This is a genomic window from Paenibacillus massiliensis 2301065 = DSM 16942 (genome assembly GCF_000377505.1).
Classification (GTDB): domain Bacteria; phylum Bacillota; class Bacilli; order Paenibacillales; family Paenibacillaceae; genus Paenibacillus; species Paenibacillus massiliensis.
The window spans coordinates 115,344-173,014 of record NZ_KB898191.1; the positions used below are offsets into that span (position 1 = coordinate 115,344).

56 protein-coding genes, 1 tRNA gene and 1 other RNA gene (1 of these 58 only partly in view) are annotated in these 57,671 nt (G+C 48.7%); 21 read left to right on the forward strand and 37 right to left on the reverse strand.

Going from position 1 to position 57,671, the window contains the following annotated elements:
- Together D328_RS0115115 and D328_RS0115120 are read left to right on the forward strand one after the other, a co-directional pair.
- Positions 1 to 579, forward strand: the 3' portion of a protein-coding gene (locus D328_RS0115115) for a YqhG family protein (protein ID WP_018885861.1). The gene continues 414 nt to the left of window position 1, outside the view; 579 of the gene's 993 nt are visible here — the last part of the coding sequence; its start codon lies off the left edge, out of view; the stop codon is at positions 577 to 579.
- Between the two features lie 253 nt (positions 580 to 832).
- Positions 833 to 1,921, forward strand: a complete 1,089-nt coding sequence (locus D328_RS0115120) for a hypothetical protein (protein WP_018885862.1) — start codon at positions 833 to 835, stop codon at positions 1,919 to 1,921.
- A gap of 434 nt (positions 1,922 to 2,355) precedes the next feature.
- Here D328_RS0115120 and D328_RS0115125 read toward each other — a convergent pair whose 3' ends face one another.
- Together D328_RS0115125 and D328_RS0115130 are read right to left on the reverse strand one after the other, a co-directional pair.
- Positions 2,356 to 4,050, reverse strand: a complete 1,695-nt coding sequence (locus D328_RS0115125; RefSeq protein ID WP_018885863.1) for a methyl-accepting chemotaxis protein — start codon at positions 4,048 to 4,050, stop codon at positions 2,356 to 2,358.
- A 331-nt stretch (positions 4,051 to 4,381) separates the two neighbouring features.
- The gene (locus tag D328_RS0115130) at positions 4,382 to 4,561 is read right to left on the reverse strand and encodes a YqzE family protein (protein WP_018885864.1); all 180 of its coding nucleotides are present in this window, start codon (positions 4,559 to 4,561) and stop codon (positions 4,382 to 4,384) included.
- 289 nt (positions 4,562 to 4,850) lie between these two features.
- Here D328_RS0115130 and D328_RS0115135 point away from each other — a divergent pair, with 289 nt between their 5' ends.
- Complete coding sequence (locus tag D328_RS0115135; RefSeq protein WP_018885865.1) at positions 4,851 to 5,597, forward strand: N-acetylmuramoyl-L-alanine amidase family protein; 747 nt, start codon at positions 4,851 to 4,853, stop codon at positions 5,595 to 5,597.
- Here D328_RS0115135 and D328_RS29240 read toward each other — a convergent pair.
- The gene (locus D328_RS29240; RefSeq protein WP_018885866.1) at positions 5,572 to 6,573 is read right to left on the reverse strand and encodes a divergent polysaccharide deacetylase family protein; all 1,002 of its coding nucleotides are present in this window, start codon (positions 6,571 to 6,573) and stop codon (positions 5,572 to 5,574) included. The two genes, D328_RS0115135 and D328_RS29240, sit on opposite strands and share 26 nt — an antisense overlap.
- A 234-nt stretch (positions 6,574 to 6,807) precedes the next feature.
- On the opposite strand from D328_RS29240, the gene D328_RS0115145 reads away from it, so the two are divergent.
- On the forward strand, positions 6,808 to 7,995 hold the full coding sequence (locus tag D328_RS0115145) for an ROK family protein (RefSeq protein WP_018885867.1): 1,188 nt from the start codon (positions 6,808 to 6,810) through the stop codon (positions 7,993 to 7,995).
- A gap of 107 nt (positions 7,996 to 8,102) precedes the next feature.
- Here D328_RS0115145 and D328_RS0115150 read toward each other — a convergent pair whose 3' ends face one another.
- Positions 8,103 to 9,488, reverse strand: coding sequence for a PTS transporter subunit EIIC (locus D328_RS0115150; protein WP_018885868.1), 1,386 nt, complete (start codon positions 9,486 to 9,488; stop codon positions 8,103 to 8,105).
- 258 nt (positions 9,489 to 9,746) lie between these two features.
- Between D328_RS0115150 and D328_RS0115155 the strand changes: the two genes are divergently transcribed.
- On the forward strand, positions 9,747 to 10,946 hold the full coding sequence (locus tag D328_RS0115155; RefSeq protein ID WP_018885869.1) for an enolase C-terminal domain-like protein: 1,200 nt from the start codon (positions 9,747 to 9,749) through the stop codon (positions 10,944 to 10,946).
- A 26-nt stretch (positions 10,947 to 10,972) separates the two neighbouring features.
- On the opposite strand, the gene D328_RS0115160 is transcribed toward D328_RS0115155, so the two are convergent.
- The 6 genes from D328_RS0115160 to D328_RS0115185 all read right to left on the reverse strand — a co-directional run bounded on the left by D328_RS0115160 (position 10,973) and on the right by D328_RS0115185 (position 17,054).
- Positions 10,973 to 11,680: a GntR family transcriptional regulator gene (locus tag D328_RS0115160; RefSeq protein WP_018885870.1), complete on the reverse strand. Its 708-nt coding sequence runs from the start codon at positions 11,678 to 11,680 to the stop codon at positions 10,973 to 10,975.
- 220 nt (positions 11,681 to 11,900) lie between these two features.
- The gene (locus tag D328_RS0115165) at positions 11,901 to 13,976 is read right to left on the reverse strand and encodes a methyl-accepting chemotaxis protein (protein WP_018885871.1); all 2,076 of its coding nucleotides are present in this window, start codon (positions 13,974 to 13,976) and stop codon (positions 11,901 to 11,903) included.
- Positions 13,977 to 14,225: 249 nt separating this feature from the next.
- Entirely contained in the window at positions 14,226 to 15,068 is an 843-nt protein-coding gene (locus D328_RS0115170; protein WP_018885872.1) for an AAA family ATPase, read from the reverse strand.
- A gap of 151 nt (positions 15,069 to 15,219) precedes the next feature.
- Positions 15,220 to 15,369, reverse strand: coding sequence for a 50S ribosomal protein L33 (gene rpmG / locus D328_RS0115175; RefSeq protein ID WP_018885873.1), 150 nt, complete (start codon positions 15,367 to 15,369; stop codon positions 15,220 to 15,222).
- Positions 15,370 to 15,522: 153 nt separating this feature from the next.
- The gene (locus tag D328_RS0115180; protein ID WP_018885874.1) at positions 15,523 to 16,221 is read right to left on the reverse strand and encodes a pentapeptide repeat-containing protein; all 699 of its coding nucleotides are present in this window, start codon (positions 16,219 to 16,221) and stop codon (positions 15,523 to 15,525) included.
- Positions 16,222 to 16,241: 20 nt separating this feature from the next.
- Entirely contained in the window at positions 16,242 to 17,054 is an 813-nt protein-coding gene (locus tag D328_RS0115185; protein WP_018885875.1) for a C40 family peptidase, read from the reverse strand.
- 549 nt (positions 17,055 to 17,603) lie between these two features.
- Between D328_RS0115185 and D328_RS0115190 the strand changes: the two genes are divergently transcribed.
- The 3 genes from D328_RS0115190 to D328_RS0115200 all read left to right on the forward strand — a co-directional run bounded on the left by D328_RS0115190 (position 17,604) and on the right by D328_RS0115200 (position 20,873).
- On the forward strand, positions 17,604 to 18,725 hold the full coding sequence (locus D328_RS0115190; RefSeq protein WP_018885876.1) for a CobW family GTP-binding protein: 1,122 nt from the start codon (positions 17,604 to 17,606) through the stop codon (positions 18,723 to 18,725).
- Positions 18,726 to 18,862: 137 nt separating this feature from the next.
- Positions 18,863 to 19,855, forward strand: coding sequence for a permease (locus tag D328_RS0115195; RefSeq protein WP_018885877.1), 993 nt, complete (start codon positions 18,863 to 18,865; stop codon positions 19,853 to 19,855).
- Positions 19,856 to 19,904: 49 nt separating this feature from the next.
- Positions 19,905 to 20,873: a TIGR03943 family putative permease subunit gene (locus D328_RS0115200; protein WP_018885878.1), complete on the forward strand. Its 969-nt coding sequence runs from the start codon at positions 19,905 to 19,907 to the stop codon at positions 20,871 to 20,873.
- A 101-nt stretch (positions 20,874 to 20,974) separates the two neighbouring features.
- Here D328_RS0115200 and D328_RS0115205 read toward each other — a convergent pair.
- Positions 20,975 to 21,059, reverse strand: a tRNA-Leu gene (locus D328_RS0115205).
- A gap of 250 nt (positions 21,060 to 21,309) precedes the next feature.
- Here D328_RS0115205 and D328_RS29245 point away from each other — a divergent pair.
- The gene (locus tag D328_RS29245) at positions 21,310 to 21,822 is read left to right on the forward strand and encodes a hypothetical protein (RefSeq protein ID WP_018885879.1); all 513 of its coding nucleotides are present in this window, start codon (positions 21,310 to 21,312) and stop codon (positions 21,820 to 21,822) included.
- A 200-nt stretch (positions 21,823 to 22,022) separates the two neighbouring features.
- Here the strand turns inward: D328_RS29245 and D328_RS0115215 are convergent, their stop codons facing one another.
- From D328_RS0115215 to D328_RS0115235, 5 genes are all read right to left on the reverse strand, one after another.
- A complete protein-coding gene (locus D328_RS0115215) occupies positions 22,023 to 22,355 on the reverse strand; it encodes a carboxymuconolactone decarboxylase family protein (RefSeq protein ID WP_018885880.1) in 333 nt (110 codons plus the stop codon).
- A 152-nt stretch (positions 22,356 to 22,507) separates the two neighbouring features.
- The gene (locus D328_RS0115220; RefSeq protein ID WP_018885881.1) at positions 22,508 to 22,741 is read right to left on the reverse strand and encodes a hypothetical protein; all 234 of its coding nucleotides are present in this window, start codon (positions 22,739 to 22,741) and stop codon (positions 22,508 to 22,510) included.
- 181 nt (positions 22,742 to 22,922) lie between these two features.
- On the reverse strand, positions 22,923 to 23,264 hold the full coding sequence (locus D328_RS0115225; RefSeq protein ID WP_018885882.1) for a hypothetical protein: 342 nt from the start codon (positions 23,262 to 23,264) through the stop codon (positions 22,923 to 22,925).
- Between the two features lie 106 nt (positions 23,265 to 23,370).
- The gene (locus D328_RS0115230) at positions 23,371 to 23,943 is read right to left on the reverse strand and encodes a xanthine phosphoribosyltransferase (RefSeq protein WP_018885883.1); all 573 of its coding nucleotides are present in this window, start codon (positions 23,941 to 23,943) and stop codon (positions 23,371 to 23,373) included.
- A 59-nt stretch (positions 23,944 to 24,002) separates the two neighbouring features.
- Positions 24,003 to 24,623 carry a DedA family protein gene (locus tag D328_RS0115235; RefSeq protein ID WP_018885884.1) on the reverse strand — a complete coding sequence of 207 codons (621 nt, stop codon included), beginning with the start codon at positions 24,621 to 24,623 and terminating at the stop codon, positions 24,003 to 24,005.
- A gap of 150 nt (positions 24,624 to 24,773) precedes the next feature.
- Here D328_RS0115235 and D328_RS0115240 point away from each other — a divergent pair, with 150 nt between their 5' ends.
- A complete protein-coding gene (locus tag D328_RS0115240; protein ID WP_018885885.1) occupies positions 24,774 to 25,901 on the forward strand; it encodes a YkvI family membrane protein in 1,128 nt (375 codons plus the stop codon).
- A gap of 29 nt (positions 25,902 to 25,930) precedes the next feature.
- Here D328_RS0115240 and D328_RS0115245 read toward each other — a convergent pair whose 3' ends face one another.
- Positions 25,931 to 27,055, reverse strand: coding sequence for a glycosyltransferase family 4 protein (locus D328_RS0115245; RefSeq protein WP_018885886.1), 1,125 nt, complete (start codon positions 27,053 to 27,055; stop codon positions 25,931 to 25,933).
- 291 nt (positions 27,056 to 27,346) lie between these two features.
- Here D328_RS0115245 and D328_RS0115255 point away from each other — a divergent pair, with 291 nt between their 5' ends.
- Together D328_RS0115255 and D328_RS0115260 are read left to right on the forward strand one after the other, a co-directional pair.
- Positions 27,347 to 28,480 carry a GGDEF domain-containing protein gene (locus D328_RS0115255; RefSeq protein ID WP_018885888.1) on the forward strand — a complete coding sequence of 378 codons (1,134 nt, stop codon included), beginning with the start codon at positions 27,347 to 27,349 and terminating at the stop codon, positions 28,478 to 28,480.
- Positions 28,481 to 28,584: 104 nt separating this feature from the next.
- Positions 28,585 to 29,979 carry an RsmF rRNA methyltransferase first C-terminal domain-containing protein gene (locus D328_RS0115260; protein ID WP_018885889.1) on the forward strand — a complete coding sequence of 465 codons (1,395 nt, stop codon included), beginning with the start codon at positions 28,585 to 28,587 and terminating at the stop codon, positions 29,977 to 29,979.
- A gap of 72 nt (positions 29,980 to 30,051) precedes the next feature.
- Here the strand turns inward: D328_RS0115260 and D328_RS0115265 are convergent, their stop codons facing one another.
- Both D328_RS0115265 and D328_RS0115270 read right to left on the reverse strand, forming a co-directional pair.
- Positions 30,052 to 30,870 carry a pseudouridine synthase gene (locus D328_RS0115265; protein ID WP_018885890.1) on the reverse strand — a complete coding sequence of 273 codons (819 nt, stop codon included), beginning with the start codon at positions 30,868 to 30,870 and terminating at the stop codon, positions 30,052 to 30,054.
- Positions 30,867 to 32,597: an RsmB/NOP family class I SAM-dependent RNA methyltransferase gene (locus tag D328_RS0115270; protein ID WP_018885891.1), complete on the reverse strand. Its 1,731-nt coding sequence runs from the start codon at positions 32,595 to 32,597 to the stop codon at positions 30,867 to 30,869. The genes D328_RS0115265 and D328_RS0115270 overlap by 4 nt, the downstream gene beginning before the upstream one ends.
- A 222-nt stretch (positions 32,598 to 32,819) precedes the next feature.
- Here D328_RS0115270 and D328_RS0115275 point away from each other — a divergent pair, with 222 nt between their 5' ends.
- Positions 32,820 to 33,335, forward strand: a complete 516-nt coding sequence (locus D328_RS0115275; RefSeq protein ID WP_018885892.1) for a thioredoxin family protein — start codon at positions 32,820 to 32,822, stop codon at positions 33,333 to 33,335.
- A 185-nt stretch (positions 33,336 to 33,520) separates the two neighbouring features.
- Here D328_RS0115275 and D328_RS0115280 read toward each other — a convergent pair whose 3' ends face one another.
- Genes D328_RS0115280 through D328_RS0115290 form a run of 3 tightly spaced genes read right to left on the reverse strand, consistent with a single transcriptional unit; the run spans position 33,521 to position 35,999 of the window.
- Entirely contained in the window at positions 33,521 to 34,057 is a 537-nt protein-coding gene (locus tag D328_RS0115280; RefSeq protein WP_018885893.1) for a DUF309 domain-containing protein, read from the reverse strand.
- Between the two features lie 2 nt (positions 34,058 to 34,059).
- Positions 34,060 to 34,872, reverse strand: coding sequence for a GTP pyrophosphokinase (locus tag D328_RS0115285; protein ID WP_018885894.1), 813 nt, complete (start codon positions 34,870 to 34,872; stop codon positions 34,060 to 34,062).
- 32 nt (positions 34,873 to 34,904) lie between these two features.
- Positions 34,905 to 35,999: a quinone-dependent dihydroorotate dehydrogenase gene (locus tag D328_RS0115290; RefSeq protein WP_018885895.1), complete on the reverse strand. Its 1,095-nt coding sequence runs from the start codon at positions 35,997 to 35,999 to the stop codon at positions 34,905 to 34,907.
- Positions 36,000 to 36,189: 190 nt separating this feature from the next.
- Between D328_RS0115290 and D328_RS31255 the strand changes: the two genes are divergently transcribed.
- A complete protein-coding gene (locus D328_RS31255) occupies positions 36,190 to 36,336 on the forward strand; it encodes a hypothetical protein (RefSeq protein ID WP_018885896.1) in 147 nt (48 codons plus the stop codon).
- Here D328_RS31255 and D328_RS0115300 read toward each other — a convergent pair.
- From D328_RS0115300 to D328_RS0115310, 3 genes are all read right to left on the reverse strand, one after another.
- Positions 36,330 to 37,769, reverse strand: coding sequence for a L,D-transpeptidase (locus D328_RS0115300; RefSeq protein ID WP_018885897.1), 1,440 nt, complete (start codon positions 37,767 to 37,769; stop codon positions 36,330 to 36,332). The two genes, D328_RS31255 and D328_RS0115300, sit on opposite strands and share 7 nt — an antisense overlap.
- A gap of 192 nt (positions 37,770 to 37,961) precedes the next feature.
- Complete coding sequence (locus tag D328_RS0115305) at positions 37,962 to 38,198, reverse strand: ferredoxin (protein ID WP_018885898.1); 237 nt, start codon at positions 38,196 to 38,198, stop codon at positions 37,962 to 37,964.
- Between the two features lie 141 nt (positions 38,199 to 38,339).
- Complete coding sequence (locus D328_RS0115310; RefSeq protein WP_018885899.1) at positions 38,340 to 39,620, reverse strand: DNA polymerase IV; 1,281 nt, start codon at positions 39,618 to 39,620, stop codon at positions 38,340 to 38,342.
- Positions 39,621 to 39,854: 234 nt separating this feature from the next.
- On the opposite strand from D328_RS0115310, the gene cimA reads away from it, so the two are divergent.
- On the forward strand, positions 39,855 to 41,477 hold the full coding sequence (gene cimA, locus D328_RS0115315; RefSeq protein WP_018885900.1) for a citramalate synthase: 1,623 nt from the start codon (positions 39,855 to 39,857) through the stop codon (positions 41,475 to 41,477).
- A 159-nt stretch (positions 41,478 to 41,636) separates the two neighbouring features.
- On the opposite strand, the gene D328_RS30325 is transcribed toward cimA, so the two are convergent.
- Entirely contained in the window at positions 41,637 to 42,458 is an 822-nt protein-coding gene (locus tag D328_RS30325) for a TlpA family protein disulfide reductase (RefSeq protein ID WP_018885901.1), read from the reverse strand.
- Between the two features lie 193 nt (positions 42,459 to 42,651).
- Between D328_RS30325 and D328_RS30330 the strand changes: the two genes are divergently transcribed.
- Positions 42,652 to 43,113: a M67 family metallopeptidase gene (locus D328_RS30330; protein WP_018885902.1), complete on the forward strand. Its 462-nt coding sequence runs from the start codon at positions 42,652 to 42,654 to the stop codon at positions 43,111 to 43,113.
- Here the strand turns inward: D328_RS30330 and D328_RS0115330 are convergent.
- From D328_RS0115330 to D328_RS0115340, 3 genes are read right to left on the reverse strand one after another with little or no spacing between them, the layout of a single operon-like run.
- Positions 43,100 to 43,837: an exonuclease domain-containing protein gene (locus tag D328_RS0115330; protein WP_018885903.1), complete on the reverse strand. Its 738-nt coding sequence runs from the start codon at positions 43,835 to 43,837 to the stop codon at positions 43,100 to 43,102. The genes D328_RS30330 and D328_RS0115330 overlap by 14 nt on opposite strands.
- Positions 43,834 to 44,907, reverse strand: coding sequence for a DUF294 nucleotidyltransferase-like domain-containing protein (locus tag D328_RS0115335; RefSeq protein WP_018885904.1), 1,074 nt, complete (start codon positions 44,905 to 44,907; stop codon positions 43,834 to 43,836). The genes D328_RS0115330 and D328_RS0115335 overlap by 4 nt, the downstream gene beginning before the upstream one ends.
- Positions 44,908 to 44,936: 29 nt before the next feature.
- Entirely contained in the window at positions 44,937 to 46,331 is a 1,395-nt protein-coding gene (locus D328_RS0115340; RefSeq protein ID WP_018885905.1) for an ammonium transporter, read from the reverse strand.
- 230 nt (positions 46,332 to 46,561) lie between these two features.
- Here D328_RS0115340 and D328_RS0115345 point away from each other — a divergent pair, with 230 nt between their 5' ends.
- Both D328_RS0115345 and D328_RS0115350 read left to right on the forward strand, forming a co-directional pair.
- Positions 46,562 to 47,041, forward strand: coding sequence for a MerR family transcriptional regulator (locus D328_RS0115345; RefSeq protein ID WP_033413083.1), 480 nt, complete (start codon positions 46,562 to 46,564; stop codon positions 47,039 to 47,041).
- Between the two features lie 40 nt (positions 47,042 to 47,081).
- Complete coding sequence (locus tag D328_RS0115350; protein WP_018885907.1) at positions 47,082 to 47,762, forward strand: zinc metallopeptidase; 681 nt, start codon at positions 47,082 to 47,084, stop codon at positions 47,760 to 47,762.
- Positions 47,763 to 47,882: 120 nt separating this feature from the next.
- On the opposite strand, the gene D328_RS0115355 is transcribed toward D328_RS0115350, so the two are convergent.
- Positions 47,883 to 48,803, reverse strand: coding sequence for a LysR family transcriptional regulator (locus D328_RS0115355; RefSeq protein ID WP_018885908.1), 921 nt, complete (start codon positions 48,801 to 48,803; stop codon positions 47,883 to 47,885).
- Positions 48,804 to 48,864: 61 nt separating this feature from the next.
- The gene (locus D328_RS0115360) at positions 48,865 to 49,494 is read right to left on the reverse strand and encodes a rhomboid family intramembrane serine protease (RefSeq protein WP_025681440.1); all 630 of its coding nucleotides are present in this window, start codon (positions 49,492 to 49,494) and stop codon (positions 48,865 to 48,867) included.
- A 363-nt stretch (positions 49,495 to 49,857) separates the two neighbouring features.
- Here D328_RS0115360 and tpx point away from each other — a divergent pair, with 363 nt between their 5' ends.
- Complete coding sequence (gene tpx, locus D328_RS0115365) at positions 49,858 to 50,376, forward strand: thiol peroxidase (RefSeq protein ID WP_018885910.1); 519 nt, start codon at positions 49,858 to 49,860, stop codon at positions 50,374 to 50,376.
- Positions 50,377 to 50,575: 199 nt separating this feature from the next.
- On the opposite strand, the gene D328_RS0115370 is transcribed toward tpx, so the two are convergent.
- From D328_RS0115370 to D328_RS0115390, 6 genes are all read right to left on the reverse strand, one after another.
- Positions 50,576 to 50,968 carry a DUF1499 domain-containing protein gene (locus D328_RS0115370; protein WP_025681441.1) on the reverse strand — a complete coding sequence of 131 codons (393 nt, stop codon included), beginning with the start codon at positions 50,966 to 50,968 and terminating at the stop codon, positions 50,576 to 50,578.
- 183 nt (positions 50,969 to 51,151) lie between these two features.
- Positions 51,152 to 51,344, reverse strand: a non-coding RNA gene (gene ssrS, locus D328_RS30700) — 6S RNA.
- An 85-nt stretch (positions 51,345 to 51,429) separates the two neighbouring features.
- Positions 51,430 to 52,452: an NADH:flavin oxidoreductase/NADH oxidase gene (locus D328_RS0115375; RefSeq protein ID WP_018885912.1), complete on the reverse strand. Its 1,023-nt coding sequence runs from the start codon at positions 52,450 to 52,452 to the stop codon at positions 51,430 to 51,432.
- A 230-nt stretch (positions 52,453 to 52,682) separates the two neighbouring features.
- Positions 52,683 to 53,105: a MarR family winged helix-turn-helix transcriptional regulator gene (locus tag D328_RS0115380; RefSeq protein ID WP_018885913.1), complete on the reverse strand. Its 423-nt coding sequence runs from the start codon at positions 53,103 to 53,105 to the stop codon at positions 52,683 to 52,685.
- Between the two features lie 264 nt (positions 53,106 to 53,369).
- Positions 53,370 to 54,128 carry a YesL family protein gene (locus tag D328_RS0115385; protein WP_018885914.1) on the reverse strand — a complete coding sequence of 253 codons (759 nt, stop codon included), beginning with the start codon at positions 54,126 to 54,128 and terminating at the stop codon, positions 53,370 to 53,372.
- Positions 54,129 to 54,346: 218 nt separating this feature from the next.
- Complete coding sequence (locus D328_RS0115390; RefSeq protein WP_018885915.1) at positions 54,347 to 55,939, reverse strand: DEAD/DEAH box helicase; 1,593 nt, start codon at positions 55,937 to 55,939, stop codon at positions 54,347 to 54,349.
- Positions 55,940 to 56,290: 351 nt separating this feature from the next.
- Between D328_RS0115390 and D328_RS0115395 the strand changes: the two genes are divergently transcribed.
- Positions 56,291 to 57,103: a YitT family protein gene (locus D328_RS0115395; protein WP_154659133.1), complete on the forward strand. Its 813-nt coding sequence runs from the start codon at positions 56,291 to 56,293 to the stop codon at positions 57,101 to 57,103.
- 125 nt (positions 57,104 to 57,228) lie between these two features.
- A complete protein-coding gene (locus tag D328_RS0115400; protein WP_018885917.1) occupies positions 57,229 to 57,462 on the forward strand; it encodes a hypothetical protein in 234 nt (77 codons plus the stop codon).
- Positions 57,463 to 57,671: the final 209 nt, after the last annotated feature.

A 57,671-nucleotide genomic window follows, 5' to 3' on the forward strand; every position in this document is an offset into this window, starting at 1 on the left:
GTTATCTATGGCAGCCGCAGACTGCAGCAGATCTTCGCAGCTGCCAAGGACGGGGGCCGATATGTGAATCTCTTCGAGCTTCCACTCCAGCGACAGCTCAATGCGCGTACACCCGTTATGTATGAGAGCTGGCTTGGCGCATGCTTCAAGGTCGAATTCACCTGCGATCTCAAGCGAGAGGAGCTGCATTTTCTCGGCATTTCCTTGCGCAGCGGCCAGATTCAGCAGGATTTCGGTAAATTGCTGAACCGCAAGCAGTTAAGTCCGCAGATGGCAGGCAACATGCATGTGCAGACAGCCAAGCTGAGTATACAGGAGGCGACTCGTGCCCTGGAGCAGCATGTGCTACGCCAGATCCAGCATCGCGACTATTCCTGGGCCGATCAGGCCAGAGAACGGCTTGCCGAGGAGCTGAGCGTCGTGGATCTATATTACGAAGATCTATTGAAAGGACAGGATGAAGAGCGTCAGACCACCATCCGCGAACAGTTTCAGGCCCGCAGGGAGGAGATGCAATGGCAGTACGAGCCTAAGGTCGTGGTATCTGTCATGAATTGCGGTCTCTTTCATCTAAGATAACGACGATTACCTCCCCACTGCACAAAAGCTGCACAAAATCTGGTCAAGGCTACTCACGATTCGCCTATATATGCTATAAGCTGGGGACTATCATCTTCCAAAAAGAGGAATATCGACAGCGGACTGCGGCATATCCTGCTAGAGAGACACCGACAGGTTGCGGCAGTCTTTTTGGCAGGATCATATTATGCTAGACGTGTAGGGACAAGCACTCTTGTTCGATACCTGTCCTGCAGAAGAGGTGAGGGAACGTATGAACCATTCAGCATTTCGTAAAAGCGTGGGCATTCTGACAGCCGCATTGATCGGCCTGTCATTGCTCCATCCGATGTCTTCAATGATCAATAAGGCTGCAGCTGACTCCGCAGCAGAGCTTCAAGGCTCTGCTATACAAGATATACAGCCTGTTATCTCGGCTCCCCCTCCTGTAAAAGCTCCAGATACAGGGGTATATCAAGCTGCACCAAGCATCGTCATGCGCGCTGCTGAAGCCGCAGTACGTACGCTTGGGAAGCAGGCTGCCTTCGAGGATTGGGCTGCGGGGCAGCTTCAATTCTACCCACTGGGGCCTGGTACACATAGCTGGCTCGTACACGTGAATCAGAAGAATAGAGTGATTGGTTACATGATTTTCACCCAGCAGCAGGATGGCACATACCTACTGAACGAATATGGCGCAGGGGACCAGATTCCCTACAGTATGAATACGCTGGAGCATGCTCTGGAGCGGATCGCCATTGCTGAGCCTGAGCGCGGCATTGCTCCCAGAGAGCAATCCGCCATTCAAGCCTACTATACGGCTCCCATGACAGCCTATTGGGCAGTCCGCTCCGGTAGCCATGACGAGCTTCTCTATATAGATGCCTTCACTGGGGAGGAGCTGCCCTTGAAGGCCAATGAGCTTTCTCCAGCTTCAAAGGTAGGGCCTGAGAGCAGGGCTGCTTCAATGGAATTGGCTAGTCCTCTGACCGATGCTGCCGATGCAGCGCTCTCTACCGCTACAGCAGATTTATCCCCTTATGAGCATCTGGGCTGGCTGACCTCCAAGCCTCTGCCAATCCGTAACCATCAGCAGCTGGAGCAAGCATTAGCCTCTTCTCCACTGGTCTATAGTGCTACAGGGGCAAACTACGCTTATGGCGGACCACTTACCTTGAGCGGCTTGCAGCGCTGGAAGACTGTACCTGCGCCAGACGCACACACAGCTACATATGTTCGGGTGACCGGTAGCAGTGAGGCTATACGCTATGTACCCGCTTCGCGACTACTGGAGGCAGGCAGCTTTTATACGTTTACAGGTCAGCTTACAGGACAAGCTACAAGGCTATCTGCAGGCCCATAGAACTCCAATAGAGAAATAGACAATAGATCAAACAGATCAAGAGATCAAGAGATCAACAAGATAATTCTCAGACATTTTTTTCTGAGCTGCACTACAAAAAGCCTAGCACCTTCACCTATATAGCTCAACTCATCACGTCCGTCCTGATACTGCAATAATTCCAGCTTCAAGCTTAAGAACTGTACACTAAAAAGGCTGCTAGCGGATCGTCACCGATCATCTAGTAGCCTTTAGGTCGTTATTTAGAATTCTTATTATACACCATTTTGTCTTACCTGCAACAAATCAAGGATGAAGACATCGTACATAACTTTGAGCAGGTTTGGCTAGAAAAAAGTTATGCACCTATGGAATAACTTATAATATCAGCACGTTATCAAGATATTTGTATGACTCAGGATGCTTATATGTGTCGTTAAATAAGCCTGTTATGTTTACACCTTGAAACGATTGATGGCCTGCTGCAGCTCCTCTGCCATGCTCGCCAGATCTGTGGACGCTGCGGAGATCTGCTCCATCGCCGACAGTTGCTCTTCCGCCGTAGCGCTCACCTCTTCGGTGCCAGCCGCCGCACTTTCAGTAACCTCAGTAATCGTCTTCATGTTCGCATTAATTTGTTCCAATCCAGAAGACATGGTATCAACAGCGCTGTAGACTTCCTGCGTCTTCAATGCAGAGCTGCTGACAGCCTCACGGATTTCTTCAAAGGCTTCGCCGGATTTATTCACAAGAAGAATACCTTCCTGCACCTCCGCTGTTACCTCACTCATGGATTTCGAGGCATGCTCCATACCTTTATCAATGGCCGCCACGAGCTTCACAATCTCATCCGCCGAACGGGCGGATTGATCAGAGAGCTTGCGGACCTCTGATGCAACAACCTGGAAGCCCCTTCCATGCTCACCTGCTCTTGCCGCTTCGATCGCAGCATTGAGAGACAAGAGATTCGTCTGTGCTGAAATTTCCGAAATGCTCGTAACCATTTGACCAATCGCCTGGGAGTGAGTACTAAGTTCATCAATGACGGAAGCCAGACCATTGACTGTCTGATGGATGGATTGCATCTGCTCCACAGCCGATTGTACGGACGCTGCACCTGACACAGTCATCGTCGAAGCGCCTGCGGCCTGCTCTGTCATACTTTGGGTATTGTCTTTAATCTGCTGGAAGCCTACCGATAATTGATTCACAGACTGGAAGCTCTCATTAACCATATGTACCTGCGTATCCATACCAGAGGCGATACTATCCATGGTTGTTGCAACCTGCTCTGTAGCTGCTGACGTCTGCTGCGTGCTCGCTGTCAGCTCCTCGGAGGAAGCTGCCACCATTGAAGCGTTGCTAGCTACCTGATGAACCAGACTGCGCAGGTTATCTGTCATCGCATTGAAGGCCTTGGCCAGCTCACCTGTCTCATCCTGATTGCGAACGACAACAGCTTCACCTGTCAGATCCCCCTCGGCAATGCGGGTAGCTGCCTTGGATACTGCGATAATCGGTCTGGAAATGAGTCTGCCGATCAGCAATGCAATACCTGTACCAAGAAGAACAGCTACGATACCAATAATCAGAATGTTCCGAAGAACGGTACTAATTGTAGTATTCGAGTCTACGATTGCTTTATCCAGCGCCTTCTGCTGGAAGTCTTCCATAGCGGTGATTGTGTTCAAAAAATCAGTAATCAGCTCGGGACCTCTAGTCTGTAGCTGAGCCCTAATCTCATCGGTGTTGTCCTGCTTACTGAGTGCAATGATCTCCTGACCGAAGCTGTAATAATCCGCACCTACCTGATCAGCATGGCCAAGAAGGTCAATCATGTCTTGTTCTTTGATTGTTTTCCGAAGTTCTGCACTGATCGTCTGATACTCTTTGTAAAGCGTGTTGAACTGCTGTTCTCCTTCCTCGTTCGCTCCGATCACATAGGTTCGAATCGTAACCTGCTGAGTCTTGGAATTAATCATCATGTCCTTGATTTGTAGTAACTTGGTTGTACGGTTCTCTACAACCTCAGTAAATGTCTGCTTCAGAGAAAGAAATTGAGTATAAGAAATTGCTACAACAGCAGCCAACAGCACGAGCACACTTAGAAAACCTAATAATAATTTACGACTAATAGATAGGCCCTTCACGTGTCATAACCCCCCAAAAAAATGTATGTACATCTCTTTCCAGTCTAAAAATCAGGTCTTTTTTCTTAAAATTATTGAAATCACATACAAATAAATAGTCTTTGAGACCTACCCCCTTTCCTTTATAAGCATATATCGACTAAATGTCATTTATTTTAAAGAGCAATCCTTAAATCACATATAAAGGGATACAAACTATGCTCGAAGGCTAGTCCACCAAGTGATTGTCAGCGCAAAAAACCTCCCCCTTCCACGAATTTCCGAGACGTGAAAAGAAGAGGCTTCATAAACCTGGCTTCATGAACCTTTTGGCTGTTATCAAAGGGAACTGTCATTCCCTTCTGCGTGCCGAACGTAGCCACATGTGTATGGAGAAGGGCAGCATGCCGAACCAGCGAGTCCGCCACTGCTCCCTGCCATGTCTGCGCTCGCGCCGCTCTGAACGTGGGGTGCTCATGTATTGCACAACCTGCTCCGTAATGTATTTGACCAGATCGCTACTGGAAGCCATGATTATTCCTCCTTCATGTGCTTAGATGCTTAGTATGAATCTCTGTCCTGTGTAAAAGGACCCTATCTATAGCATGTACAGGAAGGCACACATGTAAACGTAATTAAGACCCATCCAGACTTCAATCCATAATAACGGGGCCATTCCTACCCCTATATGGAAATGAAAATTGTGTTTTAGCTGCATGATCGTTGGCATGATGGGCTGCCACAAGACCACTGCGTATATTATCCTCTGTGCTACACATCCTAATGGCAAATACGTCCATCTTTCAGGAGGATCACCCAAGATGCCCACATTTCTGATGAAATCAGTTATCGGTGCACTGATGTTCACACTGCTCCCTTCACTGACAGGCAGCAGCTTCACAGGATCGACAGCTTTACGCGTTGATGCTTCTTCCACCCCTCTCCCGCAAGAAATAACACAAGAGGACGTGCCACACCACCCGATCTTCACAAGTCCTGTCATTATCATTGATGCCGGTCATGGAGGAATTGACGGGGGAACCAGCCATCATGGTGTGCTTGAGAAGGAAATCAATCTGACCATCGCACGTAAGCTGTATCTTTTATTACACAGTAGCGGATATGCAGCCGTATTGAACCGGGACGGGGACTATGCCCTCAGTGAGCACAATCACTGGATGAAATCCTCCAGACACCGCAAGGATCTCGCTCAGCGCAAGAGCTTGACAGAGGAGCTGCCCACCGTCCTGGTCGTCAGTCTACATGCCAACTGGAGCAAGCGTTCGGATCGTCAGGGCCCTATCGTTCTGTATCAGCAAGAAGGACATAGCTACCTCTTGGCTGATTGTATCCAGCAGGCCTTGAATCAGCTGCATGGGACCTCACGGCTTTCTGTGAGCGGCAAAGCCTTCTTTTTACTCAATCACATCAAACAGCCTGCCGTGATCGTAGAGACGGGATTCATAAGCAACGAGCAGGATCGACGCCTACTTCAATCGACGGCAGGTCAGAAGGCTATTGCCGATTCCATCGCGGATGGCATTACTCATTATTTGTCGGCATGGTAGGATCAGGTCTCCAATACCATACATCGCTGATCAAGGAGCTCAGTCCCACAATGTCGGCTTGCTGCTGAAGCTTGGGGAGCGAGGAACGGATAGCCGCTGACGTATGCAGACCCGATAGCCCAACATGTCCAATCGTGACACAGGTGTCATGCTCCCGGAACCAATCTGATACAACGTTCATCTGCGAGAAGATATGGTTACGATCATACTTGTGATCGAGGAAAATATCGTTACGAACAGGCGGCAGGCCCTTCGTAGCAGCAAGCTCGGGAACAACGGATCTGTAGTTAGTACGGCTATCCACAAAAAACATTCCACGCTCCTTGCATACATCCAGCACGATGGACATGATCCGCTTGTCCGATGTGATTTTTGAGCCCATATGGTTATTCATCCCTACAGCGAAGGGGACGTCCGCGATGGCCTTCTGCACACGCTCACGTACCTCTGCATCAGTCAGTCCTGAGGTAATGGCCCCTGGCCCCAACCACTCGGGCCTTCCTTTGTTGGGCTCCATCGGAAGATGTACAATGACCTCATGGCCTCTACGATGGGCATCGGTAGCATCACGCTTGGTCGTAGGAAGAAAGGGCATGACCGCAACCGTGATTGGAACAGGTAGATCAAGCATCTCCTTCGTCCCTTTCATGTCGTTGCCGAAATCATCAATAATGATAGCCCATTTCTTGCGCTTAGAGGCTAGAGGAGAAGGCGATGTTGTATCTTCTGTTACAGTATTGGCTACATAAGACCACTGTCTCTGAGCCTTAAGCTCCTTCGCAGCATGAATATCGGCAATTCCTCCCTCTACCTGCCCTCCACTTGCATAAGTACTGGCTGTGTGCGGCATTAACGTACATACAAGCAGCATGGAGATGAACAAGAGCCCCCATCGAGCCTTGCTTTCTAGGGTTATTCTTAGTAGGCTCTTGCTCTTCAGATACTTATAACTCAGGGATTTACCATCCTTTTTCATCGCATTTTCCTCCTCGTTACTCAATCCCAAGTAATCCATCTACCGTACTTTTCAGCCAAATGTTCTAATACTGCGAACACCTTCTTAGACATGTGCCTTCATTGTGTGAGGAACGGGCAGGAAATATGTACGAATTGCTCACTCATTCCCATTGACTTTACTGGAAAAAAACCAACTTTCTCGCTATACTGAAATATATCCCGACCTAATAGCTTGGAAATGGAGGCTTTATATATGCTTACTCGCTCCAAACTTTCCATCCAGAAAGAAATCTACAATCGTATCTCCTACATGGGAACGGCCTCCAAGGCCGACCTGATGCAATATTTTCCGCTGACCAGCAGCAGCATGACCCGTACACTCGACGACATGACCACGTCAGGAAAAATTATCATCTCCGGGCTTGGCAACTCGACCGGCGGACGCAAACCGATTCTATTCCAGACCAATCCTACATACCGTTATCTGTTCGGCCTGGAAATCTCGCGAATCAAGTCCTCCCTGGGCCTGTATGATATGCATCTGAACCGCCTCGCTTCTGTGCGCTGGATCATGGATGCCGAGATGACACCCGAGCGTCTGGTTGATCTGGTGTCCGAGGAGGCTCAGCGCTTCATGTCGGAGTATCGTATTCAGCCTCAGGATGTGCTAGGCATCGGCATTGGAGCCGTTGGACCACTTGATGCACGCAAAGGAGTCATATTAAAGCCTGAATTATTCCCATCTGCAGCGTGGGTACAGGTTCCGATCTGCGACATGCTTCAAGAGCGGCTGAATATACCAGCCATTCTGGACAATGGCTCCAATACTGCATTGATGGGCGAGCACTGGGCTCTGCATAATGAGGATCTGAAGCATATGCTCTATGTTCATGCGGGGGCTAGCATCCGTTCAGCAATGATGTCAGGAGGTTCTATTGTCCGAGGAGCCGTCGATACAGAAAGTGCAATCGGTCAAATGGTGATTCAGGCGGATGGTCCAAGATTGCGTGAAGGAGGAAATTACGGAGCGCTCGAAGCCTATGTATCTGTTCCTGCATTAGAGCATCGCGTTCGCTCGCAGCTCAAGCTTGGTCGTCCCAGCCTCTTGAGCGGTCTACCCCTGGGGGATATTCATTTCTCCTCCTTGATCGAAGCCTTGGAGCAGGAGGATACGCTCGTCAAATCCCAATTCGCCGAAACGGCTGCCTATCTGGGAATTGGCCTTGCCAATCTCATCAACACCTTGCACCCGGAGTATGTCATTCTGGGCGGAGCACTCATTAATGCTCATTCTTTGGTCTATGAGACAGCTATCGAAGTAGCCAAAAGCAACCTGTACCACTACCCTGAATATAGTCCGCATTTCTCCCAAGGCCAGCTGCTGGACGAGGCTGTGGCTACGGGTGCCGCTGCTATGCTATTACATGAATGGGAAGGCTAAGGCGATCGCTTTTCGCTGAAAACTTATAAATTCTATTATCTACAAGAAAAAGAGAGCAGTGCTTCTCCACCTACAAGAGAAGCACTGCTCTGTTAACTTTTAGAGTATTAAATTACCGGATTCGATTGCTTGGCCACTTCAGCTTTGCTAAGCAGCAAATAGCTGATCGTGAAGGACAATACGATGGCAATAATCATGCCTGAAATCGCATACACGAAGTAAGGTCCGATATAGGCAGGAATACTGAAAATACTCGATAATACGTAGCCATACAGCCTTACGCCGAAGAAGCTTATGAAGGCCGATGCCACAGAGCTCGCAATAATCGCCGCGAGGAAGGCCTTCTTGAAGCGGGCCAGGACGCCGAACAGCGCTGGCTCGGTAATACCCAGCAGCCCAGAGATCGACGCAGACACGATAATTGATTTCTCCTTGGCAGTGGTGCTCTTGAAATAGACTGCGAAGGTAGCACCTACAATCGAGAAGTTCGCCATACACATCATTGGCATCAGCATATCCCACCCTTGGGTGGCGAAGTTATGCAGTGCGATCGGTGTCATGGCATGGTGCATCCCCGTAAATACAGCGAGCGGACGAATCGCCCCTACTACGACCCCTGCAAATACAGACGAAATATCAAACAATCCCTGGATCATCCAAGCTAGGCCATAGCCCAAATAAATCCCGATCGGACCGATCACAGCAAGAGCCAGCAGACCAGAAATGAACAGCGTAAGTGTAGGTGCGACTACAGTCCTCAGCACTTCTGGAACAACCTTGCTTACGTACTTCTGGATATGGCTCATCGCCCATACAGCAAAAATTATCGGAATAACGGTTCCGGTGTAATTAAATACAGGAATCGGTATAAAGCCTAGGAATGCAAAGGATGAAATTTCCCCAGCCTTAGCTGCATCAACCATGGTTGGGAACATAATGGTGGCTGCAATGGCAACCGCCAAATACTCATTAGTCTTGAAGATTTTGGCTGCCGATACTGCCAGGAAGAATGGCAGGAAGGTGAACACACCGCTCGCTATCATATTAATAATCTGCACCGTCGGACTCTGATCCGAAATATAACCAAGTGCAAGCAACCCGGACAGCAATCCCTTGATCATCCCCGCGCCAGCAATGGCAGGAACGATCGGTCCAAATACACCCGATACAATGTTCATGAATAACGTGACCAGGCCTGTCTTTTTCTCTGGCTGTGAGTCCTTAGACTCTTCCTGATCTGCGTCCCCGATCTTCAGCTCCTTAGCGAGTGCATTGTAATATTCTGTGACTTTGGGACCAAGGATGACCTGAAATTGATCCTGGTTGAATTGTGCACCAAGCACCGCTTCGAGACCCTTGATCTTCTCGACATCCACCTTGCTTTTATCCTTTAGATCAAATCGGAGTCTGGTCATGCAATGCCAAGCGTTGTCAATATTCTGCTCCCCACCGACGCCAGAAATGATCTCCTGTACCGTCTTCAATGTACTCATCGAAAATTCTCCTGTCTGTTGAAAATTGAGTTTTGGTTCCGTTTACACACTGAATGGTATCACAAAGATCACGCGATAAAAAGCAGTCCAAAATTCACACCACTTCCCAATAAAACGTTGATATAACAAGGTTTTTGTTGAATTAAATATAAAATTGGTCTGGTTTATTTTACAATCCGCCACTTTTACCCGACCAAATTGATTCTGCATTTCAGACGTGTTTCAATAAAGTTAGATTTCTGAGAAAAGAGGAGAATTATGAACCCTTCCCTGATTACAAATGTGGAATGTTTTGTGCTAAAGCCGGATCGCCATAACCTGGTGGTCGTCAAGGTGACAACAGATAATAATATGGTCGGGCTCGGCTGCGCTACGTTTCAACAGCGTCCGAAGGCTGTTCAGCTCTTGGTAGAGGAATACCTTAGACCCATACTCATTGGAAAAGATGCCAACAACATCGAGGATCTATGGCATATGATGATGGTAAATTCCTATTGGCGGAATGGGCCCATCACGAATAATGCGATAGCTGGCGTGGACATGGCTCTGTGGGATATTAAGGGCAAACTGGCCGGCATGCCGTTGTACCAGCTTTTTGGAGGAAAATCGCGGGACGCCGTCCCTGCCTATACGCATGCTGTAGCTGATAACATTGAGGAGCTGTACCATGAGGTGGACACTCTTCTCGCGCAGGGCTACAAGCACATTCGCTGTCAGCTCGGCTTCTATGGAGGGAACCCTTCGCAGCTGCATACACCAGAGCAGTCTACACCTGGCTCTTATTATGATCAGGACGAATATATGCAGACAACCGTCCGCATGTTCGCGCAGTTGAGAGAGAAGTATCAGCATCGCTTCCACATTCTGCATGATGTGCATGAGCGGCTGTTCCCGAACCAGGCTGTCCAATTTGCCAAGGATCTGGAGCCGTACAAGCCTTATTTTATCGAGGATATTCTACCGCCAGACCAGAACGAATGGCTGCAGCAGCTTCGCTCACAGACCTCTACTCCAATGGCCACAGGCGAACTGTTCAATAACCCGCTAGAGTGGAGGAGCCTGATTGCGAATCGACAGATTGATTATATCCGCTGTCACGTCTCCCAGATCGGTGGCATTACCCCAGCGCTCAAGCTGGGCGCCCTCTGTGAGGCCTTCGGGGTTCGTATTGCCTGGCATACACCGTCTGATATTACGCCGATCGGGATTGCCGTGAACACACACTTGAACATTCATCTGCACAGTGCAGCCATTCAGGAGAATATTCCGATCAAGGAGAATACTCGCAGTGTATTCTCTCCAGTGCTGGATGCCCGGAACGGATATATCTACCCGCTGGAGCATCCGGGAATCGGGGTAGAATTCAATGAGGCTGCGGCGCTTAACTTTCCGGTAGAATATCGCATGCACGAATGGACACAGGCCCGTCTACCGGACGGCACGCTGATGACACCTTAGGGCTACTCCCTCTCTGATATGCGTACTTATTGATTTCTTCGCTTGTGATGCGCATTGTTGAATGCGGTCAAGTAAGTGCATTTATAATCAATCGCCACAATCTCGCTCGTCTCGAATATGATGCCATTATTCAGAATGCCCCGGCTTGATATCTTCATAGCCGGGCTTTTTCTTTTTTGCTGCAGCAATGTGGCCTGTTCTTTATTCAGTGCAATAGCCTCATAGGTATTGAGATAGTGAGAGATGGTGTATTTATGCTTTTTGACAAAGGACTGAATGGAATGCTCGGCATCCTGAATCGTAAGCATGGGAAATAGCCTCACTGGCAGCCGGGACTGCTCAATCTGCACCGTCTGATAATTCACGATTCGTACACGCTGATAGGTCCAGACCTCCTCCTCACTGGTGATCCCGAAGATCTGCTGATCATTGGACGTCGCTGGCTCCCGGACCAGTTCAATGACCTTGGAGGTGATACTGGAGTAGGGATTCTCCGTCAGAGAGTTATAGATGAGCGGGCTAGACTGTATATTTTTCTCAATGAAAATTCCCGAGCCCTGGACGACCTTAACCATCCCCATATAGCGCAGCTTCTGAATCGCCTCATGAATGGTATAGCGGGATACCTCATACTGCCTGGCAAGCTCTCTTTCGGTGGGCAGCTTCAAGCCGGGAAATTGATTCTGATAAATTTTGCTAAGCAAATCGTGAATGATAAATTCCTTCTTCTTCATGCTTTATCCCCCTGAGTCCATAATGCCGACACCCTTATCGCTCCTAAACACATCTGCGGACTTATCATCGAACCTCTGCTATGAATCCGGTTATCTATAATCTAAAAAAAGGTTCCCCAGCGGCACAGGAGTGCCACTGAAAGAACCTGTATCTACATGGACGAGTTACATTATAGCACACGCTATAAGCAAGTCAACGAAGTATGGATTGTATGACTGACTAATCCACCTTGAAGCGTGCTGTCAACTGTTGTAGCTCTTGTGCCAGATGGGACAAGTCTGCAGAAGAAGAGGCTACCTGCTGCATGGACGCCAGCTGCTCCTCAGAAGCCGCCGCTACCGTCTGGGCATGACCCGAGGTGTCTTTCGCGATCAGCGCCAATTGATCTACGGTCGCATGGATCTGCTGAGAACCGGCCATGAGCTGCTGGGAAGAGGAGGAGATTTCATTGCTTTGGTCATGGATGTCTGCCAGACCACGCACGATCTCTTCGAAGATGCGCTCGGCCTCTGTGGCAAGATGCGCTCCCTCTCCTACCTTGCTGCTGGTCACGGTCATCGCTTGCGAGGCGTCAGCATTCCCCTGCTGAATGGCCTTAATCAGCTCGCTGATGCTATGAGCCGCTTCACTCGAACGCTCTGCGAGCTTCTGCACCTCACGAGCTACCACCGCGAAGCTCTTGCCATGCTCACCTGCCCTTGCCGCCTCAATTGATGCATTTAATGCCAGCAGATTCGTCTGGCTGCTCAATTCCGAAATAAAATGGACGATGTGATTGATCTCCCCCGAATGTTGATCCAGCCGTTGAATGACCGCAAGCGTCGCCGCATTGTCCCCCTCCAGTGTCTTAAGGAAGGTTGCAGCCTCCTTCATCTGACGTCCACCATACTCCGCCTGCTCCGTAATACTGGCTGTTGTACGTAAAGTAGTCAGAGCGTTGTTCACAACACGCTGGACTCCTGCAGCCATTTCCTCCATTGCAGTTGCCGTCTCTCCTGTTGAGAGTCTCTGGGTCTCTGAGCCGGAGGCTACCTCCTGGATCGCCAGCACAACACTCTCTGTCACCTTACTGCACTCGTCAGAGCTGGTACTCAGCTGCTGGGAGGCAGACGCGACCTGGTGCGAGCTCTCACCGATCTTCTCCAGCAGCTCACGAATATTCAGAATCATGCCGTTGAGATTCACGGCCATCGCTGCGAATTCGTCCTTCCCTGCAATGGACAGCTGCGAAGTGAATTCTCCCTGAGACAGATGCTTGGACAATGCATTTACCTTTTGCAGATTTCCTGTAATCATTCGACTGTAGAGCAAGACAGAGATGATAGCGATCACCACCCCGCCGATCGAGATGACCGAGATCCATAAGAGCAATGAATTCAAGGGGCTGAACAGCTCGCGCTCTGGCACAGTAAGCGCCAGCACCCATCCGCTTTCTGGAAGCTTTTGATAGTACAGTCGGTAGGCTTCCCCTGCATCCGTATAAGTCACCATTCCATGATCATTTCCCATGATTTCCGTAGCCAAGCCTGCCAGCTCAGAATTCGGATCATTAGCCAGCTTCAGCTTCATAACCTTGTCCTGATCTGGATCAGCCAGATAGTTCCCCTCTCCATCCAAAAGGGTGGCCCATCCCTCCGTGCCAACTGCCGTACCCTCTACCAATTGCTGAATCGTAGCCAGGTTCAGATCTCCGGTAATGACACCTGATAATGAGCTATCATCAGCGAAGAACGGATAGGAAAAGGTAGCCATCGTACTGTCCGTCCCCGGGTCGTAATACGGAGGTGTGATGCCTTGCTGCTGCATGCCGTTCTTATACCAATTCTGTGAAGGATAATCGTAGGAAGGATCACTATACTCCTCGGTGGTTGCGAATCCTTGTCCCTCCCGATAGGCATAGGTCGAGAAATATTCCGTCGCTGAATCATAACGAAAGGGTTCAAAATATATACCTACGCCAAAGGAATCCGAATTCGACGCCAGCACCTTGGTCAGTATGCTCCGATATTGCTCCAGTGTATATGTAGTGGATTGACCTTCTACGCTCCGCGCTACAACTTCAGGCAGCTTGCTGTGAATATTCAGACGGGCAGAAATCTGGCCTGATATATCACTAAGCTGACTGCTCATTCGCTGCTTGATTTGATCCTGAATGAGCTGTCCCGAATACCAGTAGGAGAAGCCCGTAACCAGCAGCAGCGTTATGATAAATGCGGGGAGCAGACTGGCTAAGGTTTTGACTCGCACGGTGTGGAAATGAGGTCTCTGTAGTCTAGGCCGACGTTGCATATTCATGAAAACTCCCCCTGAAACTGTTGTGTGAGCATTTGCATGCATGAGGCTCTGCAAAATGCTGCTATAAAGAGGGTTGTGCTGACACCTTCATTCGAAGGTTGTCCGTATTCAGTAGCGTCAAGCACTTTTCCACTTTATACAAATCAGTCTATCATCGGATTGTTTTCACAATTTCTGATTCTCTGGCACTAAATATTAAATGAATCATATGCACTTATGTACCTTGTTACACTAAATGATATGTCCTGACTATTCCTTGCATACAGCACTGTCCTCTGCAGATCCAGATATAATCCTAGGCTTGTATTCGGCGAAAGCATGCTTGATGTGCAGAATGCTTAGCGGGGTATCTTCGATGATTGCCTTGCGCTTGGCCTTGAGGATGATCTGCTCCATATCGGCAAAGCTGCAGCCCTGCAGCACTTGAGACGCCTCCTCCTGAACATACACCTCTTGAGCAAATTGATCCATATGCAGACGAACGAACTCATTTCGACTCCTGTCATCCGGCATACTGTAGGTCATCTTTGTATCGAAACGGCGCCAGATCGCGTGATCCAGTTGTTCCTCCAGATTGGTGGCGGCCATGAATACGCTGTTGCTCTCGAATTCATCCAGACATTGCAGGAGTGTATTGACCACTCTGGACATCTCCTTGACCTCGTCGTTATTATCGCGTGTTCGTGCGATCGCATCGAATTCATCCAGGAACAAGACGCATGGCGTTGTACTGGCATAGTCAAATATCTTGCGAACATTACTTGCCGTCTCCCCCAAATGGCTATGAATAATCGCATCCAGCCTTACCAGCATTAAAGGGATTTGGAGACGTGCCGCAATATAAAAAGCTGTGAGTGTCTTCCCCGTTCCCGGAGGCCCGAACATTACGATCTTATTTGGAATCGGCACGTCATAATGCTCGAACTTCTCCTTCATGCCGAGAATAGTAATAAATTCTTCAACAATATTCCGATTCTCCGCAGGAAGCACAATGCGCCTCACCTTGCGCTCACACTCCTTCGGGGTGTATACGGTAGCTACATCCGTGCCCTTGGATCGGGGCAGACGTGAGCTGGTACGCTGTTTACTCATTCAGGTCGAACTCCTTCTATAGACTTCATCAGTCCTTGGCTGATGCTTATGTTGATTCAATTCTAAGGAAAGGCCAAGCCATGAGGCTTCGGCTCTCCTGCAAGGATTATTCGTGATCAAGCGAGCTGTAGTTCCCAAGGGAGACCAATAACTAGCGTGTCTCGCGGTGAATCGTATAGCGACGCAGACGTGGAGAGTACTTGCGCAGCTCTATCCGTTCAGGATGTGTCCTCTTGTTCTTCGTGGTGGTATAGTTGCGGTCTCCTGTCTCGGTACATGCCAAAGTAACAACGACTCTCATGTTCATCTCTCCTTTATTAGTAATTATTACGGTTTAATTATTGTACTCTTTACCTAATCCAATGTCAAAATACCACTTTACACATTTAAAACAAGCAAACGGAAGAAGACCCCGGCACCTTCTTCACGATGGCACAGGAGTCTTCTTGATAAGCTAATCACAATCGCTATACGCCCAGGTGGGTACGTCCATTTTCTCGAATTGATCCGCTGACGGTGGGACCCCACCCTCAAGCTTCACTCCACTCACATTACAATCAATGAAACGCGCTTGATGGAACGTACAGTTCTCGAAGCGCGAGGCTTGTAGAGAACCTCTGAATTCTACCTGATCAAACACACAATTTACGAAGCTACATACACGAAGCTCCACACCACGAAACACCGCGCCAGAGAAATCACAATGATGGAACTGAGTGCGCCGTCCCCCGTATTCCAGCCCCAGTCTCCCTGTTCCTATACGTGCTTCCCGGAAGGAACAATGCTCAACGACCGTCCGTTCCATATTCACGATCAGCTTGGTGTTGGCCAAATTGCAATGTCTAATCTCGCAGTGAGACAGCATTGCACGATCCAACTGAGCATGGGACAGATTCACGCCCTGTAGGCTAGAATAATTCATATTGCCGCCAAGGCAAGCATATGCCAGATCGACCTCTACCAGTCTGGAGCGAAACAGGCTCTTCGACTGCAAGGCCGGTATGACGGGATGGTTCAGATCAAGTCCAGACAGGTCTGCCCGTTCAATTACGGCATCCTGGCCTGCTGCAATGGCTTCAATATGCGGTTGTATAGACTCGATATACATCGGGTCCATCCATTTCTTCAACGCTTCATTTTTCGGTGTGGGCATATATAACTCCTTTCAGATAGTTACAGTGCACTACCTCCGAAGAGGAAGCGATACTCCCAATGCTTGCCGGCAATATCGCTGATGGTCACGCCACCACCTGCATTTGAATAGGTATGCAGAATTTTGCCGTCCCCGAGATAGATGCCTGTATGTGTAATCCGTGCTGTCGATTTATTCACGCCACTGTAGCTTGAAGACTTGGTTCCTTTATACGACATAAAATACATCAGATCACCGCGCTTCAGCTTCTTCCAATCCTTCTGTACGTTACCTTTGGCTTTCACATAATCTCCTTGCTGACGAGAATCAGAAGGGAGCTTGACGCTCAGAGCATCCAGGAACGCCTGACGTACAAAGCTTGAGCAATCGAACGTAGCTGTGCTGCTCCGGCTTGCGCCAAATTCATACGGTGTGCCCCAGTATTTCATGCCGGCAGCAATCACCTTCTCGACAGCCGCACTGCCTTTAGTTGCGGAAGCATTATTGGAGCCTGAGGAATTGTTGCTGTTGCTTGAGCTGTTATTCCCGCTGATCGCTTGCGTATATTTGGATGAGGAGGATATATATCCGGTCCGGTTGGACGAATCCTGCACCTTGTACCAGTCTGAACCAGATTGGCTGATAATCGTGATCGTCTCACCTTTTGGCAGCTGACGAACAATTTTCGCTGATGTGGACGGCGAGGTGCGCAAATTAACGCCCCAGATGACCTTCGCTTTGGAGCTATTCACTGCGGCAGCCGATACCGATTCCGTGAATGTACCTGCCGTAAGACTACCGAATAGCATCGCTGCTGTTGCACTTGCTGTAATGATCTTGCTCTTCCAGTTCATGATGTCGTGTTCCTCCTGATGTAACAGAATTTTAACCTGGTCGCCGTGAACCGGGCTTGTCCCATTGTAAACGGGTGGTCCGAAGCGATCATCAGGCCAAAGTCCTGTATTGATTCAGGCACATTTGAGCACTAGGTATCAGGAAAAGGGCCTTCATTGGCCTGAAAAACCTCGATTTCCCAAAGGTTAAAATGTTGTAACCATTTGATAACACTACGTTTTGTAATGCATGGTAATTGATCCTTCTCTCTTTAAAATAGATAGGTATTTAGACCTATTCGAATGCTAAATAACACATCCAATTGGTAGAATTTACATATCTATTTTGCGTTCCAAATCACTTATTCAAGTTATCTTTAGGCCACATAAGTCATCAGTTCTTCCTCAGTGACTACTTTTCATTCCACAAAATAGTAATTATTACAATCAGTTATGCGTATATACAAGTATACTTACCGCATCTAGCAAGTGCTCCCTATCTAATATCTTTGCTTTAAGGCACAGATCCAGCCCCCATACGAGAATCTATAACCGTTAGGAGACACGCGAATGAATAAAACACCAGTAATCATCATCAGCGGATTTTTGGGTAGCGGAAAAACTACTTTGCTTCTGAAGCTCCTCCGCACTCTGCGAGCAAGCAAGATCAAGCCCGCCATACTGATGAACGAGTTGGGCAAGGCAGATGTAGATGGAAGAATTATCACCGAAGCCGTACAGGACCTTCCGCTTGAAAGGCTATTTGACGGCTGCATTTGCTGCAGCAAGAAGAGTGAAATCGCTGGCTCCCTCCAAAGTTTGCTGGCTCTAGCTCCGGATGTCATCCTGGTCGAGCTCACTGGTGTAGCCAATCCTGAAGAGGTCATTGATACCATGTCCGAGCCCACGTTGCATCACAAGATCACTCTCCATAAGATCATCACGGTCTTAGATGCAGAGCATGTACTAGAATACAGCAGCATCTTCTCCTCGGATCGAGAACTCGTGCACACTCTACGCCGCCAACTGGAAATTGCAGACATCGTATTAGTGAATAAGCAGGATCTCGTCCCCCATGCACAGCTCTCCAAGGTTGAACGCTTGATACGCAAACACAACGGGCAAGCCAACATCTTCCATACCATACATGGGGAATTCAAGCAGGGGGTTGTCACCGAAGGACTCGTACCCAAAGATCTCCAAGCTAGTAGACCTAGTGGATCTAGTGGATCTAACAAATCCAGTTTATCTAGTACTTCTGGTACTTCTGGTACTTCTAATACACCCACTAAATCTATGGCATCCAGTACATCTACGGCAATCAGTAGCTCTTCTGCATTCAAGGTTGTATCTACTCACCGCCACAATAGTAGAGATTCTACGCGTTCTGGGAGGCAGGCCCAGACTTCCTTTTCCCGCATCCAGACCATCATGGTCCCGATCAGCAAACAGACCCCCATATCCTTGCAGAAGCTGGCTAAATGGCTAAAGTCCAAAGGACATCGGGTACTGCGGGCCAAGGGCTACGTTCCTTTGGAGCATTCCTCTCCCCCCTCACTGGTTCAATTTGCTGGGAGACATCTCCGGCAGGAGCAAACCTCCTACCAAGGCGACTATTATCTGGTCATTATCGGCTTCGAGCTGGATGAGAACTCCTTATTGTCAGAGTGGAAGACGAGCGTTCTCAGTTGATAACCTTAGCGTACACGCTCCAATCAGCGCTGTGCGCTATTTTGTTAATTTCATGAAATCGCTCATGTCTTCACAATCCCCGAATAAAAATGGTTATAGGATACTCTCTTACTCTACTCTATTTCAGGAGGCCCTGCATGAATGCTTCAACGGTGTATAAGACGCTCCCCTTCTTTTTCGTCATGATATTTCTGATTCCTGCTCTGACCGTCTGGTCTCACGACAGTAATCTTCTCGTACATCCGCAGCTACAGCATATCAAGACCATTTTTATCGGGATTTTTCTAGAGGCGCTGCCCTTCATATTATTAGGAGTGCTTCTGTCGTCACTGCTTCAGATCCTTGTGAAAGAGCAGTGGATTCGCCGCCTGCAGCCCAAAAATCCAGTGATTGGCGTGCTGCTCGCATCCTTGCTTGGAGTCATTCTCCCCATATGCGAGTGTGGCATGATTCCTGTCGTACGCAGATTGATGCTGAAAGGGATGCCTGCCTACATGGCGGTGACCTTCATACTGAGCGGTCCGATTCTGAATCCTGTCGTGTTTATGGCCACTCTCATGGCATTTCGCGCACATCCTGAAGTGGTATGGGGCCGAATGGGACTGGCACTGGCGGTCTCGGTCTCTATAGGCCTTATCATCTACTTACTGTATTCTGGCAACCCCCTGAAGCAATCCTTGCAACGATTTCATGCACAGACCGGATCAGAGAGCTCTCATGAGCACTCTAGAACATGGGACAGCTTCTTCGTGCATGCGGGCAATGAATTGATGGAGATGGGCAAATATTTGGTACTGGGCGCCTTCGTCACTGCGTGTATTCAAGCCTTCATTCCACGTGATGAGCTATTAGATCTGGGGAGTGGCTCGCTCTCCTCATATTTGTTCATGATGGGATTCGCCTTCATACTGTCACTTTGCTCTACCTCTGATGCATTTGTGGCATCCGCTTTTACGCACTCTTTTACTATTGGACCGCTCGTTTCTTTTCTCGTACTTGGACCCATGCTGGACTTCAAAAGCCTGCTGATGCTGCTGGCCACGTTCAAGCTCCGATTTGTGGCTGTTCTTAGTCTCCTGCTCCTGATCTTGATACTTCTGGGGTCGATGGCTATCGATATTCTCGTCTAACACTGCCTGTATAAGAACGATATGCACACTTAGGAAAGGAGAAGCTCGTATGGCCCTTCATGCCAAAGTCCGCATCCACTATTTCAGCCGGTCACTCCTGCTGATTGCTCTAGCCTGCTACATTACGCACCTGAATGAGACCCAAGCCTTACACTATTATCTGGCTCCACATATGCAAAAGCTGTTACTGCTTTGTCCTGTGCCGCTATGGTTCATTGCTATCGGAATGCTGTGGCATACCCTCACGGGAGGCAGGGAGAAAATTTGTGACTGTGAGCACCCAATGCCAACAGGATTATTCAGGAACGTGAACGTCTATGGTCTATTTGTAGTCCCACTATTATTCGGATTGCTCTTGCCTGATCAAGCACTAGGCAGCGGCATGGTTGTGAAAAAAGGAATGCTGTACTCCGTCCCAGCTCCGGAACTTCTGGATACACTCCAACGAGAGAGTGGTTCATCAGATCCAATTGTTCCAACTGCTCCAGACGTCCCCGGGCAGCAACAGAGCCTGAACCCAGTAGCTAGACAACAGAATCTGGACAAATTGTTCGTAGCGAAGGATAAATACTCCATAGAATTCGCTGAATTAGCTAAGCGACTCTATACTTTACCAGTGATTGATGTTGAATCCTCCATTTTCTCGGAGACGATCGGTGCTATAGATATGTATAAGGAAGAATTTCAGGATAGACCCATCTCGCTGAAGGGCTTCGTCTATCGGGAAGAGGGCATGGGATCGAATACATTCGTGATCAGCCGCTTTCTCATGATGTGCTGTCCTGCTGATGCCATGCCGTTCGGCGTACTGGTCGAAGGGGACAATGCCGCCGTCTTCCCCGAGGATACGTGGGTAGAAATTGAGGGGGCTATTAAGACCACATCCATGAACGGCAAGGATACCCTCAGCATTCAGGCAGCACAGATCCGCATGATTGAGGAGCCTGCATCGCCATACATTTTCACAAACCCCGATTCAGTAGCGGAATTTGATAGTCGATATAGTCAATTGAAATGAACAACCCTCCACAATTCCTGTTAACACTGCTTGAATTGCAATGAAGCACAAATAAGCACTTGAATGATCCTAAAGGATCAATTCAAGTGCTTATTGATTGATGCGGTCGAGAGGACTCGAACCTCCACGGGGGGTTAGCCCACACGGACCTGAACCGTGCGCGTCTGCCAATTCCGCCACGACCGCGTATCAGACTGCTATTGCAGCGACAAGATAGATCATAACATGCAGTACAAATTGAGTCAATACATATTTTAAAAATTACGAATTCCCTGCGAATCTCTAACACATAACCCAGATCTCTAGCACATACCCAGAAATTTTCATGCCTTTTATGCATTGAGACTTGATTTTATGCATACGAACGAGTTAAAATAAGAACATAAGTTCCCTGACAGGAACACTCACACAATTATTCCCAAGGTGGTGACTTGCTATGACAGTCGTTACACAGGAAGAATTATCATTAGTTCGAAGCTATCTGTTTCTTCTCTTTATCCAAAAGGTATTTGAACGAGACAGTCATATATTGGAAGAAAGCGGACTACTTAAGACACCCGGCTTGTATGTAGAATTAGTACACGCTGGAGCTGACCGGACTGGCATTTTAATGTCCGAAGTGAAGCATGAATTCAGGAAGCGTTCCATTGCCGTGCTGGAGATTCACCAGGATGAGCGACTGATTAGGGCCGCCTATGAAGCACATGGAGAGCAGCACGAGCTTAGCATCCCCATGTCGGAATTCCGTATGGAGATGTATGAGCGAATGCGGGCTTATCTAGGTCTGAGCACTTCGCTTCCCACCACCTCATCCTTCACGGGAACGAGTCCTCTAAGTCCGGCACCCCCTGTCCAATCCGAATCCTTTACGGGACGCCGCAAGCGTCTCGTCAAGCAGCCTTCTTATTCCGCCAGCTCCTGGAAGCGACCTGCTGCTGCCCAGGCATGACAAGGCTGTCCTCAAGGACTGCAGTGCTCTTCTTTGTACAGTAAGAGTACTGCAGCTATTTTGTATTTGTCACAAGTAGTTGGATCGATATAGGGAATTATCACCAAGCACATACAAACGACAATAAGAGCTGGCAACACCAGCTCTTATTCATTATATAGACTACGATTGTCATTCACTGCTTAATTCTACAATTCACATTACTGCTTAATCGCTTGCTGCACTCTAAGTGCCCCTTGACTCATGGCATGTCCGCCGCCAACCGCACCTGCGACAGCAATCGTTTCCATAATTTCCTGTTCGCTAGCTCCCTTCGAGCGTGCCTCATTCACATGATAGAAGGTACATACCTCATTATTAGCGAACATACCGATGCCTAACGCGATCAGTTGCTTGGTCTTTGCATCCAATGCACCACTCGCGAAGCACTCACCAGTGAATTGGTGGTAAGCATTGACGACCTCTGGCAGACTGTGTGCCAGCTCACTGATCTGATCTTTATATGCGTGGACCTTCTCCTCCATCACCTTCACCGTGCTGCACATCCTCTCGTTATTCTTGTGGCTGTCTTAGGTTATCCCCATACAGTCACAAATATGCCGAGCCTATATACAGCGTATATGGGACTTTCCTGTACTCCATTGGTGAGATGCGGGTTCTTGAGATCTGACCAACTGTGTAGGATCTATGACTCCCCTTGATTTTGCTCGAACATCTCGGGGCGGGGCTCACTGAACAACTGCACAGTATATGTTCTCGGTACACGTGCCACATTCCGATTCGGCCTCCGAATCAGGATATCCTGATCGTCCCATGCCAGTACGGTACCAACTACATCGTTGGCTTTGACCCCATCACGGATGACTCGCACCTTACTACCTGCGACCCGCAGTGCATCCAGTTCTTCTTCACTAATCACATTCTTCCCTCCCTTTACTGCGTAATAGAGACCGCACCAGCCCTAACGGTGTTCTCTATGTTACGAATAACCTGCAAAGACCTGAAAGAGACCTAAATGGGATCATTTAGGTCTCGGTGGTTCATGTACATCGCTCGTAGAAACGATGCATGCTATATGGAATGCCGACTGAGCAACAAATTCATCCCGAATGATCAGCGTTAGCGTGTTCTTTGCTATCGTTCTTCTCGTACCAGAAGTCAAGTACCTTTGCAGACAACACACGTTGCTCTACATAATCAACCTGATGAGGTGTAAAGTGTTCCTTCCACTCAAATTCCAAATCCTCACACAAGCTAACGAGTGTCAACAGCTCAGACCATGCTACATAACGCTTATACCAGAAAAATTGAGGGTGTTCGATCATATAGGGATAAAGGTCATCAAACTCCGTGTGCTTGCAATCCAGAGCACGTTCAAAGTGAACTTTAGCCGCTGCCAATTTATCCAGGAAATATTGTTCTGTCATTTGCTCTTTCCCCATGTTGCTGCCTCCTCTCTCCCAAAACCTTACGTCTATTATAAGCGAAATCCATGCACATGCAAAGCCATTGTCAAAAATTAGGCCTGCTGGATACCATCTATTTCGTCTATTCTATGAACGTAACCTTACCGTCTGCCAAGGAGGATATCTGAACAAGCGGCTCCACACGAATGCCTTGCTCCCGAATAGACTGCGCACCGGATTGGAAGCATTTCTCCACGACAACACCAAATCCAATTAGACTAGCACCTGAGCGCTCGATGATCTTTACCATGCCTCGTGCTGCATCTCCATTGGCAATAATGTCATCAATGAACAGTATTCGATCATCTTCATGAATGTACTGTCTAGACAGCATAATATCCGTTACAATTCCCTTCGTGAAGGAAGGCACCCGCTCGCATAATGCATCGGGATCAGCCAGCAGCGTCTTCTTACGGCGGGCAAATACCAGCGGAACTCCCAGCTCTAGCGCAGTCGCGAAGGCCACAGCAATACCGGAGGATTCGACTGTGACCACACGTGTAATCCCCTCCTCACGGAAGCGTCTAGCAAATTCCCGGCCCATCTCCATGGTCAGCTCAGGGTCCACCTGATGATTCAGCAGGCCATCCAGCTTCAGCACCTGCTCTGATGCCACAACCCCTTCTTCCAATATACGCTTCTTCAATACTTCCATGTCAATGACCTCCCAAGCCCTATCCTATGCCGTAAAAGTACCATAGTTCGCTTCCCGCATCAAGCTTGGGAATCGCCTTGGCTTTTTAATTTATATTTTTTCCATGCCCAAGGAATGAATGCACCAATCATCATGAGTAGAATAACGGCTACTCCCATCTTACGGGTGACCTTATCCATGACCAATGCCACCTGTTCCCAATGCAGGCCGACAGCATGTCCCACCCATAGAAACGTGGTGCACCAGATCAGTGCGCCTAGGGTAGCATACAACAGATACGATGAGAATTTAAGACGGGTCGTCCCCGCCAGATAAGAGGATAGGTGCCGAAGGCCGGGTACAAAATAACCAAACAAAATTCCCCATGTACCATAACGTCCGAACCAGTTCTCGGACACCGCAATCTTCTTGGGTGTCAGACGAACCCATTTGCCATATTTGTGAAGCAACGGCTTTCCTAAGAACCTTCCCAAGGCATAACTGAACAGCATTCCGGTCATACTGCCGCAAAAAGTAACGATAAGTGCTGCCGAAAAATTATAATACCCTTGTGACACCAGCCCTCCGAAGGCAATCATGATGACCTCATCCGGAACAGGTACGCCAGCGACTCCCAAGGCAAGCAGCCCAAACATCGCAGCATATCCATAAGTTAAAATAAAAGAAACGATCGAACCCATTGTGCATAACTCCTGTCACTACTTGATCTGTACACTTGCTGCGTATGGCCATTCCATAACTTCGAGTCATGTCCCATTCTCCCTGGACATACCCTATAAAGAAGCGTAGGCTCATCCACAGCCTGTGCAGGGAGGAAAGGGAGGAAAGGAATGAGACGGGATATCCATGTTCTTCAAATTGCATTCACGTATATAGGCACTATTGTCGGTGCGGGGTTTGCCACCGGACAGGAAATCCTCCAGTTCTTTACACAGTACGGCCGCGTTGCAACCTTCACCATCCTGATCGCCACGATGGCCTTTATTTGGCTTGGGACCCGGATGATGCTCATTGCACATGATATATCGGCACATTCCTACGAAGATTTGAACAAGCACCTATTCGGACCAAAGGCCGGGAAATGGATCAGCCTATTTACGCTAATTATTATTCTGGGTGTGAACAGTGTCATGCTGGCCGGCTCTGGCTCTGTATTTGTAGAGCACTTGAATATGCATTACCAGATTGGACTGCTGATCACACTTCTGGGCACCTATCTGCTACTGGGAAAAGGGATGCGTTCCATATTACAGATCAATTCCATTGTCGTCCCCATTATGATGATTCTATCACTTCTATTGATCTTCAGTACAATCAAGGCACCTGGTGCTGATCGTTTCATTACCTTGACCTCGGATGAGCCCTTATTGAAAGGTCTGCTGTCGCCGCTACTCTACACCTCGTTCAATCTTGCGATGGCGCAAGCCGTGCTGGTGCCTCTTGGCGCACAGACAGCTTCGCGTTCCACCATCATTAAGGGCGGGCTAATCGGTGGGCTTGGCGTGGGACTGATGCTGATGTCCGCTCATTTCGCCATGTCAGCTCAAATGCCAGGTATTCAGCAATTCGAGATTCCCATGGGGAATGTAGCTGTTCAATTAGGGACCGCTATTCAGTTGCTATACATCACCATGATATTTATGGAGATCTTCAGCACGTTCGTTGCGGATATATATGGTCTTACCCTCCAGCTTCAGCATCATCTGTCAATGCACCCACGTCTGATCACTCTAAGCATTATGTGTACCTGCTATCTCATCAGCCAATTCGGTTTCAGCTCATTGCTATCGGTACTGTATCCTATTTTCGGTTCCCTGAGCCTTGTGTGGGCACTGACGCTAATCAAGAATGGCTATAAAAGACCTCCGCTACAGACAGTTACACCGAATAGCCAGCCGTCCGTCATCCGTACCCACGAGCCAGATACCAAGCCACCAATCAAGCCTACGGGAACCTAAGTTGGATTTTCATTTTTTCGCTCCATCAGCTATTCATTGAACTCTAGATACAGCTTCTTCAATTCATGGACGGCCCGACTGAGCGAATAATTGCTCTTGGCCTTCTCACAGGCTGAACGGGCCAGTTCATAACGATAGGACGGATCAACGATGACCTTCTCCATCGCCTCTGCCAGAGCTACCTCATCCTCTGGGGGTACGAGGAGGCCATTGATCCCATCCTCAATCTGCTCTGGAATACCGCCTACATTGGTTCCGACAAGCGCAAGACAGCTTAGTGCAGCCTCGGCAAATACAGATCCAAATGCCTCTGCACGTGACGGGAGCACGAAGATATCGAAGAAAGGCATGAATTCCTCCGGGTGCAGGGTATAGCCGTAGAAGATGGTCTCATTATATATACCAAGGTCCTGCGCCATTTGCTCAAGCTCCGGGCGAATAGGACCATCCCCGATAATGTGCAATACGTAGTCGACTCCCCGCTTTTTCAGCTCCGCACAGGCCTTTAGCAGCGTATCAATGCCCTTTGCGGGCACAAGTCGGCATACTGTAATTAGTTGGGCCACATCATTTTCGTGAGGAATCGGTTTGAAACGCCGTTCATCATAGCCGTTCGGTATAATCTGAATTCGCTCATGATGATCTACATAAGGACTCATATAATTACGAAAGGAGCCGGACACGGTCAGCATTCGATCCGTCTTGCGCTCCAGCTCACGATAGATCGAGATAAGGAATTGATGCTCAGGCCCCCCTTCCACAATCTTTCCGTTCAAGATCAGCTCCCGCTCATAGGAGGAGTGTATCGTCTGAATTAAAGGGGTATCCGGGAACACTGCTTTCATGGCCAAGCCCGCAATGGGATGATGGGCATGAACCAGATCATATGGAGTATGAATACGCAATTTCGTCCACCACAAATAATCACGGTAGGTCTGGATGTACTTCTGGACAATCGCACTGTCAGCGAATTCCGTCCAATCGAACGTATCGAATTGTACCTCTTCCTGACCTTTGTTGCGGATTCTTTTTGGCAATGAGAAGAGCTCCATCTCCCAGCGAGGAGCCGTGAATCGTTCCTGCAAATAAGGAATCATGGATGATACGCCCCCCGGCTGCTCGGGAGGGAAAAAGAGTGCTTGTAGCAATTTCATGACGTGCTTCCCCTTTCAAGCAATGCTGGAAACCGGAGCGTTATGCTCCAAAATATCCAGCTGTAGCCGTCTATATTGACTTTTCATAGCTTCTGAAAACATGATATATTGGAAATCCAGACAGCAGTTCTCCGGATCGGCATAAATACAATTAATTGTATCGGATTGGAACGAGCCAAGCAATAGAACCTGAGGAATTGCGTTCGCCAACACCCGGCGTCGATCCTCAGCAGGTTTTATGGAATATGCTGTACTTTTATTGCGTGTAACGCACGTGGGAGCCGTGAATTCGTGAAGCTGTTATCTACTCCGTGGGCCATGTCCGTGTGGCTTCCACCCGTCATTGCGGCTGTTGCCGGTCTATGTATTCTATTCATCATGTTGTGTATGTGTATAATGATGTACGGCAAGCAGCGAAAAAAAGCCTATTTGTACTTTATTGCAGCAGGGCTGTTTGTGATTGCTTATGAGAGCTGCCATCTCTACTCGGCAACAAGCCTATCCTCACGCTATGATTCCTCATGGATCGCTGTGCTGGAGTCGCTCGCCTTCCTGTTGATTAATGGGGCCGTCTATCAGTTGTACCGGAAGTCGAACGCAAAATTCTTCTGGACCTTTAGCACCTTTATTGTGCTGCTACTAGTACCACCTGTTCTATGTGTCCTGCTTCCATCAATACCTGCCAGCTGGAAGGACCCTGGGCTGCTGATCTTTAGTCAAATCCACCGTCTGCTGGTCATCGTATGGGGGCTACTATGGATTATGCCACGAATCGGACAACAAGGAAAATACCTGATCAGTCTGCTGATCTATGCACTGTGGGTCATCGCTGATACCTGGGCACAGCTTACCGTTCCTCCTGCCATCATTGTACATATGCAGCATCTGCGGGTGTTCTATTATCTGGTCCTATTCCTCATTTTGTTCCAACGAATCGTAGAGTTGCTCCAGCACATCTATCGCACCTCGATTACGGACGGCTTAACAGGTCTGTTCAACCGAAAATACTTTGGTATGCGCTTGAAGCGTTATGCTGAGGAAGGCGTGAGACTAGCGGTTATCTTCTGCGATATTGATAATTTCAAGAAGCTCAATGATACGGAAGGCCATGCCCGTGCTGACGAGGTGCTGAAGCAAGTCGCTGAGATTATTACTGAGGAGACCGAGGATATCGGTATTCCTGGCCGCTACGGCGGAGAAGAGCTTCTTGCCATGATTGTTGATAAGAAGGCGAAGCCCGGGGCTGTCGCTGAGCGTATTCGTGCCCGGGTAGAAGCAGAGAGCATCGTCACCATCAGTGTTGGTTATAGTGTTATCAAGAGTGGGGTGACGCCAGATGAACTGGTGCATCAGGCCGATACGGCCATGTATCACTCCAAGACGACAGGCAAAAATAAAGTAACAGACTATAAGACGATTCGATAGCTGATCGAACTACAGATGCATGAATTCGTATAGAATTGTATGGGTTGTATGAAATTGCATGGGTTGTATGGGATTAAATGTAGATCATAAAGGAGTAAATGGAAATGAATATAGACAAGCCGCCGCTTCCTGGCGCTTATATACAGCAAATCACAGAGCTGCTAGGTAGTGAGGCTCCTGCTTTTCTCGATAGCTACCATCAGCCAAGGGCACAGGGAATACGCCTGAACCCTGCAAAAATAACGCCCGAACTGCGTGAACAGCTCATTCAGGAATGGCAGTTAGTTCCGGTGTCTTGGTGCTCTGAAGGCTATTACTATCAGGAGCCTGTTCGTCCAGGCAAGCATCCGTATCATACAGGAGGACTTTACTATATTCAGGAGCCGTCCGCCATGTCTGCCGTAGAGCTGCTTGACCCTCAGCCCGGCGAGACTGTGCTCGATATGGCTGCTGCTCCTGGAGGAAAGACGACACATATTGCTGCCAAGCTTGGTGGTCATGGTCTGCTCGTCTCCAACGAGATCCACCCGGCGCGAGCCAAAGTATTGGCAGAGAACGTAGAGCGAATGGGACTGGCGAATGTCATCGTCACCAGCAGCACGCCTGAAGGCTTGTCAGCTCGCTTTGCCGGCAGCTTTGATCGGATTATGCTAGACGCCCCCTGCTCTGGAGAAGGGATGTTCCGTAAGGACCCTGATGCCGTTAGAGATTGGAATCCGGGGCTAGTAGAGATGTGCGCATCTCGCCAGCAGGATATTTTACACGAGGTACACCGACTGCTTAAGCCCGGGGGCACGCTTGCCTATTCTACCTGTACCTTTAACCGGACTGAAAATGAGGGAATGATGGATTGGCTCGTATCGGAATATCCAGATATGGAGCTGCTCCGTACAGAAAGAGTCTGGCCGCATCTGGAACGCGGGGAGGGTCACTTCGTTGCTGTACTCCACAAACGGTCTGACGAGCCCTCCCAGTCAGGAGAGGATCGTGAGCGGCATAGCCGTCCGACAAAGGCGAAAAAGCATGACAGCCGCATGGGGAGCCGGGAGCTTGAGCATGCATGGCGGGCTTACCAGGACTGGGCAGCTGAAGCATTGAAGGATTTCACCTTGGGTCCTGGTCGTCCGCTACTGTTCGGTGAATCGCTCTACTACCTTCCCGACGGAGCTGGAATCCGATTGCACGACGCGGAGATGAAGGGGCTCAAGCTTCCACGACCTGGCTTACATCTCGGTGAGGCTAAGAAAGGGCGCTTCGAGCCTGCACACGCTTTGGCTCTGGCACTTCTTCCAGAGCAAGCTGCTCAGCATTGCATGCTATCTGCTTCATCTGAGCAGGTCCAAGCCTATCTGAAGGGCGAGACGCTGAATACAGACCTGCCGCTTCAAGGCTGGGTACTCGTCAGCGCTGACGGTATCCCTTTGGGCTGGGCCAAAGCAAGCGGAGGACAGCTCAAGAACCGTCTGCCGAAAGGACTACGACACATGACAGGGCTATAACCCTGTTATGTGTTTTTTTCGATCGCATAGATAGTTCATCCATCTTGGAAGCTCTCTCTCTGGCCCATCCACCTAATCTGCCGTAGCTTCTTCTCGCTGCAGTAGACTTAATTCAGCATCCGTCAGCTCCCGATAAGAGCCGATAGGCAAAGTGGGGTCAAGGTGAAGCGAGCCCATATCTGTCCTTTTCAGATAGATTACCTTCTTGCCTACAGCCTCGAACATTCGCTTCACCTGATGGAATTTCCCTTCATGAATGATGAGCCCTATATATGATATGACAGAGTCAGAATCTTCACCCTGCTCTTGTCTAAGAATGGTCAATTCGGCAGGCATCGTTACATAGCCGTCGTCAAGAGTCACCCCTTCGCTGAATCGAGTAATGTCCTCTGCATTTACATCCCCTCGTACAGTGGCTTCATATCTCTTCGGGACATGACGCTTGGGTGATAGCAGCTCATGAGCAAGCTTGCCATCATTAGTGAGCAGAAGCAGACCCTCTGTATCCTTGTCGAGTCTCCCTACAGGAAAAGGTGAAAACTGTCGGTCCTCCTCCGCCAGCAGATCCACTACTGTCTGCTCCCGCAAGTCCTCTGTAGCCGAGACTACGCCTGGCGGCTTGTGCAGCATCAGATAGATGAATTCTTTGAATCGGACGATCTGCCCGGCAGCCTCGATCTGATCGTTCACAGGATGCACCTGCATCCCACTATCCTTGACCACTGCCCCATTCACAGTCACGGCACCCTGCTTAACCATTCTTTTGATCTCTGTGCGAGTACCGATCCCCATATGGCTCAATATTTTATCCAGACGTTGGGTCTGCTTGCCCTTCGGGTCCCGCGAGGTACTTCCTTGTATATCTCCCTTGTTATTGTCTAACCCACTCATACTGAGGTCCACCTCCAGCCGGAAGGATATTCATTCTTTAACATGCCGTTCTGCCATTTACCCCAGCCTACTGAATAGCCATCTATGCAGATCAGCGTATAGCCCTTGCTACCTCGCTCATTCCCGTGAGGATAGGTTATCCGGTCAGCTGGTATCTCCAGTGTCTCTCCCTTAAGGTAGCGTACAGCCTCCGGCTGACGGGAATCCAGTGTAATAACCCGAATCGCCTCCTGCGAATGAAGAGCCGCTGCTAGCGGCTGTGAGGGCACGAAGCGACCATTCTTCAGCTTACCCATGTACCAGCCTGGTCGGACTACCTTGAGGCCCTCCAGTCGGGCAGAAGACAAGGGAGACTGATAGATGCGGTCACCATACATAATCGTCTCGCCTTGAAGGGTCACATGTAGCTGCTCTTGTACGAACTCATCATAGGAAGTGAGTGATGCCTGTTCCCTTTCTCGACCCGATCGTTGGCCCGATCGTTGGCCCGTTCCTGAGCTACTACGCTGCTTGGAACTTGCCGTGCCTCGGCTTCGCCCATGCCTGCTCTGCCCTCGCTCCAGCTCTGCTCGTGTTCCATGACGGGCAGGTCCACCTTTACCCTTGCGGACCGGCATAGAATCCTCGGAGCCCCGTGCAGACTGTGCAGCAATGGACAGATGCCCTGTTGACCTTGATTTTGAGTCTATAGCTGAGCCTGGCATACCGGATATGTCAGACTCAGCTTCCAATCCAGCATGATCTGACAAATCGAGTATCGAGGATGCTTCCATCGTCCCTGGAGTCTCAGGTGAAGCTTCTGCATCTCCATTACGGCGCAACACAGCAGCATAGTGTCCTTCACCCTCCAGCCGATGCGGCCATAATCTGACCGTGCCAGCCAATGCACCTCCAGCACTCTGATCGCTTCCTGGTATCCAATCGGGTCTGCCTGGAGCAAATCCGTGCCGCAGCGGTACCGCAACGATGCTGTAGTCTGGATGCGTATTTAAAAACTCCGCAATCATCATTTCGTTCTCTTCAGGCGCAAAGGTGCAAGTCGAATAGACCATCGTCCCTCCAGGCGCCAGCATGTTCGCTGCCCAATGGAGAATATCACGCTGCATGATGACACAATCCGCAATTGTGACAGTGCTTTTCACCATATCCTCATCCTTACGATACATTCCTTCACCCGAGCAAGGAGCATCGATCAGGATTTTATCAAAAAAAGCCGGAAATGCCGCAGCGATCCGCTCTGGCTGTTCGTTCAGAACAACCGCATTGCGCACGCCGTATAGCTCAATATTTTTGGCAAGCGCCTTGGTGCGATCCGCATGGATGTCATTCGTCACCAGCACACCTGTCCCTCGAAGCTTCGCTGCAATCTGGGTAGATTTACCTCCAGGAGCAGCACATAGATCCAGCACCCGATCATGCTCCTTAACACCCAACAGTTCAACCGGGGCCATGGCGCTTGGCTCCTGAATGTAATACAGTCCTGTATGATAATAAGGGTGTAGCCCCGGCTTAATCCCATAAGGCACATAGAACCCCGTCTCACACCACGGGATGGGTCTAAGCTCGAACGGAGCCAGCTTCGCGAATTCATCCAGGGAAATTTTAAGTTCATTGACCCGCAGGCCTGCATGAGGGGTATGGTCATAGGTGGACATAAAGTCATCGAATTCCTTGCCCAGTAGCCGATGCATTCTCTCTATAAATGTTGATGGGAGCTGTACGCCCATAATGTAATCATCCTGTTCTTGGTGATATGAATATTGGTTGTTAGCAAAAGTTACACATGCTCTAATATATCATTCGGAATCTCAAATCTCCATCATGCACTGTTCATTTGTCTAGTTCCATCTATAATTTCGGATGCTTGTTTCACTACAGCCTGTAATGTTGTATAATGAGATCGTCATTGTTGACATATACAATATACAAGCCAGATAGGAGAGATTGTATTGAAATCTAAGAATAAGAAGCTTGTGCCTGTTATCAGCTTTTTTGCGGTACTAGCGATACTGATCGGCTTACTGATCGGGCTGAACTCCGGAACCAAGAATGAACTATACGGCAAGTCCGTATCTTCCATGAACCCAGCTACCCGCGAGATTTTGAACGATCCGAATTACCAGAATATTATCCTCCCTGCAGCAATGAAGAGCAAAATTGATAACAAAGAGAGCTTCTTTGTGTACTTCTTTGCCTCAGATTGCCCGCATTGTCGTGTGACCACTCCTGAGCTCATGCCATTGGCCAAGGATGCTGGCATAGATCTGCCCCAGTATAATCTTCGGGAATTCGAAGAAGGCTGGAATCAATACAAGATCGAGTACACCCCTACGCTTGTCTATTATGAAAATGGCGTTGAAAAAGAACGCATGGTAGGTGGTCTGCAAGAGACAGCCGGCGATAACGGCTACCAGCTAGAGGACTTCAAGGAATTCTTTGCGAAGCATAAGCCCGCAGGGTCCTGATTCATTCATCCAAGCATCCGTTAACCTTAAGGCATAATTCCAAGATGGTATCCTCTCAAGCAAGACTCGTTAAAGACTTCAAAAAGACCGACAAGGCTCACAAGGACAGCCCCGTAATGGGCTACCCAGCCTTGAATCGGTCTTTTTTTGTACTGAATGCCTGACTAGGCTCGATCTGCGTAGCCCTATGACTGACTCTTTCTGTTCGCCTCAGCGCTCTTGGACTCCCTGCTAGCGAGTACCTGCAGACGCTCCTCATGCTTGGGCCCACGCTGTCGAACACGCTGCTGCGGGATGTTGACTTGAATCGAGGAGGCTAAAGAATCAAGCTGGTGCTGTAGGTGCTCATCGGTAATATGAATCTCCATATCCTCATAGGCAGCCTGTGCCTCCAGTCGTGAGCCAAGAAGTTCCAGCTGTGCTATATAGCGCTGAACATCAGATAAGAGCCGAATCAGATCAATGCCCAAGCCAGCTGATATCTCTGGGGACGCCTTGCGAAGCTTCTCACATGCGCTCTGCAGCATCATGAGACCACCGCGGATGTTCCCATTCCGATAATGAAACAAACCGACAGCGACTTGAAGCAGGCCCTTAAGGACGGGGTCACGATCTTGCTTTAGCCACAGCTCCTCCATCACTTCATGGCATTCGAAATAATCATGATCACGATTGAAGTAGGTCAGATAAGCAAGATACAGTCGATCATATGTAGCAGGCATGGCTATACCTCGTCCCGTTCCTCTTCATTTTTCCCCTGATCCAGCATCTCCCGAATGTCATCGAACAGCTTCTTCATTCCGTCCATATCACGCTGCACCCACAGCTCATTGAAGCGTTGCTGTGCTTCGATCGCTTCACTCACCTTGTGATGGAAATACAGCCTGTGCATGACGGCAAGCACTTTGGAGACGATATTCGCATCATCCTCGAACGCCTTCTGTGCATCTAGAATCTCCAGTCGAATAGCTGACATTTCATTATCGAGTATAAAGGCTGCCTCAGCCGCCTTCTTCAGACGCTGTCTCATCTCTTCAGGCAAGCTCTCTCTATATTTGTAGCTAAGTGAATGCTCGATGGTAGCCCAGAAGTTCATAGCGAGGGTGCGGATCTGAATTTCAGCCAGCACAATCTTCTGCCCTAGCGCAGTCTGTACCGGGTACTTGATAATCATATGGAAGCTGCGGTAGCCACTCTCTTTATAATTGGTGATGTAATCCTTCTCGTAGAGGACAGTAAGGTCCTTACGCCGCCGGATATATTCAGCTACTCTGCGAATATCCTCCGCGAATTGGCACATAATCCGGATCCCCGCTATATCCTCAATGCCCTGCTCAATCTGATCAAGCGGCACCTGCAATCGTTCGGCCTTGTCCAGAATACTGGAGATTTTCTTCACGCGACCGGTTACAAATTCAATCGGTGCATACTCCTCACGCTTTTTCAATTCCGCACGCATCGTCTTGAACTTCACCTTCAGCTCTTCGACGGTCTGCTCGTACGGGAGCAAAAATGTTCCCCAATCTCTTCCGTCCATAAATCTCCTTGCCTCCTGTCTATCCTTCCAGCCTAGCTGTGATCAGCTCCCACCGCCTCGCGGATATGAGAATAACCGTCACGTCGCAGCAGCTCACGTAGCCCGCTGATGATTGCAGCGTTCACTCCCGGACCCTCATAGATCAGAGCTGTGTAGATCTCGACTAGGCTTGCCCCTGCTCTTATTTTATCGTATGCATCCTGACTATCGAATACACCACCGACGCCAATAATGGGCATCTTGCCCCCCGTCTGGCGATACACCTTGCGAATGACCTCTGTTGAGCGCTCTTTCACTGGAATGCCACTCAGACCGCCAGTCTCCTTGGCATTGGGATGCGTGAGTCCATCTCTGGAGATCGTCGTATTCGTAGCGATGATTCCGTCTACACCACTGTCCATGATCGCCGCAGTCATATACTCAAGCTCCTCGTCAGTGACATCCGGCGCGATCTTGACCAATACCGCCTTCGACTTGCCGTGGCGCTCAGCTTCGACATTCATCTGCTTCTTCACGGCTTGCAGCAAAATGCTCAAATCATCACCATGCTGCAGCTTGCGCAGATCCGGTGTATTCGGAGAACTGATATTGACCACAAAAAAATCAGCATACGGGTATAATGAGGAAATACATTTCTCATAATCCTTATATGCCTCATCGTTGGGGGTCATCTTATTTTTGCCGATATTCGCGGCTACGGGGATTCTATGTTCGTGCAACGCCGACAGTCTGCTGGCCATCTGCTGGGTCCCTTCGTTATTGAAGCCCATACGGTTAATCAGTGCACGATCCGGTGGCAAACGGAACAGGCGAGGTAGCTCATTGCCAGGCTGTGCAAGCGGAGTTACTGTACCTACCTCCATAAATCCGAAGCCAATCGAGGAGAAGCCCTCCACCGCCTCGGCATTCTTGTCCAAACCTGCCGCAAGGCCGATGGGATTGGGGAAATGCAGTCCCCACAGCTCCTGAGCCATATCGTTTGTTTCTTTGACACCGTACATCGCTCGCAGCAAAGATGTTCCGCCAGGCAGCCGTGCAGCTTGCCTCATGCCATCCATCACTACATGATGGGCCCGTTCGGGGTCCATTTTAAAAAAGAAGGGTTTCGCAAAATTTTGATACAGCAACTCATCCACTCCGTTCTAATCCGTCTTACTCCCCACGGGAACAAGACTTCTAAGAAACAGTTTAGCTTTTTCTAATGGAAAAAGAAAGTCATTTCAATCACTGTAATTCACAGGTTCGTTGTTGAAAGCCTGTCTGCAAAGCGTTTACAATGATGTTATATTGACCTATCACAAGAAAGAAGGGTATCCGATGTCTGTGAAACGCAAGCCACCTACCATGCAGAAGAAAAAGGAGGAAGTGAACCGCAAGGCCATCATGTGGACTGCGGCCAGCTTCGTCGGGCTCGTGTTGTTAATCGTTATCGTTATACTGTTGGCTAATCGCGCTGTTCAGTGAAGCCAGTGATAGACCTTGCGGGGGTTAGTCTGGTCACCCATCGGTTTGCTGGTGTACCGGATTTCGGGGGCACGCACCTCATCGGGCAGCCCCGCCCCTTGCAAAATCTCAACTGACGTACCGGCTGGTACAAGTGCAAATAGCTCCTCTACATCCGCCTTGGTCATGCGGATACATCCGAGTGATTCATCCTTCCCGATGCTATCCGGCTCATTCGTACCATGGATGGCATAATTCGTATCCGAGAGCTGCATGCCTCTGCTTCCGAACTCCCCGTTCGATTTTCCGTTTGGGTTGACAACCTTATCGGAGATGACGAATGTTCCCTCTGGTGTCTTGTCTCCTCCCAGACCAACCCTGTAATTCCTGATCAGTACGTCCCCGCTAACGACAGCTAACCGATGCTTGGACTTATCCACGACGATACGTAGCGGTTCATCAAAGAAAGGTTGTGCGTCAAGCGTCGCAGCGAGCGTGGGATGCTTGAGCGCATCTCCATCAGGCTGGACTGCTCCCCCCGGCTTCTGCTCCCGTGCAGCCAACTGCTGATAGATCGGCTTGAAAGCCTTCTCCATTGCAGGTGTAGTTCCGTATAACAGGTTATTTGGAAAATCACCCATCATCTCACCAACACTTTCGGGCAACTTACCGTGCTTTGTTCGATATGCCATCATCGCACTGCTTAGCACCGCAAGCTCCTCCTGTCCAACTGACCAGGCAGCTACCTTCGCAGTAGATATGGAAGGGGAGGGTGGCTCACAGCTGCATTGCTCCGGGTCATAGGACTGAACCTCAGTCCGTCCCTCACCCGCCTTGGTTAATGTGACAGCAGGCTTCAGCTGTCGATCCCAGAGGAGCCAGCCACTGTCTTCTCTCATACCAAGGACAATGGTCTGCTCCGGCAGCGAGCCTTGCCTCTTCAGCAGACTGATGATGCGAGCGCCATCCTTTCCTTTGGCCGAATTGATAGCTGTGAACGCCTCAGCAGGCATATCCAATCCAGCGCCGGCTCCTCCCTTCCCCCCTGATGTTGCTCCCGCAGGCACTGCTTCTTCCGTATCATTCGGACGGGTTGATCCGCTCTCCGCCGTTAAGGCTGTCTCGCTCAGGAATCGAGCAAGACCAGGCGCATAAGATGACGGAATGAGCATGAGCAGCAGCAGGATACACGCCACCAGCATTTTACGATAACGGGTATGCTTTCGAGCCTTATCCTTGGCCATCTCTTCCAGCTTGGTCTGATAATCCAGCAGGACGTCAGCCGGAACCTGCTTACGCTCGAAGGCCTCGAATACTTCTCCCGACCGATTGAAGCAATAATTGGCCTTCCCGGTCTGCCCACTGCGCTCATATTCCTTCCCCAGCAGATACCATCCCATTTTATTGTCAGGATGCTTTTTTACATACGCTTTCAACTCAGACGGATTGTTCATAATCGACCTCCACGACCACTTCAGGCTTAGATATGCTATGTATGCAGATAACTTTCCTATTCGTATTGATATCCTGTATATCAGTATATCGGTCACAAGCGTCTGAATTTCCATAAGCAAAAAGACACCCCTCGCCGCCCGGCAAAAGATGTCTTTATCCTTACACACTGATCATAATGAGCAGTTAAGCTCTTATTTGTTGAAAGGCTCGTCAGCAATCTTGATGGAATCTGTAGGGCAGCCATCGCATGCATCCTGCATATCATCATACATGTCTTCATCAATAGCGATTACGCCTCTATTCTCATCGCCATTGAAAATTACCTCTGCCAGACCTTCATCATCATAGTCATAAATGTCTGGTGCAGTAGCGCCACAAGCGCCGCAAGCAATACAGGTATCCTTCTCTACCCAAGTGTACTTAGCCATAGCTCTCTTCCTCCTATAAATAAAGCCAGATCCACATTGCTCCGTGCGATGCCGGTCCGGCAATCTAACTATTTTTGAACACTCTATCTACAACATTCTAATACAATAGACTTATAAATTCAATTGATTTCTGTACAAACCTTATCCTGGTGTCTCCAGATTGTCCTTCTGCAGCGAGGTTCCTCGCAGCTTCGGATTACGCAGCAGCACGGATGGATCATCTCCCAGCATACCAGCGGTAAGCACGGCGCTCTCTCCGAATTTGTCCCTTAACGTATCCATCACCTTGATGAGACTCTCTTTCTTAGGGGCCTTATCATAGCTAAATAGGTCAAGCTGTACGGCTGCCTCCTCCTTGGGAATCAGCTGCTGGAGAGTAATTCCGAGAAGACGAACGGGCTTGTCGCTATTCCAATGCTGCTGGTACAGCCTGCAGGCCTCCTTATAGATCTGCTCCGCATCCTCGGTGTGGGTCTCCAGCATATGCGATCGCGTATAGGTCTTCATCTCAGGTGTACGCATCGTGAGTTGGACTCCGCCTGCAAGCAGTCCCTGTCTTCGCAAGCGGCGAGCTACCTGATCACTAATGTTCAGCAGTATTCTCCGAATATCCTCAGGTTTGTTGACATCCTGCGGAAGTGTCGTCGCATGCCCAATGGATTTATTCGGCTCGCGAACCGGGTTCACGGGAGAATGGCTTATTCCATTAGACGCAAGCTTCATCCACGATCCATTCACCCCGAACTGCTCGATGAGCAGCTTCTCCTCGGCTGCCGCCAGCTCTCCGATCGTACGGATATTCATGCGCAGTAGCTTGTCAGCCGTCTTGCGTCCAATCCCGAACAGCTGTGAGCATGGTAATGGCCACAGAACATGAGGCACATCCCGCAGCCTAAGAATGGTAATCCCATTAGGCTTCTTCATATCTGAGCCCATCTTGGCCAGCAGCTTGTTAGGTGCAATACCTATAGAGCAAGGAAGGCCCAGCTCATCCTGGATTCGCTGCTGCATCGCCTCAGCAATCTGAACTGGCGTGCCGAACTGGCTTGAGCCGCTGATATCCAGATAGCATTCATCAATAGACGTAGCCTCCAGCAGCGGGGTGTAGGCGTAGGCTATATTCATAAATGCCTTGGAATACTGGCGGTAGAGCTGGAAGTTCGGCCTGATCAGCGTGAGCTGAGGACAGAGTCGCAGCGCCTCTCGCACGACCATACCTGTAGTAACGCCGTATTTGCGGGCCTCATATGAGCAGGTAACGATAATCCCCCTGCGCAGCTCGCTGCTGCCAGCAACCGCCGTAGGCCGTCCTTTATAGACCTCAGGCTCCTCTGCGGCGTGCACAGAGCAATAAAAAGCGTTCATATCAACATGCAGGATGACCCGTCCGTCCTTGGGATAATAATCGCTGACGTTCCTCACATGCATCCCTTCTTTATTGTCAGTTTCTGAACTTGCACCTGTTCGCACTTTGTTCCCATAAGCACTATTGTACACAATCTTCTGAGCATTGTCCCCCTAAATTACTGAATTTATGTTACACTTTCCGTAATTACTTGGTATAATCGAAAATTATAAAATTCTTTAACACACAAACGCTGTACAGCAGAATTTTCCACGCGATCTGCTGCATGCCAATCTCCAAGGAGGAACATGATGTCAAGGGTTATTTCTATTTTTGACACCACCCTACGTGACGGAACACAAGGGGAGGGCATCAGCCTCTCGGCTGACGACAAACTGAAGATTGCCAAGAAGCTCAACGAACTCGGTGTTCATTATATTGAGGGCGGAATTCCGGGAAGCAACAGTAAAGACATTGAATTTTTCAAACGAGTTCAGGAACTCCGACTGGATGCCAAAATTGTCGCCTTTGGAAGCACACGTCGCAAGGACAGCATAGCAGCACAGGATGCCAATCTTCAACGGATTCTGGAGTCGGGGGCACAAGTCGCCACCTTGGTCGGCAAATCCTGGGATTTCCACGTGCACACCGCCCTTCAGACCACCCTGGAGGAGAATTTGGCCATGATTTATGATTCTATCGCCTTTCTGAAGCAAGGAGGCATGGAGGTCATTTTCGATGCGGAGCATTTTTTTGATGGCTTCAAGCACAATCCAGAATATGCAGCAGCAGTTATGAAGAAGGCTGAGGAAGCTGGAGCTGACTGGGTCGTTATGTGTGATACCAACGGAGGCACCATGCCTCATGAGGTACATGACATCGTAACCAAGCTGACTGGACAGCTCACGACTGCTCATCTGGGCGTGCATACTCACAATGACTGTGAGCTTGCTGTAGCCAACACGCTAAGTGCCGTGCAAGCAGGGGCCAGACAGGTACAGGGAACCATCAATGGTCTGGGTGAACGTTGTGGAAATGCAAATCTGTGCTCTGTCATTCCGAATCTGCAGCTCAAGCTTGGCTATGACTGTATCCCGGAGGAGCGTTTGAAGCAGCTCACCAACACGGCTCGTTACATCAGCGAAGTCGCAAATGTGAACATGCCTGTGAACCAGCCTTACGTCGGTAATGCCTCTTTTGCTCACAAGGGAGGTATTCATGTATCCGCCATTATGCGCGACTCCCGTACCTATGAGCACATTGCACCTGAATTAGTCGGGAATAAGCAGCGAATCCTCGTATCCGAGCTGGCTGGTCAGAGCAATATTCTGTCCAAAGCGAAGGACATGGGCATTGAACTGGACCCGACCAGTCCGGATACTCGGGGCGTCATTGACCGGATCAAGGACCTGGAGCATCAGGGCTACCAGTTCGAAGGGGCAGATGCATCATTGGAGCTGCTAATTCGTGAAGCTAATGGAGAGGTCAAGGAGCTGTTCGCCTTCGAATCCTTCAAGATGCTGGTGGAAAAGTCTGCTGGCCGGCCAACAGTCTCTGAAGCGTTCGTCAAGCTGAATGTTGGAGGAACCAGCGTTTACACTGCCGCAGAAGGTAACGGACCCGTAAATGCACTGGATAACGCACTGCGTAAAGCATTGGTTCAATATTTCCCTTCTCTTCGCGAGATGCACCTGTCTGACTATAAGGTGCGTGTTCTGGATGAGAATGATGCCACAGCAGCCAAGGTACGCGTATTAATTGAATCCAAAAATTATGAGCACGCCTGGAGTACAGTCGGCGTATCAGGGAATGTCATCGAAGCGAGCTGGGAGGCGCTGGTGGACAGCTTCCGTCATGCGTTGCTGGCTGAAGAGCTTACTGAAGTCGAAGATGGGAACCTGTCCGTCCACAAGCGCGGTATAGTTAATCACTAATAGCCTATCTCTACATTAGGTCAATGTCAGCGTTGTAATTATGGACTGTCCGTGTAATTGTGACCGTAGCAGTTGTGTGACATACAATCAACAAGCCGAGAGGCAAGGAACGTACCTTGCTTTCTCGGCTTGTTTTTTCTCCATCCCATTTGATCACGGTCAAGGTACTAGCTGTTTCTCAGCATCTAACACCTTTAGAATTCTAGCCTCCAGCTCCTCCTCATGGAACATACCCAGCATGACCTCTTTAACCCGGCCATCCGTACCGACAAGAATACTCATCGGGAAGGCCATCCCCTTGTACACGCTGAAAACATCACCCTTTTGATCCATTAATATCGGATATTTTAGGCCCAGAGACGCGACAAATTGCTTTGCATCCTTTTGGCGGTCATACTTTGTGGCATTCACCCCAAAGATCTCCAGCCTGGAATGATATTGATCGTACAGGCGATTCAGAATCGGAGCCTCAAGTCGACAAGGATCACACCAAGAAGCCCAGAAATTAATCAGCACAGGCTTAACAGGTTTATTTGTGAGAGAGTAGCTGTCCCCATTAATTCCTTCTAACTGAAAGGACGGAGCCTGTTGCCCAGGCTGCAGCATAAAGCCTTCCTTCCCTTGAGCCGCAAAAGCAGGAACATGTTGGCCTGCCCACACAAAAGCTGCAGCTGGTTCAGCACTCCCCAAAGCTTGGTGCAACTCACCCTTTAGGTCTGGGCGTCCCTCTTCTTTTGCACTAGCATGTCGTCTCTTACCGAGCTCAGTAGCTGGGATGGCATCCTCTGGATCACTTCGACCAAGCGAATGCTCATCACTAATTACTTCGCCGAATGACTGCCCAGCTATTGAGGCTATCGGGGCTAGATGAGCATCTGCAGGTCTACTGAATACTAGAGCACTTATACCCATGAGTAACACACAGACGGACCATTTAGTAACTGGAACCTTATTGTGTATCGACAGACACATTGTTAGCATGACAATTCTCCTCTATACTTTCGATCGCCAGCTAGTATGCCCAGCCTCTCCCGTTCCTATGAGCATACAAGAATATACGCGACATGCTATTATAGAAAGAATGCTCGCATCATTTTGCCTATTCCTTGAATAAAAAAATGACTCCATACTATGAAAGTATGGAGCCTTCAAGAAAAAAAGAGAGGGGTACAACATGGCAAATCACTTACGGCGCCTAGCGCATGTGCAGATGAATCATGCTATGCTCACACAGCTGAAGCACCTGGCACAGCAGCACCAACCGACAGAAATTTGCGGTGTGTTGCTTGGAAAATATGCAGCGGGCGGCATGCAAATCGAGGAGGTCCTCCCCATTCGCAACGTAGCGCCTGACCCGCTGCACACCTTTGAGCTAGAGCCACACACCTGGGTTAGACTTGCTATGCAGCATCAGAACCGAATGCTGGGTATATTTCATTCTCACCCTTCATCCGCACCTATACCATCTCCTCGTGATCTGAGGGATCTGCAGCTCTTCGGTCAGCTGATACACGCCTATCTCATTATTGGCCCCTCTGATGAAGCTGATACCAACTTACATATCAATTGCTACAGTGTGATCCCCAAGTCCGATCTGCAGCTTGGCCTCGAACCAATCACACTTAAGCATGACTAAGCTGATTATAAAGATCTGCCAAATTCATAACATCACGCTCCATGAGCTCCTGCATGTAGAGCACCCACAGCTGTGCCGTCATAAGTGCATCCTCTAGTGCGTGATGTCTTCCTTGAATTGGAATGCCATTCGATAATAGCAGGTCGTCCAAATTATAATTGCCAGGCTGGGGCTCCAGCCAACGCGCCAGCATCATCGTATCAATAACTCTATGTGTCAGCTGTACCTTGGAGGTCTTCCATAACGCCGCATTTAGAAAAGCCTTATCATGTGAGCTGGCATGCGCAACCAGTACACTGCCTCCTACAAAGGACATAAAATCATGTAAGGCATCAATCAACGCTGGAGCATCTGTCGTCATTTCCTGGGTTATGCCTGTAAGCTCTGAGATATGGGGAGGAATGTCCGTATTCGGATTAACAAGACTATAGAATTGCTCTTTCTCAACAATGGTATCCCCAACGACTCGCACTGCACCAAAGGATAGAATCTCATCCCCATGCTGTGCGGAGAACCCTGTTGTCTCCAGATCAAATACTACGGTCTCCAATTCCTTCAGAGGAACCCTGAGCGATTCTGAACGGCGCTGCTCTCTCGTCAGTTGACGAATGAACGCCATTTGCTGAGCAGTAGGGGCTCCAAGAACCGAAGCAATTGCAGAGGGCATCCCACCGCGTCTAAAAGCACTCCAAAAACCTCCGTTGCCCCTTACCTGCTCTTTCATGTGGCTCTCCTTTCCATAAATCGAAGCTGGCGTTGCAGCACTCTGTGCAGACGCTTGACGATGCCCAGACTTTCTCGAAGCTCATACCACAGCGTGCGCTGCTTTAGCTGTTTGACTGGAATATATCCACTGCTGAACAATAGCCCCTCTCTATTCTCGTAAGGTGTGCTTACCCTGAGCTGAAGAGCTATGACAAAGGCGCGTTCACAGGAATCCAGTAGCGGATTGGCTGGGTCCAGCAGGCGAAGCTTCTGCAATCGTCCCAATGTGGATGTCTCCTCCACACCATCCTGCAAGGCCATGTACCTGACTGCATTAACCAGAGGAATGTAACAACCATATTTAATATCGAAGTCTCCTGCATGCTCCCCGAATCGCTCCGTCACGATCTGGCCAAGGACGTTAAGTGTAGCCTTATGCTTGACAGTGTTGCGTAGAATAGCCTCTGGCAGTCGTGGCTGCTGCTTGAACAGTTCGCTGAACTGCTGCTTCCACTCCTGAGACAGACTTCCATCGCCAGATATGTGCCTCATATCCGAGGCAATAATGAGATAACGGATCGGTTCCCAGCTGAAATCACCCGCCCACTCAGACAACTGCCCTTTCCACTCCGTTATCGTCCTGCGCCACAGAGGCTCAGAGCACATGACCTTTCCCTCACATTTGGCATACCCCAGTCCCTCCAGCAGATTGGAGATTTTGCTACCAAAGAGCGCGAAATATTCTTCTTTATTCGGATTAGGCTCATCACTAATAATCATCCCGTTATCCTGATCGCTCCATAAAGTGGATTCACACCGTCCGGCACTTCCAAAGGCTATAAAGGCATAAGGGACGGGAGGAAGGCCTAGACCTTCCTCTACCATCCCTTGTTCACATAGTTCTACAGCTCTTATGGCTATCTTGTCATGCAAGGTGTTCACGATATGCATCCAATCTTTCATGGAGAACGACGGACGGATGTCATTCAGTCGGTTCTGCTCCGTAATTCGGACCTGCCTAAGTTCCGCAGCAGAACTCGCCTCAAGCACAGCTTGAAAAGTGATGTCGTAAGGTACCTGTGAATTCATCTGTCCGCCTCCTTCCCACTAACTACAGATTACATGCGTTTTTCCGAATCGTTAATCATTTTCATGTGCTCAGGATATCCATAAGTCCCATGCTCACTCAGATCCAGACCCATCGTCTCTTCTTCCTCAGTTACGCGGATTCCTACAGCTGCCTTGATGGCACCCAGGATAATTGCAGTGACAACCACTACGAAGATGAAGGTCCCAACGACACCAAGCACTTGTACGCCGAGTTGAGTGAAGCCACCGCCATAGAACAGACCAGGTCTGCCTACACCTGTAATGTCAACCAGAGCCGGAGTTGCGAACAATCCAGTGGACACTGCTCCCCACATCCCCGCAACACCGTGCACAGAGAACGCATAGATCGGATCATCAATACGCTTTTTCTCAACCCATTGTGCTGTGAAGAAAGTAATAATACCTGCCACAGCACCAATTACAACCGCCGCCCATGGAGCTACGAAAGCACAGGAGCCAGTAATGGCTACGAGAGCAGCCAGCACACCATTCAGCATGCTAGGAATATCAGCCTTGCCAAATACAGCCCAGGAAGTTAGTAGTGCCGCAATTGCACCGGAAGCCGCAGCCAAGGTCGTTGTCAATGCTACATACCCGAAGAATCCGTCACCCATAGCAGATACTGCAGATCCTGGGTTGAAGCCATACCAGCCGAACCAGAGAATAATTACACCAAGAATAGAGTAGACCTGATTGTGACCAGGGATAATGTTAGGTTTTCCATCTTTATTGTACTTGCCCAAGCGAGGCTTCAGCATAATGGTAGCTACCAGTGCTGCTGTAGCACCTGTCAAGTGAACTACCGTGGAGCCAGCATAGTCCTGCATTTCCATTTGTGTCAGCCAGCCGCCGCCCCATACCCAGTGCGCTACGATTGGATAAATAATGATGGAGAACAGTACGCCGAAGATAATGTATACGCTGAGTTTGGCTCTTTCAGCCATACCACCACATGCGATTGCCAGTGAGATTGCTGCAAAGGCAAAGTGGAACAAGAACATAATTGTAATCGGAATATCAAGTCCAGATAGGGAGTCGAAGGATGGCGCTGCATCCGTACCGCTCAGGAAGAAGCCCGTCAGTCCCATGAACCCATTGCCGTTGTCATTTCCGAAGCCCAGCCCGAAGCCCAGTGCCCAGAATGAGATAGCCGATACTCCCAGTGTCAATACCGTACGACCAGCGACATGCCCTGCATTCTTCATTCGAGTCGAACCAGCTTCCAATAGAGCAAAGCCCGCTTGCATGAAGAATACAAGCATGAAGGCTATGAATACGAAAGTAGAGTTCAAGCCAGCTTGCAGTTCTGCAGTTGAAGGACCCTCTTCAGCTGCGAATGCAGCGACAGGAAATGCCATAACCATCAGTGCTGCGAGTAAAGTGATGAACCAATTTTTCTTCATCCAAAACACTCCCCTAAATGTTATCTTTCTTTACATCTCGTGAAACTCTTATTGTCATTATAAGCAGAAGATAAGAAAGTTGACAAGAGAATTTTTCAAAAGTTTTAAAATAACTTCAGGACCTTGGTCCCAAGCACTTGGAATCATCTATATCTGACATGAGCAAATACCATGACGTTTGACTGTACGGTTGTGGATCATGTATCATTAATAGCAGCAGAAGGCCAGCTATTCGGCCTTTAGATTCATCAGAACCGCGAGGTGAGACACATGGGGATAAGAAGCTATACCGAATTGGCGAACTAGCCAAAATTGCCTCTGTAAGTGAACGGACCATCGACTACTATACTAAGCTCGGTCTGATTACTCCCGAAGAGCGTTCATTGAAGAATTACAGACTGTACAATGATGAAACCCTCGTCAGACTGGAACGTATTAATCAGATGAAGCAAGACAAATATAGTCTTGAAGAGATTAAGCAGACGCTCCATAAATGGAACGAAGCTTGCGGGGAAGAAGAGGTCACTGATAAGCTGACGAGCCTGCAAATGCACATGCAGCGGCTGGAACGCGAGGTACACGAGCTACAGCCTTTGTTGAAGGAGCTGAAGCCTGTTCAGGCCCGCAAGGTGCTTACAGGACTCCTGCCTCAGAGCGCAGCCTGTATTGAGGCCCTGAAGTATCTCTTGGAGCGAAGTACCATGATGTGAGCGCATTTACACTCATCATTTATCAAGGAGGACTGTATAGATGTATTTTGATGGGATGTTTATCCTGATTATTATTGCTTTTCTGTTCTCTTTATGGGCCCAGTTTCGGGTTAAAGGCACCTTTAACAAATGGGCTACAACCGCTAATCAGGCAGGCTTGACCGGCTACGAGGTCGCACGTAATATGCTGGACAGCAACGGCCTTCATGATGTTCCGATCGAGCCCGTACGCGGCAAGCTGACGGATCACTACGATCCTATTAATCGTGTGGTTCGCCTATCCGAGCCGGTATATTACGAACGTTCCATCTCGGCCATTTCCGTTGCCTGCCACGAGGTAGGTCACGCTATCCAGCATAAAGTACACTATCCGATGCTGGTGCTCCGTCACCGCATTTTCCCGATCGTGAACTTTGCATCTGGCCTTGCACCGTTCTTGCTAATGGGTGGATTGATCTTCCAAGCCTTCAATCTCATCGGTCTTGGAATCCTCTTCTTTAGTGTTACAGTAGCGTTTCAACTGATCACGTTGCCTGTCGAGTTCAATGCATCCAATCGTGCGCGTGAGATTATGGTATCCGAAGGATATATCCGTAACGATGAAGAACGTGGTGTTGCCAAAGTCCTTAACGCAGCCGCTCTTACGTATGTTGCCGCTGCACTGATCTCCCTGCTGGAGCTGATCAGGTACGTCATGATTTTCTTGAACAATCGGGAATAGTAACAAGTGCACAATTGAGTATTCTGAGTGTCTAGAACATGTAGAGCATCCAAGGCATTCAGAATTACTAGATTATTCAATGGTTCTTAGTGACACATCATGACAAAAAGCCCCGACCGGTTAATCGGTCGGGGTTTTCGTTTTGTCGCAATGTAGGATTCCGAAATAGCTAAGCAAGAAAGTTCTGAAGGATTGGGCCACAAGCGGGAGCTTATCAGTCGTTCGATAAATAAGCCCTATGCTGCGAGTTACCTTGGGTTCCGTAATGCGCACCTTGGCAGGCTGCAGTGGATTCGTCTGGAACAATGCCATCTCTGGCAGCAGGCTCACGCCCATTCCTGCCGCTACCAGACCACGGATGGTGTCCGTCTCCTCCCCTTCAAAAGCAATCTCCGGAGTAAAGCCTGCCTCCAGGCATGCCTCCCAGACAATGGGCCTTAGTGAGTAACCATTTCCGAACAGGATGAATTTCTCATGCTTCAACTCACTCAGCTGTATGCTTTCTTTGCTTGCCAGAGGATGATTCGGAGGCAGAATTGCGTGTAGCTCCTCTGTCAGCAATATATCACCAGCCAGTTGATCATGACTACCCGGGAACGGCGAGACGAAGGCCAGATCCACCTCCCCTGACAATACGTCACGAATAAGTGAAGGATACATCCCTTGCTTGAATCTGAATTTTACATTCGGATAACGATTGCGAAAGGAAGCCACGACCGAAGGAATCAGGTGAATTCCCAAGCTATGCGGAAAGCCGATCCGAATCTCCCCCTGCTCCGGGTCCAAAAATTCATGTGCCTCCAGTACCGCCCTCTCCAAATCCTTCAGGATCGTCTCTACACGTTTGCAGAATAACTGCCCTACAGGGGTAAGCTGGAGATTACGCCCTTTTTGCATGAACAAATTCACGCCGAGCTCCTGCTCCAGTTGATGAATCTGACGGCTGACCGCTGACTGTGCGACATGAAGTTCCTCCGCAGCCTGGGTAACGTGCTCTTTTTGTGCTACCTTGACAAAGTATTGAAGTTGTCTTAATTCCACCGGATTATTCGCTCCAATCTGTAATTGCGCAATTCCTACGAATCATACTATGATAGCCCTGTCATGACTTATTTCGCCGCGGCAGCTTCAGTAGCCGAATGATAAGTCCATAGATAAAGAAACCGCCCAGCAAGCCACCCAGATGCCCCATCCAGCTCACTTCCGTGCGGGTGAAGGATAAGATAACCCCCATCACTAGCAGCACATACAGCGTCTTACGAGAGGCCTCGTCAATAATCTGCCGCTGCAGTAAGGAAATATACAAGAAGGCTCCGTAAATACCATAAATTGCCCCTGATGCCCCCACCGAAAGGGTAGGCTGAGAGATGGAATTATAGTAAGCCGTGGATAGCACATTGCCCACAATCCCACTCAGTAAATATAGCAAGAGATATCGAGCAGGACCCAGCCAGCGCTCAAGCGGCGGTGCAAAGATCAGGATGGCAAAGCAGTTGAAGAACAAATGATCGAACCCCGAATGTAGAAACATCGAGGTAACGTTACGCCACAGCTCCTCACTGTAAGGTGGCATATTAAGTAACGCACCGAACCTCAGCAGGACTCTATAATCCTGGGGGCCACCGTTCCAAAATACAATCAGATGCATGATCACATTGGCCAGCAAGATCAAACAGGTGACTGGATAGTAGCGAAGATAACTTCTCCAATTTTCATTGCGTAGAAATATCAAGTGACCACTTCTTTCCATAGATTAAAATCTACAATCATGTATACGCAACATTTTACAATTCCGATTCAATTCCCACTTACCCGATTTCAATCAATTAAAGAGACATATTACATATTCATACATTCATTCCATTTCTATATTTCCATATATTGTGGGCAAAAAGCAACTACGTCAGCTTAAAGTCACATAGAAGCATAATACGCCCTTATAATAGGATTATAATAGATTTGAGTAGGAATCACCAATCATTCCATGGTGTTGGCCATTGCTATGCCTACCCATGATTAGACATCCTTACTGTAATTCGATATAATAGGTTGTACACAATTTAATCAAACCAATATTAATAAGGAGGAGTTACACATGACACAAGAACGTAGCGGTGCAGCTCATTTTAAAGGCAATCCAATTACTTTGATCGGACCCGAGTTAAAGATTGGGGACGCTGCTCCTGATTTCAAGATACATAAGAGCCTTGGTGAAGAGGTGTCTCTCGCCGATTACAAGGGCAAAATCAAGCTGATCAGTGTAGTCCCTTCACTCGATACTGGTGTATGTGATGCACAGACCCGCAGATTCAACGTAGAAGCTGGAGGCCTTGGTGATGAGGTTATCGTGCTGACAGTCAGCGTCGATCTTCCTTTTGCCCAAGCTCGCTGGTGCGGTTCTGCCGGAGTTGACCGTGTAGTGACGTTGTCTGACTACAAGGAGCATTCCTTCGGTAAGGCGTATGGTGTCTTGATTAAGGAATTCCATCTGGATATGCGTTCTATCTTTGTTATCGATGCAGATGACAAGATCGCTTACGTAGAATATCTGACGGAAATGACAGATCATCCTGATTATGAGAAGGCTATTGGAGCCGTCAAAGCATTGCTATAGTTGAATGCTGTAGCAGCTTGCCACCATTCAGGCACAGCATCCATCCAGTAAGTCTATCCTATTATTAGACTACTGTTTGTAGATTATCTTAACATTAAGCTGTCTCAAAATTAGGAAAAGGACCTCAATCACCCACCAGTGGCGGGCCATTGAGGTCCTTGTTATTGAACCTGATCCAAGCACGACATCCGGACGAATACTACTGATCGATCCGGTATGCAGCGAGCTTCTTCTCAAGAACGCCGAACAGATGCAGAATAATTCGATAGTTCCCCCCCAGATCGCCTAATGATCCGCGAGAGGCTGAGTAGATGTCCACTGCACTCTTGACAGGAGACACCGATACGATGGATACGGTGATATCAATTTGTCTTCCGAATGGCGTACGCTTCTCAAGGGTAATCTCACCTACCGAAGCTACCTCATGAAGCACCTTGTATCCCGGAATTTTCTTCAACGTCGAGGAGATTTCCTCCCAGGCCTTGTCCCTTGGCAGATTGTAATACCGTGTCTTCAGCAAAGGGTCCTTAACCCGATCACCAGTGCTTTCGTGACTGCGAATGATCCCCACAAGAGTCCTTTTTAACGACAACACACTTCCTCCTTCACAATCACCCCGTCACCCGTTAGCTGCGTCTTTTTGCAAACGCTTAAATGTTGTATAGTGACTGTTGTATGAATAGGTGACTGATATATTCCTAGTTCATAGTGTATCATTGTTGCATACAAAAAACACCCCTGTTTGTCAAACAAACAGAGGCGTTATGCATTACTTATGTAACCCGCCGATGCCGTCCGACCATAGTGTCTTCTGAACCTGCTTCAGCAGGTGGGTGATCGCAGATCACGCATTTGAAGTCCCCATGTCAGAATTGACAGGGCATGTCAGCCGCTGATCGTATAAATCTCCCTAGACAATGTCATTGGTTCAAAACAACGAATGACCGTGACGTACACAGCAGGATGTTAAACTTATTATAGGCTTTTATACTGCAAAAGTAAAGAATGTCGAGTAATGTTTATTCACCTTTACATTTTGACGGATGGGACGTATCAGAATCCCCTGAGATATTGTTTTGGAATTTCTGTTTCTTTCCCCAAAGCTACCGCAGCTTCAAGAGCCCAATGTGGATTTCTTAGCATGCCTCTTCCCACAGCGACCAATTCTGCATCCTCGTTGCCAATCACGGCGTTCGCCAGAATCGGATCATCCAATCTTCCTACAGCAATTGTCGGAACATTCAGCGCACGGCTGATGGCGCGGGCCAATGGCACCTGGTATGCTGCGTGAGTACCTGGTCTTCCAGATGCAGAGATCGGCCCTTCGCCTCCAGCCGAAACATCGAATATGTCTACGCCTGCTTGCTGATACTCCTGGGCAAAAGCCGTGCTCTCTTCTAACCCGTATCCGCCATCAACGTATTCCTGGGCAGAAATCCGCATACTCAGCGGCATATCCTCTGGCATTTCAGCCTTAACGGCTTGAATGACCTCGCGGCCAAAACGGGTGAGGTCCTGGCCATACTCATCCTCTCGTCTATTCGTAAGTGGAGAATGAAATTGGTGAATCAGGTATCCATGTGCGCCATGAATCTGAATCGTATCGAATCCTGCCTGTACAGCACGCGCTGCCGCAGCCCTGAATTTCTCTACCATGCCTTTGACCTCTGAGGTAGTAAGCTCGCGAGGTTGAGTAGATTTCTCGTCGAACGCGATGGCAGAAGGAGCGACTGGCACCTTAGCATCCTCAGCCTTGCGTCCCGCATGAGCTATTTGAATACCGACCTTGGCGCCATAGCTGTGGCAGGCATCCACAATTCTTTTCAGAGCGGGAATCTGCTCATCAGACCACAATCCCAAATCATAGTCCGTAATACGACCGTCCGGCTCTACATCTGTCATCTCAATGATGATTAGGCCTGTTCCACCGATGGCTCGACTAACATAATGCAGATAGTGCCAGTCTGTCGCAATGCCGTCCTTTTGCTCTACAGAATACTGACACATAGGCGGCATTACAATGCGATTCTTGAGCTTCAGTGCCTTAAAGCTATATGGGGTAAACAAATCTTTCACGGAAAAAGCTCCTCTCCATCTATAATAATTCTATTTATAAATTAATGCATGTGCATGCATATAATATTAGCACTTTGAGTACATTTGTCAATACTCATAGGATGCAATCTACCTTGGTTACGTATACAGGAAATGTAGGTAATGTTGTGTCGCATCCAAGAACGGCAAAGACAGGCCCTTCTGCCAACAGATGAAGCGCCCTACCTTGCCTCCAAGCTGTATCTCACCGATTACAGTCTTTGTATAAGTGATTGCAACTCGGACTTCACGTTGTTCTTGCCTAGTTCGGCTGACAACACCTCGTGAAATACCTTTGTTGCTCCCTCCAGCTTCTTCTCCCCAATCTCGGTGATCTGAGTATAGATCCCCCTCCGGTCATCCTCACAAACAGATCGCTGCAAAGCCCTGCAATTGTCAGCTTCCATTCTCGCTACGAGCCTCGACACAGCACTTTGGCTCAAATCCACCATCTCCTGAACGTGCTGCAATCTCATTTTTTTATCTTCAGAGCCAGAAATGAAATAAAGAACATAGAATTCCTTAAGCGATAACCCATAATGATGCTGAAGGGCATGTTCCAATTTATCATTAATATTGGAGTGGATATAGGACAAGGATGACCAAACATCCAGTAGCTTGTTGCTGTTTTCCATTTCAAGCTCACCCAATCTATAGTGAAGTAATAACATCTGTCAGGAATACCTTAACCTATTCTATCAAGCTTACCCTAAGTGGTCAAAAAAGCAAGCGCAACAGCAGCCCACACATGACCAGAGAAATGAACTCGATTGCACCTAGAATCGTAATTTCCAATCCACAGAAATTTAAAAAGACTCCACGAAGGGAGCCTGCTTAATAGTTATATTGTGATCCAGCACAAAGTATTAACTAAGTGTCACTTAATTATAAACAATTCATTACTTCTCCTCGGGTTCCGACTCGATCTTCTCTTGTCCTTCCTTATCCTGCTGCAGCTTCTCCGCTTGACTCTGCATCTTCATGAAGGTGCCATAGAAGTTGAAGAAGGCTAACCAGGCCATAAGACACGGAATGAAGAATACATAGAGTACTGGGTAATGAATACCGATATAAATAAGGACTGCACAGCCAATCAGTGTAGAGAACACACGAAATGGTCTAATTAACGTCAGCAAAATGCAATTCTTCAGAATCTGTCCAATCGTCATGTGATAGTGGGCAACCATCGAGAAGAAGTTGAACAAGGATACAAAGAGAATAATGAGCAGAATCAGCATGATAATGCCCAGCAGCTGCAGATTCTTGAGCTGAGTCATATATATAGTGTAGTCCACATACATGATGACGATCAGCATCGTATAGAAGAGACCACCAACCAGACTCTGCTTATAATTATCTTTGTAGCCTCTAAAAAATGTCTTGAAGACGGGAACATCGCTGTCTCCCATAACCCATTTTCTCACTACCGTGAACATTGCTGCAGTGGCTGGGAATAAAGTAAGCGGTGCCACAATTGCCATGGCATAATTCATGACGAGGGAGTTGTCCGCCCATTGATTGCTCATCGCAATCAGCTTTAGTATAACGAAGAAAATAAAAGGCGACGAACAAAGCGCCCACAATAAATTTGTAGCAGCAAAACGCGTTATCCACTCTGTCAGGCGGTAAATACCACCCATGGCTCCTCTGAATTCCAAATTGTCTCCCCCTTGTCTCGTGATGCTCTTGCGTTTATTTTATATCCGCTTCAAGCCTAAACCTTCTCCCTCATCATAACCTACTATGACCCTTTTACGCCAGTTCATCGTTATAATCTTCACAATCGAGGCACGAAAGAAAATTAACTGACAGGATAACAACAGCCGAAGTGATTGGCTCACTTCGGCTGTTGAATCCCTACTTATGCAGGTGGCTATTATTCAAAAGAAGAATCTTCACGTCTTGGGGCACGGCGCGTGTCAGAGCTGCTGCTCGGACGCGGTCTGCGGTCCCCGCGGTTATCACGGTTGTAGCTTCCGCCACTACCGCCGCTGCTGTTACGATTATCGCGATTGTAGCCACCACGGTTACCACCATTGCCGCCGCTACCACCACTACGTCCATCACGGCTGTTATATCCGCCACGTCCGCTACCGAAGTTGGACGGCTTGCGACCGCCAGAACGAACATCGAACTTGCGACGCTTCGCACGAATTGGATCTTCTGGAGTCAGCTCAATATTTGCGTCTCTCTTCTCGCCTGTAAGCAACTTGATCGCTGCGGAGAGCAATTGTACAGAATCATATTGCTCCAGCATTTGGATCGCCAGACCTTTGTATTCATTCAGTTCGCCTGCTTCTACTACTTCCAGCAGACGCTCTGCTGTGATGCGCTGTTTGCCCTCGATCGCTTCAGCCAAAGTAGGCAGTGGCTTACGTGGAATACGGTGTCTTGTTACACGCTCAATGAAGTGCAGATGGTCAATCTCACGTGGTGTTACGAAGGACCAAGCTGCTCCTTCTTTACCAGCACGGCCTGTACGACCAATACGGTGCACATAGCTCTCAGGATCTTGTGGCAGGTCAAAGTTCACAACGTGTGTCACGCCGGATACGTCGAGACCACGTGCCGCTACGTCTGTAGCTACCAGTACATCAATGCTGCCGTCACGGAATTTACGCATTACGGTATCACGTTGATTTTGGGAAAGATCACCATGAAGTCCGTCCGCAGAATATCCACGCTTTTGGAGAGCTTCAGCCAATTCGTCAACACGACGCTTCGTACGTCCGAATACGATAGCCAGTTCAGGTGATTCCATATCCAGAAGTCGGCTCAGCGCTTCGAATTTTTGACGCTCAGGAACTTCGATGTAAGCTTGATCAATCAATGGAGCACTTACTTGCTTAGGAATTACAGAGACATGCTCTGGATTTTTAAGGAACTGCTGTGCCAGCTTTTGAATGTTAGGAGGCATGGTAGCTGAGAAAAGCATCGTCTGACGGTCTTCTGGTACTTGCTTAAGAATGGATTGGATGTCTTCCATGAAACCCATGTCCAGCATTTCATCCGCTTCATCCAATACAACGGTGTTCACGTCATCCAGCTTGATAGTCTTGCGGTTAATGTGATCGAGAAGACGGCCTGGGGTACCGATAATGATCTGAGGCTTTCTTTTCAAAGCGCGGATTTGGCGAACAATGTCCTGTCCACCGTAGATCGGCAATGTGCGCAATCCCTTGAAGCGGGACAATTTCTCAATTTCTTCTGCTACCTGAATAGCAAGCTCGCGTGTCGGAGCCATGATCAGAGCACGGATCTTCTCGTCCGTCTTGGAAATTTTGCTGATCAGCGGAATGCCGAAGGCAGCAGTCTTTCCTGTACCTGTCTGTGCTTGGCCAATCATGTCGCTTCCAGACAATGCGATTGGAATAGATTTGGACTGAATCGGGGTAGCCTCTTCAAATCCCAGCTCAGTAATCGCCTGGATTACCTTCGGTTCTAGATTAAACTCTGCAAATGTTGTCAAATGTATTCAAACTCCTTCGTTTATCGCGGATATGGTGGACAATCCACGGTCTTGTCTGTATTCTTAAGTAGCGTAATATTGTATAGTTTCCCCACAATCAGCGTCAGATATCAAGATGTTCATCCTCCGGATGGTTACCAACAGTTGCTAGCCAGGGATGGGATGACTTGATCGGATGAATCAAAAACTACGCTTGAAAAGCTCAAGTAACCATTTTAAATTTGAGATGTTAAAGTTAAACCCGCTTCTACTCAAGAATATCCACGCAGTATTATAGCACACAACAAATGAAAAACACCAGCAAGCAAGCTTTCGCAAATTTCATAATGAGGTGAAAATCAGTTGGTAAGGATGTTTTGGAATAGTTTAACTGTTATTTTAGGAGCTGCTGCCATTGCAAGTGGCTTTAATTTATTTTTAATCCCCCATCAATTATTAAGTGGCGGCGTATCCGGCGTATCCATGCTGATTGGATATTTCTCCAAATTCGATATCAGTATCATGTACTTTGTCCTGAACATTCCAATTCTCATAGCCGGGTGGTTCGTGCTCGGCAAGCGATTCATTGGACAAAGCATGCTGTCCGTTGTGGCTACGACCTGGCTGCTTACGCTTATTCCACAAAAATCACTGGTAACCGAAACACTCCTGGCCTCAGTTGTCGGTGGCGTGCTGGTAGGTATTGGTGTAGGGATCTCCTTCAGAGCGGGTGGCTCCTCTGGCGGGTTCGATATTCTCGGCTCCATTGTGACACGTTATCGTGATTTCCCAGTGGGAACTGTCCTCGTTGCAATGAATGGTCTCGTCATTCTCGCAGCAGGCTATCTCAATGCAGACTGGAACATAGCCCTAATGTCGATGATTTCCATCTACGTCACGGGCAAGGTCGTGGATGTTATCCACGTGAGCCATACCAAGATTACGCTGTTCATCATTACAGAGCGTACAGAGGAAGTCCTCGCACGCTTGCTGCTGCTTCCACGAGGGGTCAGCAAGATCAAGATTGAAGGTGCCTTCTCCCATAAGGAAAAAGATATGCTGATGACAGTAACAACCCGCTATGAATTGGCAGAACTGAAGAGCATTATTAAGGAAAGTGATCCAGCCGCTTTCGTCAATATTGTGGAGACCGTTGGGGTAATGGGCGCATTTAACAGAAGATAATTCATATGTCCGCTGCACGGGTAATTTATTTTGTGGTACACTAAGGGTGCGCGCTCCTCCCGAAGACCAGCTTTACCTGCTTTTTCACAGTGTCTTGGCTTTTCCGATTCGCCTGAATGATTCATATGAATGATTCCGAGCCAGAACAGGAAAGGGTGATTTTTGTGGAAATGGAAACGGTAAAACTGTCCGACATCGTGTTGAAATGGTTTCCTGAAATGCTGCCGTTTTTGAAACAGAATGAGCTCAACTCCAGAATTGTGCTAAGAGACGGTATTGGAATTCTGGAAGCCGAAGATGCGCTTGAAATTATTCAGTACAGTATTTGTGAGCATCAGAACCCCAGCTTTCTGCATTAATGGCCTCTGATGCCCAATATGCCGCTACCAGCCAGGATCAGCTCTTGGACGGTAGCGGCATTATTTATGTCCATCATGTTTGCAGCTTCCGCTGCTCGGTTAATAGACCTTTTACGATCTGTTGATGTGATTCTCGCACTGGACTAGTTAGCTGCAGTGGTTACAAACATGTTGATTTTGAACCGGGCGGCTTTAGTATAATACAGTTC

Excerpts from the sequence above, each read along its gene's own strand:
- D328_RS0115120 (WP_018885862.1), top strand. The coding sequence starts at position 833 with ATGAACCATTCAGCATTTCGTAAAAGCGTGGGCATTCTGACAGCCGCA.
- D328_RS0115130 (WP_018885864.1), bottom strand. The coding sequence starts at position 4,561 with ATGGCTTCCAGTAGCGATCTGGTCAAATACATTACGGAGCAGGTTGTG.
- D328_RS0115135 (WP_018885865.1), top strand. The coding sequence starts at position 4,851 with ATGCCCACATTTCTGATGAAATCAGTTATCGGTGCACTGATGTTCACA.
- D328_RS29240 (WP_018885866.1), bottom strand. The coding sequence starts at position 6,573 with ATGAAAAAGGATGGTAAATCCCTGAGTTATAAGTATCTGAAGAGCAAG.
- D328_RS0115145 (WP_018885867.1), top strand. The coding sequence starts at position 6,808 with ATGCTTACTCGCTCCAAACTTTCCATCCAGAAAGAAATCTACAATCGT.
- D328_RS0115150 (WP_018885868.1), bottom strand. The coding sequence starts at position 9,488 with ATGAGTACATTGAAGACGGTACAGGAGATCATTTCTGGCGTCGGTGGG.
- D328_RS0115155 (WP_018885869.1), top strand. The coding sequence starts at position 9,747 with ATGAACCCTTCCCTGATTACAAATGTGGAATGTTTTGTGCTAAAGCCG.
- D328_RS0115160 (WP_018885870.1), bottom strand. The coding sequence starts at position 11,680 with ATGAAGAAGAAGGAATTTATCATTCACGATTTGCTTAGCAAAATTTAT.
- D328_RS0115165 (WP_018885871.1), bottom strand. The coding sequence starts at position 13,976 with ATGAATATGCAACGTCGGCCTAGACTACAGAGACCTCATTTCCACACC.
- D328_RS0115170 (WP_018885872.1), bottom strand. The coding sequence starts at position 15,068 with ATGAGTAAACAGCGTACCAGCTCACGTCTGCCCCGATCCAAGGGCACG.
- rpmG (WP_018885873.1), bottom strand. The coding sequence starts at position 15,369 with ATGAGAGTCGTTGTTACTTTGGCATGTACCGAGACAGGAGACCGCAAC.
- D328_RS0115180 (WP_018885874.1), bottom strand. The coding sequence starts at position 16,221 with ATGCCCACACCGAAAAATGAAGCGTTGAAGAAATGGATGGACCCGATG.
- D328_RS0115185 (WP_018885875.1), bottom strand. The coding sequence starts at position 17,054 with ATGAACTGGAAGAGCAAGATCATTACAGCAAGTGCAACAGCAGCGATG.
- D328_RS0115190 (WP_018885876.1), top strand. The coding sequence starts at position 17,604 with ATGAATAAAACACCAGTAATCATCATCAGCGGATTTTTGGGTAGCGGA.
- D328_RS0115195 (WP_018885877.1), top strand. The coding sequence starts at position 18,863 with ATGAATGCTTCAACGGTGTATAAGACGCTCCCCTTCTTTTTCGTCATG.
- D328_RS0115200 (WP_018885878.1), top strand. The coding sequence starts at position 19,905 with ATGGCCCTTCATGCCAAAGTCCGCATCCACTATTTCAGCCGGTCACTC.
- D328_RS29245 (WP_018885879.1), top strand. The coding sequence starts at position 21,310 with ATGACAGTCGTTACACAGGAAGAATTATCATTAGTTCGAAGCTATCTG.
- D328_RS0115225 (WP_018885882.1), bottom strand. The coding sequence starts at position 23,264 with ATGGGGAAAGAGCAAATGACAGAACAATATTTCCTGGATAAATTGGCA.
- D328_RS0115230 (WP_018885883.1), bottom strand. The coding sequence starts at position 23,943 with ATGGAAGTATTGAAGAAGCGTATATTGGAAGAAGGGGTTGTGGCATCA.
- D328_RS0115235 (WP_018885884.1), bottom strand. The coding sequence starts at position 24,623 with ATGGGTTCGATCGTTTCTTTTATTTTAACTTATGGATATGCTGCGATG.
- D328_RS0115240 (WP_018885885.1), top strand. The coding sequence starts at position 24,774 with ATGAGACGGGATATCCATGTTCTTCAAATTGCATTCACGTATATAGGC.
- D328_RS0115245 (WP_018885886.1), bottom strand. The coding sequence starts at position 27,055 with ATGAAATTGCTACAAGCACTCTTTTTCCCTCCCGAGCAGCCGGGGGGC.
- D328_RS0115260 (WP_018885889.1), top strand. The coding sequence starts at position 28,585 with ATGAATATAGACAAGCCGCCGCTTCCTGGCGCTTATATACAGCAAATC.
- D328_RS0115265 (WP_018885890.1), bottom strand. The coding sequence starts at position 30,870 with ATGAGTGGGTTAGACAATAACAAGGGAGATATACAAGGAAGTACCTCG.
- D328_RS0115270 (WP_018885891.1), bottom strand. The coding sequence starts at position 32,597 with ATGGGCGTACAGCTCCCATCAACATTTATAGAGAGAATGCATCGGCTA.
- D328_RS0115280 (WP_018885893.1), bottom strand. The coding sequence starts at position 34,057 with ATGCCTGCTACATATGATCGACTGTATCTTGCTTATCTGACCTACTTC.
- D328_RS0115285 (WP_018885894.1), bottom strand. The coding sequence starts at position 34,872 with ATGGACGGAAGAGATTGGGGAACATTTTTGCTCCCGTACGAGCAGACC.
- D328_RS31255 (WP_018885896.1), top strand. The coding sequence starts at position 36,190 with ATGTCTGTGAAACGCAAGCCACCTACCATGCAGAAGAAAAAGGAGGAA.
- D328_RS0115300 (WP_018885897.1), bottom strand. The coding sequence starts at position 37,769 with ATGAACAATCCGTCTGAGTTGAAAGCGTATGTAAAAAAGCATCCTGAC.
- D328_RS0115305 (WP_018885898.1), bottom strand. The coding sequence starts at position 38,198 with ATGGCTAAGTACACTTGGGTAGAGAAGGATACCTGTATTGCTTGCGGC.
- cimA (WP_018885900.1), top strand. The coding sequence starts at position 39,855 with ATGTCAAGGGTTATTTCTATTTTTGACACCACCCTACGTGACGGAACA.
- D328_RS30325 (WP_018885901.1), bottom strand. The coding sequence starts at position 42,458 with ATGCTAACAATGTGTCTGTCGATACACAATAAGGTTCCAGTTACTAAA.
- D328_RS30330 (WP_018885902.1), top strand. The coding sequence starts at position 42,652 with ATGGCAAATCACTTACGGCGCCTAGCGCATGTGCAGATGAATCATGCT.
- D328_RS0115330 (WP_018885903.1), bottom strand. The coding sequence starts at position 43,837 with ATGAAAGAGCAGGTAAGGGGCAACGGAGGTTTTTGGAGTGCTTTTAGA.
- D328_RS0115335 (WP_018885904.1), bottom strand. The coding sequence starts at position 44,907 with ATGAATTCACAGGTACCTTACGACATCACTTTTCAAGCTGTGCTTGAG.
- D328_RS0115340 (WP_018885905.1), bottom strand. The coding sequence starts at position 46,331 with ATGAAGAAAAATTGGTTCATCACTTTACTCGCAGCACTGATGGTTATG.
- D328_RS0115350 (WP_018885907.1), top strand. The coding sequence starts at position 47,082 with ATGTATTTTGATGGGATGTTTATCCTGATTATTATTGCTTTTCTGTTC.
- tpx (WP_018885910.1), top strand. The coding sequence starts at position 49,858 with ATGACACAAGAACGTAGCGGTGCAGCTCATTTTAAAGGCAATCCAATT.
- D328_RS0115380 (WP_018885913.1), bottom strand. The coding sequence starts at position 53,105 with ATGGAAAACAGCAACAAGCTACTGGATGTTTGGTCATCCTTGTCCTAT.
- D328_RS0115395 (WP_154659133.1), top strand. The coding sequence starts at position 56,291 with ATGTTTTGGAATAGTTTAACTGTTATTTTAGGAGCTGCTGCCATTGCA.
- D328_RS0115400 (WP_018885917.1), top strand. The coding sequence starts at position 57,229 with ATGAATGATTCCGAGCCAGAACAGGAAAGGGTGATTTTTGTGGAAATG.